Here is a 55,430-nt window from a genome sequence, read left to right as displayed (position 1 = left end):
GCCGCGTACGTGCGGAAGCGGGCCAGCTCGGCCGCCGTCAGCGGGGCCTGGGCCTGCACGTTCAGCTTGGACGGGTCCTTGGCTTCGCCGGCGACACGGAATTCATAGTGCAGGTGGGCGCCGGTCGACCAGCCGGTGGTGCCGACGTAGCCGATCACGTCGCCCTGGCTTACTTTCATGCCCTTTTTCAGGCCGGCTGCGAAGCGGCTCATGTGGGCGTAGGCCGTGGTGTAGTTGTTCCAGTGCTTGAGCACGACGAAATTGCCGTAGCCATTCTGCACGCCGGCAAAGTCCACCACGCCGTCGCCCGAGGCGCGGATCGGAGTGCCGGTCGGCGCCGGGAAGTCGATGCCCTTGTGCTGCTTCCACTGGCCCGAGAGCGGGTGCACGCGCATGGCGAAACCGGACGAGATACGGCTGAATTCCACGGGCGATTTGAGGAAGGCTTTCTTGAGCGACTTGCCGTCGAAGCTGAAGTAGCCGCCGCCCTGCTTGCTTTGCGGGTCTTCGAACCAGACCGACTGGTAGGTGGTGCCGTGGTTGGTGAATTCGCCGGCCAGGATACGGCCCGCGCGCACGAATTCGCCGTTCTGCCAGAACGTCTCGTAGACCACGTTGAAATGGTCGCCGCGCTTCAGGTCGCCACGGAAGTCGATGCTGGTGGAGAACATCTCGATGATCTGCTTGACGATGGAGTCCGGCAGCTTGGCGCCGTCGTCGCTCGAATCGGTCGCCGCGTACAGGGTCGAGCTGATGGTGCGCGCATGCATTTCGATGCGGCGCTCCAGCTTGGCCGCTTCTTCCCTGGCCACAAAGCCGTCGCCCTTGCGGGTGATGGTGATGTTCTTGACGGGCATGTCCTTGCCGTCGACCACGGTCGCCTGCAGCCATTGCAGGTTGCCTTCGTCGTCCGTCTGCGCCTGGACCCGTTTGCCGGTGGTGAGCTGCATCACGCCGTGCGCCACTTTGTCCTTCTTGATGAAGGTTTCGGCGGCGTCGTCGTCCACACCCAGGCGGTTCAGCAGCGCGGCCAGCGTGTCGCCGGCGCGTACTTTTTCCTCGTGGATGTAGTGCTCATTGGTCTGCTGCTGTTCCAGCGCGGCGATCTGCGTGGACAGGTTGGGCAGGGCCAGTTCTTCGGACACGGATTTCACCGGCAGATCCGAGGCGTCGGGCGCCAGTGGGGCGACGCCGGCTGCACCGAACGCGCACACTGCCAGAAACAGGGCGGAGGCGCTGATGATGCGTGCCTTGCGCGTCGATCCTAGCAGTGTGAACAAGCGTGAGCTTGTGAATTTGTTTGTAGGGTTCATGCAATCAGTTAAAATTTGCCGCTTGAACTATTCAGGAACGTTTAATTTTTCTTATTGTTTATTCAGTTCGTTTTCATACGGCAAGATTGATGGGATCGGGCATTATAACAAACTCCTGAGCCAGCCTACTTTTTTCGGAAAATCGTTTACAAACATATGGATACCTCGTCTGCATCGCCTAAGAAGGCCCCCGCCGCCCCCGTCCTGCCGCTGTCCGACCGCGTCCAGGAAGCCCTTGCCATCACCAAGCGCGGTGTCGACGAGCTGCTGGTGGAAAGCGAATTCGCGCAAAAGCTGGCCCGTTCGGAACAGAGCGGCGTGCCGCTGCGCGTCAAGCTGGGCCTGGACCCGACGGCGCCCGACCTGCACCTGGGCCACACCGTGGTGCTCAACAAGATGCGCCAGCTGCAGGACCTGGGCCATCAGGTGATCTTCCTGATCGGCGACTTCACTTCCATGATCGGCGACCCGTCCGGCCGCAACGTCACCCGTCCGCCGCTGACCCGCGAGCAGGTCGAGGAAAACGCGATGACCTATTTCAAGCAGGCCTCGCTGGTGCTCGATCCGTCGCGCACGGAAATCCGCTACAACTCCGAGTGGTGCGATCCGCTGGGCGCGCGCGGCATGATCCAGCTCGCTTCGCGCTACACGGTGGCGCGCATGATGGAGCGCGACGATTTCAGCAAACGCTTCAAGAGTGGGACGCCGATTGCGGTCCATGAGTTCCTTTACCCGCTGATGCAGGGCTACGATTCGGTGGCCCTGAAGGCCGACCTGGAGCTGGGCGGCACGGACCAGAAGTTCAACCTGCTGGTGGGCCGCGAACTGCAGAAGGATTACGACCAGGAACAGCAGTGCATCCTGACCATGCCGCTGCTCGAAGGCCTGGACGGCGTGGACAAGATGTCCAAGTCCAAGAACAACTACATCGGCATCACGGAACCGGGCAATACCATGTTCGCCAAGCTGATGAGCATTTCCGACGTGATGATGTGGCGTTACTACGAGCTGCTGTCGTTCCGCTCGCTGGCCGAACTGGCCCAGCTGAAACAGGAAGTGGCCGATGGCCGCAACCCGCGCGACGCCAAGGTGGCGCTGGCGCAGGAAATCGTGACCCGCTTCCACTCGGCGCAGGCGGCCGAGGACGCATTGGCCGACTTCGTCAACCGCTCCAAGGGCGGCATTCCGGACGACGTGCCGGAAGTGGCGCTGACGGGCGCGCCGGTGGGCATCGCCCAGCTGCTCAAGCAGGCCGGCCTGTGCCCGTCCACATCGGAAGCGATGCGCATGGTCGATCAGGGCGGCGTGCGCCTGGACGGCACCGTCGTCAGCGACAAGGCCGTCAAGATCGAGGCCGGCACCTTCGTGCTGCAAGTGGGCAAGCGCAAGTTTGCGCGCGTCACGCTGAGCGCATGATCGCATTGCTGCAACGGGTCAGCCGCGCCAACGTGGTGGTGGCCGGCGACGTGATCGGCGCCATCGACGCCGGCCTGATGGTGCTGGTATGCGCCGAGCGGGGCGATACGGAACGGGAGGCGGACGCGCTGCTGACCAAGCTGCTCGGTTACCGCGTGTTCGCCGACGAAGCGGGCAAGATGAACCGCAGCGTGACGGACGTGGCCGGCGGCCTGCTGCTGGTGCCCCAGTTCACGCTGGCGGCCGACACCAAGTCGGGCAGCCGGCCCTCGTTCACGCCGGCCGCCAGCCCGGAGGACGGGCGGCGCCTGTTCGACCATTTCGTGGCCCAGGCGCGCGGCCGCCATCCGGTGGTGGCCACGGGCCAGTTCGGCGCCGACATGCAAGTGTCGCTGACGAACGACGGTCCCGTGACATTCTGGCTGCAAACTTCCCCCAAATAGTAAGATTGTTTGCGTGCGCTCAAAAAAGCGCGCGAAACAGACCAGAAAATAGACGGCGAAGTGGGGGGACTATGAGACTGTGGAGCGATACATTCCGCGATGGCAGTGCCATACCTGCCCAGTGCGCGTTGGCGGCCATCGATCCCGTCAGCCGGGTTCGCCTGTCCGGCAACCGCCATCCTCATCTGGCCTGGGACGAGGTGCCGGCCGGCACCGAGTCGCTGGTGCTGTTCTGCATCGACGGTGACGCGCCCCAGGATGGCAGCGACGTCAACCTCGAAGGTCGCACTGTGCCGGCAAGTCTGGCGCGGGGCGACTTTTTCCACTGGATCCTGGCCGACCTGCCGCCCACCGTGTGCGTGCTGCCTGAAGGGGCGCTGGCGGCCGGTGTGGTGGCCCATGGCAAGCCCGGGCCGGCCGTGACGCTGGCCGCCGACGGCGCCGTCCACGCGCTGCGCCAGGGCATCAACGACTACACGGGCTGGTTTGCCGGCGATCCGGCCATGGCCGGCGACTATTACGGGTATGATGGCCCCTGTCCGCCGTGGAACGACTTGCGCCTGCACCATTACATTTTTCGCATCTATGCGCTCGATGTGCCGCGGCTGGCGCTGGAAGGGCGCTTTACGGGCCCCGAGGCCTGTGCCGCCATCCACGGCCATATCATTGATGAAGCACAATTGATCGGCACTTATACGCTGAATCCGGCGCTGGTTTCTGCGTCGAACTCCGCGCAGCGCGCCCCTAAAAAATAAAATTGCATGAAACACACGAATATTTTGCTGATACGCCATGGCGAAACGGCCTGGAACGCCGCGCGCCGCCTGCAGGGCCATACCGACATCGCCTTGAATGAAGAGGGCCAGCGCCAGGCTGAAGCTCTGGGCCGCGCCCTTGCCGGCGAACAGCTGGACGCCATCATTGCCAGCGACCTGGAGCGTGCCTTGCAGACGGCCCACGCCGTGGCCAGCCAGCACGACCTGCCCGTGCACACCGACCCCGGCCTGCGCGAACGTTGCTATGGCGTGTTCGAAGGCATGCTGTACGCCGAGATCGCCGAGCGCTATCCGCAGGAATATGCCTTGTGGCAGGCGCGGGACGTGGATGCCGTGATGCCGGCCGGGCAGCGTCCGGCGGAAAGTTTCCGCCAGTTCTACCGCCGCGCCATCGACGGCATAGTCCACTGGGCCGGGCGCCATCCGGGCCAGACCATCGCCGTCGTGGCCCATGGCGGCGTGCTCGAATGCGCCTACCGGGAAGCGGTCGGCATGACGCTCGACAGCCCGCGCGACTTCCAGGTCAAGAATGCCAGCGTCAACCGTTTCACCGTGGCCGACGGCCAGCTGACCCTGGCCAGCTGGGGCGAGGTGGACCACCTGAGCCTGGCCGCGCTCGATGAATTAAGCTGAACGCGCGTGCTAATTTTTTCACGCCAGCAAGATTAATTCGCGTCTGTCAAGCGCCTGGACGACAGTTCTGTTCAAAAATAGTGCTTATTAATTGAGCAGTCCTTCGGTTAAAATAGAAGGTTCCTTCTTCCCGTTCAGGCAAGTCCAGTGCAAATCGGCCCCTATCTATTGCGTAACAATGTGTTCGTCGCCCCCATGGCGGGGGTGACGGATCGCCCGTTCCGGCAGCTGTGCAAGCAGCTCGGCGCGGGCTACGCGGTATCGGAGATGGCGGCCTCCAACCCGCGGCTGTGGGCCACGGAAAAGAGTTCGCGCCGCACCGACCATGCCGGTGAAATGGAGCCCAAGGCGGTGCAGATCGCCGGCGCCGACCCGCAGGACCTGGCCGATTGCGCCCGCTTCAATGTGGAACGGGGCGCCCAGATCATCGACATCAACATGGGCTGCCCGGTGAAAAAGGTGTGCAACAGCTGGTGCGGTTCGGCCCTGTTGCAGAACGAAGCGCTGGTCAGGGAGATCGTGCAGGCCGTGGTCGGCGCCGTGGACGTGCCCGTCACGCTCAAGTTCCGCACCGGCTGGAACCGCGCCAACAAGAACGCGCTGACCATCGCCCGCATCGCCGAGGACGCCGGCATCGCCATGCTGACCCTGCACGGCCGTACCCGCGCCGACGGCTACAAGGGCGATGCCGAGTACGACACCATTGCCGCCGTCAAGCGGGCCGTGGCCATCCCCGTGGTGGCCAACGGCGACATCACGACGCCGGAAAAAGCCCGCTACGTGCTGGACCATACCGGCGCCGATGCCGTCATGATCGGCCGCGCAGCCCAGGGCCGGCCGTGGATCTTCCGCGAAATCGACCATTACCTGCGCACCGGCACCCACCTGCCGGCGCCCTATGTGGACGAAGTGCGGGCCCTGATGGACGAACACCTGCGGGCGCACTATGCGTTCTACGGCGAATACCTGGGCGTGCGCACGGCGCGCAAGCATATCGGCTGGTATGTGCGCGACCTGGAAGGCGGGGAAGCGTTCCGCCAGCAAATGAACCTGCTGGAGTCGACGGACGAGCAGTTGCAGGCCGTCGACCAGTTCTTTGAATCGCAATGGAGTTTTGGCGAGCGGTTACAATACCGCCTCCCGGAACCGGTGGAGACCGTATAACGGGCTTCAGGAGCTTCAAAAAAAGTAATAAAAAAAAAGGGCAAACGCTCTTGCCGCGTGATCCGCGGCAACCGCGTCATAACAGATCAATTAGCCGAACGGTAACAAAATGAGCAAAGAAAGCATCCAGGAAGTTGTCCAGAAGAGCCTTGAAGATTACTTCAACGACCTGGGCGAGCAGCAAGCATCGAATATCTACGACATGGTCGTGCTGACCGTGGAAAAGCCTATCCTCGAAGTCGTCATGACCCGCGCCGATGGCAACCAGTCGCATGCGGCGCAAATGCTGGGCATTAACCGCAACACGCTGCGCAAGAAATTGCAAGAGCACGGCCTGCTGTAAGCGCGCGCGTCCTTCCGGCACTTGAGTGGCTGTGAATGGCCGCTGGCGCCGGGTAGGCTTGAACCAAGAATACTCAACCAACTAGCCATAGCCATGATTAAACAAGCTCTCATCTCCGTATCCGACAAGACCGGTGTCCTGGACTTCGCCCGCGCCCTGGCGGCCATGGGCGTCAACATCCTGTCGACCGGCGGCACCGCCAAACTGCTGGCCGACAACGGCGTCGCCGTGACCGAGGTGGCCGACTACACCGGCTTCCCGGAGATGCTCGACGGCCGCGTGAAGACGCTGCACCCGAAAGTGCACGGCGGCATCCTGGCCCGCCGCGATTTCCCTGAGCACATGGCCAAGCTGGAAGAGCACAACATGCCGACCATCGACATGGTGGTGGTCAACCTGTACCCGTTCCAGGCCACCGTGGCCAAGGATACCTGCACGCTGGAAGACGCGATCGAGAACATCGACATCGGCGGCCCTACCATGCTGCGCTCGGCGGCCAAGAACCACAAGGACGTGGTGGTGATCTGCGACCCGGCCGACTACGGCGTGGTGCTGGCCGAAATGAAGGGCACGGACAACACCCCCGGCCAGGTCAGCTACGACACCCGCTTCAAGCTGGCCACCAAGGTCTACGCCCACACGGCCCAGTACGACGGCGCCATCACCAACTACCTGACCAGCCTGGGCGCCGACAAGGCCCACGCCAGCCGCGCCGCCTACCCGCAAACGCTGAACGTGGCGTTTGAAAAAGTGCAGGACATGCGCTACGGCGAGAACCCGCACCAGAGCGCCGCCTTCTACCGCGACCTGCAACCGTCGGCCGGCGCACTGGCCAACTACCGCCAGCTGCAGGGCAAGGAACTGTCCTACAACAACATCGCCGACGCCGACGCGGCCTGGGAATGCGTGAAGAGCCTGGGCGGTTTCGACCAGAGCGCCGCCTGCGTGATCGTCAAGCACGCCAATCCGTGCGGCGTGGCGCTGGGCGCCAACGCGGTGGACGCTTACAAGCGTGCCCTGCAGACCGACCCGACCTCGGCCTTCGGCGGCATCATCGCCTTCAACACGGAAGTGGACGGCGCCGCCGCCACGGAACTGGCCAAGCTGTTCGTGGAAGTGCTGATCGCGCCGTCGTTCACGGCCGACGCGCTGCAAATCCTGTCGGCCAAGCAGAACGTGCGCCTGCTGGAAATCGCGCTGGGCAACGGCATCAACGCGATGGACTTCAAGCGCGTGGGCGGCGGCCTGCTGGTGCAGTCGGCCGACTCTAAGAACGTGCTGATCGGCGACCTGAAAGTGGTCACCAAGCTCCAGCCTACCCAGCAGCAGCTGCAGGACCTGATGTTCGCCTGGCGCGTGGCCAAGTACGTCAAGTCCAACGCCATCGTCTTCTGCGGTAACAACATGACGCTGGGCGTGGGCGCCGGCCAGATGAGCCGTATCGACTCGGCCCGCATCGCCTCCATCAAGGCCCAGAACGCCGGCCTGACGCTGGCCGGTTCGGTGGTGGCGTCGGACGCGTTCTTCCCGTTCCGCGATGGCCTGGACGTGGTGGTGGACGCGGGCGCGACCTGCGTGATCCAGCCGGGCGGTTCCATGCGCGACCAGGAAGTGATCGACGCGGCCGACGAGCGCGGCGTCGTCATGCTGTACACGGGCACCCGTCACTTCCGCCATTAATTGCTACATCAAGCGGTAAGTTGCGCTTATTAGGTTGTTGATACGGTGCGGCGGACCAGCATGGTCCGCCGCACTGTTTTTATATACAGCATTCATTTTTCCCGGTTACAATCCGGGAATGATTATTCTCGGCATCGACCCCGGCTTGCGCACCACCGGCTTTGGCGTCATCCATAAGCAGGGCGCCAAGCTGCGCTACATCGCCTCGGGCACCATCAAGAGCGGCGAAGGCAGCTTGCCGACGCGGCTGAAGGTGATACTGGACGGCGTGGCCGAAGTGGCCCGGCAGTACCGGCCCGCGTGCGCCGCCATCGAACAAGTGTTCGTCAACGTTAATCCCCAATCGACGCTGCTGCTGGGCCAGGCCCGCGGCGCGGCCATCTGCGCGCTGGTGTCGGCGGACCTGACGGTGGCGGAATATTCGCCCACCCAGGTCAAGCAGGCCGTGGTCGGCACGGGGCGGGCCGCCAAGGCTCAGGTGCAGGACATGGTGGCGCGGCTGCTGGCGCTGCCCGGCCTGCCCGGCACGGACGCGGCCGACGCGCTGGGCGTGGCCATCTGCCATGCCCACAGCCGCGAAACGCTGACCCTGATCGCCGGCGCCAACGCGGGCAGCGGGACGGGCAACAGCGCGGGCAAGGGCGCCGGTGTGGCCTCGCCGCTGGCCGGGCTGCGCATGAAGCGCGGCCGGTTGGTCGGCTGATCCCCACCCAACACTCATATCAAAAAGGTATCACGATGATAGGTCGTCTGTCCGGCATCCTGCTGGAAAAAAATCCGCCGCAACTGCTGGTCGACGTGCAGGGTGTGGGCTACGAGGTGGACGTGCCGATGAGCACGTTCTACAACCTGCCCCACGTGGGCGAGAAGGTGGTGCTGTTCACCCACCAGGCCATCCGCGAGGATGCGCATTTGCTGTTCGGCTTTGGCAATGCGGAAGAGCGGGCCGTGTTCCGCCAGCTGATCAAGATCACGGGCGTGGGCGCGCGCACGGCGCTGTCCATCCTGTCGGGCATGTCGGTGGGCGACCTGGCCCAGGCGGTGACGCGGCAGGAAGCGGGCCGGCTGGTCAAGGTGCCCGGCATCGGCAAGAAGACGGCCGAGCGCCTGTTGCTGGAACTGAAGGGCAAATTGGGTGCCGACATCGGCGCCGGTGGCGTCCATGCCGTGCCCGATTCGCAATCTGATATCCTGAACGCGCTGCTGGCGCTGGGCTATTCGGACAAGGAAGCGGTAGCGGCGCTGAAAACGGTGCCGGCCGGCAGCGGTGTCTCGGACGGCATCAAGCAGGCGCTGAAAGCGCTGTCCAAAGGCTGATTGCGGATGAGTCCTTGGGGGGCAATGCGATTCCCTTCGCGATGGCCGATTCGTTTGCGTATGCCTTAGAATGGGATATTGAGACGGGCATCATTCAGGCCAATGTCGTCAGCCAGACTGGCGCCATCAAGTGAGCAACTGGCCGAGCTAAGGAGGAAACATGGAACCATCGAATTCTGGTGGAAACGGCGCTTTGGATTCGGATTCGAGTGCCTCACCGCCTCCGAAGTGCGATATCTCATCCAGACTCCAACAAGCGAGAGAATCGTGGAACGCGTGGAAGCAACTGCTGGACGAGGGTAAGGTCGAACGGTTGGTGGTCAAGATAGATAGTCCTCCCGAGCTGGCTGGCAAGGCACGCATGCTGTCGGCGGCTGAGCAAGACCAACTGCGCGAAACGGGAAATCAGATTAGTGCATACATAGCGCGTGTGTTGAGCGCGGGACGAACAAAGTAAGAGCCTATTTGAATGAAGAATGAATGAGCATCCAGACCGATAATTTCACCGAGCAGCGCATCATCGACGCGGCGCCGGCCTCGCCCAACGAAGAGGCGATCGAACGCGCGCTGCGCCCCAAGCACCTCGATGAATACGTCGGGCAGGAAAAGATCCGCGACCAGCTGGAAATCTTCATCCAGGCCGCCCGCAAGCGGGGCGAGGCGCTGGACCATACCTTGCTGTTCGGCCCCCCCGGCCTGGGCAAGACCACGCTGGCCAATATCATCGCGCGTGAGATGGGCGTCAACCTGCGCCAGACCTCCGGCCCCGTGCTGGAACGGCCGGGCGACCTGGCCGCCATCCTGACCAACCTGGAAGCGAACGACGTCCTGTTCATCGACGAAATCCACCGCCTGTCGCCCGTGGTGGAGGAAATCCTGTATCCGGCGCTGGAGGATTACCAGATCGACATCATGATCGGCGAAGGCCCGGCGGCCCGCTCCGTCAAGCTCGACCTGCAACCATTCACGCTGGTGGGCGCCACCACCCGGGCCGGCATGCTGACCAATCCGCTGCGCGACCGCTTCGGCATCGTGGCCCGGCTCGAGTTCTACAACACGGCCGAGCTGACCCGCATCGTCACCCGCAGCGCGGCCCTGCTCAAGGCTACCATCGGCCCCGACGGCGCGGCCGAAGTGGCGCGCCGCGCGCGCGGCACGCCCCGCATCGCCAACCGCCTGTTGCGCCGGGTGCGCGACTATGCGGAAGTGAAGGGCAACGGCGACATCACCAAGGAGGTGGCGGACGCGGCGCTCGTCATGCTGGACGTGGACACGGTGGGCTTCGATGTCATGGACCGCAAGCTGCTCGAAGCGGTGCTGTTCAAGTTCGGCGGCGGCCCGGTGGGCATCGGCAACCTGGCGGCGGCCATCGGCGAGGCGGCCGATACCATCGAGGATGTGCTGGAACCTTATCTGATACAGCAAGGTTTCCTGCAGCGCACGCCGCGCGGCCGGGTGGCCACGCCGGCCGCCTATCTGCACTTCGGCGTCAATCCACCGCGCATCAACCCGAACGGCGAGCTGTGGGAGAGCTGACCGCGCCGGCCGCGCCCATGCAGATCTGGGTCGACGCGGACGCCTGTCCGGCCGTCATCAAGGAGATCCTGTACCGGGTGGCCGACCGGGTGCAGCTACAGGTGACGCTGGTGGCCAACCAGTTGCTGCGGGTGCCGCCGTCGCGCTTCATCCGCGCCATGCAAGTGCCGTCCGGCGCCGACGTGGCGGACCAGGAAATCGTGCGCCGGCTGGCGCCGGGCGACCTCGTCATCACGGGCGACATCCCGCTCGCTTCCGACGTGCTGGACAAGGGCGGCTATGCCCTCAACCCGCGCGGCGAGTTCTACACCCACGACAACATCCGGCAAATGCTGACCATGCGCGCCTTCCTCGACGAGCTGCGCGGCAGCGGGGTGGACACGGGCGGCCCGGCCGCCTTCAGCCAGGCCGACCGCCAGAATTTCGCCAACAGCCTGGACCGCCATCTGCAACGGCTGCGCACGCGCTGACACAGCTGTTGTTCCATTTCTCCACACTTTTTGTTGCACCCTGGCGCAGTCGGGTGTGTCACGCCCCCGTGCGCGCGCCCCGGACTTGACGGCATGGAACTTGCGTAGATAGCTGTGACGGTCCGGTATCCATGCTTGCATGGTCCGGGCCGGTCAATCCACTTATCTATATTCAAGGAGACAGCCATGCAATGGAGCAAACCAGAGTTCATCGATTTCCGTTTCGGTTTTGAAATCACGCTGTACATCGCCAACCGCTAGACAGCGTCCGCCGCGGCTGCCGGGCGGTTGCCGGCGGCCGCGGCCCGCGCCCGATTCGAGGCATCATGAAAATCATCGTACTCGGTTCTTCGGCTGGCGGCGGCTATCCGCAATGGAACTGTAACTGCTACAACTGTAACGGCGTGCGCAACGGTAGTATCAACAGCCGGGCCCGCACCCAGTCGTCGATCGCCATTTCCGCCAACGGCACGGACTGGCTGCTGGTCAACGCCTCACCCGACATCCTGACCCAGCTGCGCGCCACCCCGGCCATGCAGCCGGCCCGCGCCGCGCGCGACACGGGCATTGCCGCCGTGCTGCTGATGGATGCCCAGGTCGACCACGTGACGGGCCTGATGATGCTGCGCGAAGGGCGCCGCATTCCCCTCTATTGCAGCGCCGCCGTGTGGGACGACCTGCAGACCGGTTATCCGCTGGCCGACGTGCTGTCCCACTACTGCGGGGTGCAATGGCATCCGCTGCCGGTGGCCGGCCAGCCGCAGCCGTTCGAGATTCCGGCCCTGAGCGGCATACGCCTGACGGCCGTGCCCCTGCACAGCAAGGCGCCGCCGTATTCGCCGCACCGCGAACGGCCCCAGCCCGGCGACAACATCGGCCTGCTGGTCGAGGACCTGATCACCGGCCGTTCCGTGTTCTACGCGCCCGGCCTGGGCAGCATCGATGCGGCCACGGAAGCGGCCATGCGCGGCGCCGACTGCCTGCTGGTGGACGGCACCTTCTGGACCGAGGATGAAATGATCGCGCTGGGCTTTTCACCCAATCCGGCCGCCACCATGGGCCATTTGCCGCAGTCGGGCGAGGGCGGCATGATCGCCGTGCTGGACCAGATGCCGGCGTCGCGCAAGATCCTGATCCACATTAACAACACCAATCCCATCCTTGATGAAGATTCGGTCCAGTACGCCACGCTGGGCCGGCACGGCATCGAGCTGGCCTATGACGGTATGGAGATTTCACTTTGACGTCCCCCCTCCAAGTGACGGGATTCCCACTGCTGGCCTCTCACGTCCGAGAGGGGACACGGGTATATGCCCGCTTCCTTATTCAGTGCTGCGGGATATTTTTCGACCTCGCCACTGGCGACCGCAGACCGGAACAATCGATGTCTATGCCAACGCCCCGGCGTCTAACGACGGTCCTGAAGCGCATACAACTTGGAGTGCTCAACATACGAATTGGTTCACATTTTTCAATGGTTAAACGCGAACCGTTATCTTTCTTTGCCGCCCTATTCGGCGAACTTTCTCGGAGACACTAATGAACATCATGTCGCGACCAGAACCGGACCGCCGGCCAGCGTGGGACGAGCGTGAATTCACGGAACAGCTGATGGCCAAGGGCGCCGGCTACCACATTCACCACCACTTCAACGTCCGCATGCAAGAGGGCACGCTGACGCCGAACCAGATCCGGGGCTGGGTCGCCAACCGCTTCTACTACCAGATCAACATCCCCCGCAAGGACGCGGCCATCATGGCCAACTGTCCGGACCGCGCCACGCGGCGGCTGTGGGTGCAGCGTATCCATGATCACGATGGCTATGGTGACAACGAGGGCGGCATCGAAGCGTGGACCCGGCTCGGCGAGGCGGTCGGCATCGCCCGCGAAGACCTGTGGTCGCTGCGCGAAGTGCAGCCGGGTGTGCGTTTCGCCGTGGACGCCTACGTGAACTTCGCGCGCCAGGCGCCGTGGCAGGAGGGCGTCTGCTCGTCGCTGACGGAAATGTTCGCGCCCAAGATCCACAAGGACCGGCTGGCCAGCTGGCCCAGGAATTATCCGTGGATAGAGCCGGAAGGGCTGGCCTATTTCCGCAGCCGTATTTCGCTGGCCGAGCGCGACGTGGAGCACGGCCTGGCCGTCACGCTGGCGCACTTCACCACGCGCGCGCAGCAGGAGCAGGCGCTGGGCATCTTGCAGTTCAAGCTCGATATCCTGTGGGCCATGATGGACGCCATCGCGCTGGCCTACGATTGAACGGGGAGCATCATCATGCAGACCGAAATGACGACGCCCAAGCTGTCCAGGCTGTTCCGCCTGCAGTGGGAGGAAGCGCAGCAAGCCTATGTGCTGCTGTACCCGGAAGGCTTGGTGCGGCTCAATCCCAGCGCGGCGGAAATCCTGCAGCGCTGCGACGGCAAGCGCGACGTGGCCGGCATCGTGCACGAGCTGGAAACGGCGTTCCAGACCGGCGGCCTGGAGGCGGACGTGCGCGCCTTCCTGGGCGAAGCACAGCAGCGAGGCTGGCTTGTCTAGCGCCGCCCTCCCGCAGGTCAGCACGGCGGCCATCGCGCCGCCCATGTGGTTGCTGGCTGAGCTGACATACCGCTGCCCGCTCCATTGCGCGTTCTGCTACAACCCGGTCGACTACGCGACCAACCGCAATGAGCTCAGCACGGAGCAATGGCTGGACGTGCTGCGCCAGGGCCGCCAGCTGGGTGCGGCCCAGCTGGGTTTTTCCGGCGGCGAACCGCTGCTGCGCGACGACCTGGAATTGCTGGTGGCCGAAGGGCACCGGCTCGGCTATTACACCAACCTGATCACGTCCGGCATCGGCCTGACGGAGCAGCGCATCGCGGCCTTCAAGGCGGCCGGACTCGACCATATCCAGCTGTCGTTCCAGGATTCGAGCAAGGAGATGAACGACTTCCTCAGCAGCACGCGCACCTTCGACCTGAAGGCGCGGGTGGCGCGCCTCATCAAGCAGTACGACTACCCCATGGTGCTGAACGTGGTGCTGCACCGCTACAACCTCGACCATGTGGAACGCATCATCGACATGGCGCTCGAGATGGGCGTGGAATACCTGGAGCTGGCCAACACCCAGTATTACGGCTGGGGCATGGTCAACCGTGCCCAGCTGATGCCGACGCGGGAACAGCTGGAGCGGGCCGAAGCCGTGGTCAACGCCTGCCGCGAGCGCATCGGCTCCCGGCTGCGCATCCTGTTCGTGGTGCCCGATTATTTCGAGGCGCGGCCCAAGGCGTGCATGAACGGCTGGGGTTCCGTGTTCCTGGCCGTGGCGGCGGACGGTGCGGCCTTGCCTTGCCATGCGGCGCGCACCATTCCGGGCATGACTTTTCCCAACGTGGCGCAGCAGTCGCTCAAGGAGATCTGGTACGACAGCGACGCGTTCAACAAGTTCCGCGGCGATGCGTGGATGAAGGAGCCGTGCCGCAGCTGCGACGACAAGCACAAGGATTACGGCGGCTGCCGTTGCCAGGCGCTGGCGCTGACGGGCGATGCGGCCAATGCCGACCCCGTGTGCAGCAAGTCGCCCCATCACGGCGACATCGTGCACATCGTGCGCCAGGCCCAGGCCAGCCAGGTGGACGCGGGGAGGGAGGCGCCGCTGGTGTTCCGCAGCGACGCCAACTCGCGCCTGTTGTCATCGCGCGTGACGCCGCCTGGCGAAAAGGCGGCCGGCTGACGCGCCGGATTGGCTATGTTGCCGGCAGTACGCTCCCGCCGTCAGACAAAAAATAGCCGGCTAAAGCGCCGGCTCTGCCGCGTTGCCGGCGGGGAGCGCGTGCTCCCGCCGTGCGCCAGGACTTACTCCTGGCGTACCCAGGTCTGCGAGCGGCCCAGCATGGGAATGCCGATGTAGCCGCGCACGTTCAGTTTCTTGCCGCCGTCGCCCAGGCTCAGCTTGCTCTTGTAGACCTTGCCGTTGTCCGGGTCGAGGATTTCGCCGCCCGTGTATTCGCTGCCGTCCTTCTTCAGGCCGGACATGATGACCAGGCCCACCACGGGCGCATCCTTGCGGGCGCCTTCGCACTTTTCGCATTTGGGGTTCTGGTCTTCCGTGGGGGCGCGGAACAGTTTTTCGATCTGGCCCTGCAGCGTGCCATTGCTTTCCGTAATACGGATCAGGGCCTTGGGCTTGCCCGTCACGTCATCGATATTCTTCCACAGGCCGACGGGCGAGCTGTCGTCCGCCCAGGCGGGCGCGACCAGCGCGCTGGCTGCCAGGCCGGCTGCAGCGATTGCAAAGATAGCGGTTGCTTGTTTCAAAGAACGCATCGTGGAGTCTCCGGGATAGTTGTTGTGTATTTGGCAGTTTAGCAAACTGTAGCCCCAATTCTAGCGCATGTTGTAAAAAAATTGACCACTCGTGCTATTTTGATTCTAATCCGCAACGCCCGTCCTGTCCGGGGCGCGGCACCCCTCTCCATTGCGAGACAAAACGCCTAATTAGCAACAAAAAAATGGGGACGTACCCCATTTCGAAAACCTGGGCGCAGGAGGGACGAAAAAAAGCCGGCCCGAAGGCCGGCTTGGCGGACTGCGACGGCGCTTAGGCGGCCGGCAGCTTGGCGAACTGCTCGCGCATCTTGGCCAGCGTGGCCGAGAAGTTGGCGACCCGTTCCTTTTCCTGCGCCACCACTTCGGCCGGCGCGCGCGCCACGAAGCTTTCGTTCGACAGCTTGCCGCTGGCCTTGGCGATCTCGCCTTCAAGCCGCGTGATTTCCTTGGACAGGCGTTCACGCTCGGCCTTGACGTCGATTTCCACTTTCAGCATCAGCTTGGTGGTGCCGACGATGGACACGGCGGCCGGCGATTCCGGCAGCGCATCGACGATCTGCACTTCGGCCAGCTTGCCCAGCGACTGGATGTAGGGCGCGAACACTTGCAGCGCTGCCTTGTCGGCCGCGTTGCCCGGCTCGACGATCAGCGGCACGCGCAGCGACGGCGCCAGCTGCATTTCGCCGCGCAGGTTACGGGTGGCGTCGGTCAGCGCTTTCAGTTGCTGCATCCATGCTTCGGCCGACTCGTCGATCCTGGCCGTATTGGCGATAGGATAGGGCTGCATCATGATCGAATCGCCGTCGGCCTTGAGCGTCTTGCCGGCCAGCGGGGCCACCGTCTGCCACAGCGCTTCCGTGACGAAGGGGATGATGGGGTGGGCCAGGCGCAAGATCACTTCCAGCACCCGCAGCAGGGTGTGGCGGGTGGCGCGCTGCTGGCCTTCCGTGCCGTGCTGTACCTGCACCTTGGCCACTTCCAGGTACCAGTCGCAATACTCGTCCCACACGAACTTGTAGATGGTGGAGGCGATGTTGTCGAAGCGGTAGTCCTCGAAGCCCTTGGCGATGTCCAGCTCGGCCTTTTGCAGCAGCGAGATGATCCACTTGTCGGCCATCGACAGCTCGGCTTCATTCTCCGTGCAATCCTTGCCTTCCGTGTTCATCAGCACGAAGCGGGTGGCGTTCCACATCTTGTTGCAGAAGTTGCGGTAGCCTTCGCAGCGGCCCAGGTCGAAGTTGATGTTGCGGCCCAGCGAGGCGTAGCTGGCCATGGTGAAGCGCACGGCGTCGCTGCCGTAGGCGGCTATGCCTTCCGGGAATTCCTTGCGGGTGGCCTTGGCGATCTTTTCCGCCGCTTTCGGGTTCATCAGGCCGGTGGTGCGCTTTTCCACCAGCGCTTCCACGCCGATGCCGTCGATCAGGTCGATCGGGTCCAGCGTGTTGCCCTTGGACTTGGACATCTTCTGGCCCTGCGAGTCGCGCACCAGGCCGTGCACGTACACGGTCTCGAACGGCACCTTGCCGGTGAAGTGGGCCGTCATCATCACCATGCGGGCGACCCAGAAGAAGATGATGTCAAAGCCCGTCACCAGCACGGACGAGGGCAGGAAGGCCTGGATGTCGGGCGTCTGTTCCGGCCAGCCCAGGGTGGAGAACGGCACCAGCGCGGACGAGAACCAGGTGTCGAGCACGTCGCTGTCGCGGCGCAGGGGACCGGTGCTGCCGGCCTTGGCGGCCTGGGCTTGCGCTTCCGCTTCCGTCTTGGCGACGAAGATGTTGCCGGCCTCGTCGTACCAGGCCGGAATCTGGTGGCCCCACCACAGCTGGCGCGAAATGCACCAGTCCTGGATGTTGTTGAGCCACTGGTTGTAGGTGTTACTCCAGTTTTCCGGGACAAACTTGATCTCGCCGCTGGCCACCTTGTCGAGCGCCGTTTCCGCGATCGACTTGCCGGGGAAGAAGGTGCCTTCCGGCGCCGGCTTGCTCATGGCCACGAACCACTGGTCGGTCAGCATCGGCTCGATCACGACGCCGGTACGGTCGCCGCGCGGCACCATCAGCTTGTGCGGCTTGACCTGCTCCAGCAAGCCTTGCGCTTCCAGGTCGGCCACGATCTGCTTGCGGGCGGCAAAGCGGTCCAGGCCGCGGTAGGCGGCCGGCGCTTCGTCGCTGATCTTGGCGTCCAGCGTCAGGATGGACGGCATGTCGAGGTTGTGGCGCTGGCCCACGGCGTAGTCGTTGAAGTCGTGCGCCGGCGTGATCTTCACGCAGCCGGTGCCGAATTCCTTGTCCACGTAAGAGTCGGCGATGATGGGGATTTCGCGCTCGGACAGGGGCAGTTTGAGCAGCTTGCCCACCAGCGCCGTGTAGCGCTCGTCGGTCGGGTCGACGGCCACGGCCACGTCGCCCAGCATGGTTTCGGGACGGGTGGTGGCCACCGTCAGGGCGCCGCTGCCGTCGGCCAGCGGATACTTGATGTACCACATGGAGCCGTCTTCTTCCTCCGACACCACTTCCAGGTCGGACACGGCCGTGCCCAGCACGGGGTCCCAGTTCACCAGGCGCTTGCCGCGGTAGATCAGGCCTTGCTCATGCAGGCGTACGAAGACGTCGGTGACGACCTTGGAGCGGGCTTCGTCCATGGTGAAGTATTCGCGTTTCCAGTCCGGCGAGGTGCCCATGCGGCGCATCTGGCCGGTGATGGTGTTGCCGGATTTCTCCTTCCACTCCCACACTTTTTCCACGAACTTTTCCCGGCCCAGGTCATGGCGCGAGATTTTCTGCGCGTCCAGCTGGCGCTCCACCACGATCTGGGTGGCGATGCCGGCGTGGTCGGTGCCAGGAATCCAGGCCGTGTTATGGCCCAGCATGCGGTGGTAGCGCGTCAAGCCATCCATGATGGTCTGGTTGAAGGCATGGCCCATGTGCAAGGTGCCGGTCACGTTCGGCGGCGGCAGCTGGATGCTGAAAGAAGGTTTGCCGGCGTCGAGGGTGGCGGCGTAGTAACCGCGCTGCTCCCACTCGTTGCGCCAGAATTGTTCAATGTCGGCAGGCTCGAAAGACTTGGCTAATTCCATGATTTGGCTAGTTAAATTTGCGAAAACAGCCATTATAGATGACGAAGCAGGCCATACCACGGGACTTAGGCCCTGGCGGGCGAAATTCTGCGGGAAAAGCGTCAAACCGTGGCGGCCGTGCTTGCATGGCGCGATTAATTTTCTTTCGGGAATGAAAAAGGACGCCGCGGCGTCCTTTTGGGGGAAGTGAAGCGGGGCCGCCCCCCGCAGGACGGCGCCGCAGCCTGCTTACGGCACCAGGCTGAAGTTCACGCCCGTCTGGTTGGCGGTGGAAATGTCAACCGAGGCCAGCGACTTGGTGGTGTAGCCGGTGGCCGAGGCTTCCAGCATGTACTTGCCCACGCCCGGCTGCACCGTGCTGGCGCTGGTGAACACCAGCGGCAGGGTGGCGCTGTAGGCCGTGTACTGGGGCGCCGTGGTCGGCAGGCCGGTCAAGGTGTAGGCGCCCGTTGTCAGGTCGGCGCCCATGTACTTGATGGTGACGACGGGGCCCGCTGCGATGGTCTGCTTGGCGTCGACGTAGGCGGTGGCGGTGGTGCTGACGGGCGCCAGCGTGACGGTGCCGCTGATGCTGCCCGTGACGGCGGTCGGCAGCGTGAGCGGCGCGGCCGAGGTGCTGAGCGGGATGATGACGCTGGTGCTGGTCACCGGCACGGCGCCGACGATGGCGGCGGCGTGCGCATCTGCCGTCACGACGACGTCGTAGTTACCGAGCGGCAGGCGGGTCAGCGAGAATTCGCCGGTGGTGGCGTTAGGCGTGGTGGAGCTGACGATGGCGCCGTTCTGCTGGGCCGACACCATCACGTGGCTGGTCAGCAGGGCCGGGGCGACGAAGCCGCCGATGCCGTTCAGGGCGGTCGGGATGACCTTGACCACCGGCTTCAGCGCGTACTTGCCGTTACCCTTGGTGACGACAGACTTGCAGGCGTCGAAGTCCAGCACCAGGTCCACTTTCTGGCCGGCGGCCACGTCGAATTCATTGACCAGCTTGATGCCGCTTTGCACTGCGCTCGGCGTGTCCAGCGACACTTCGGTGGTGCTGCCGGTAGGCACGACGGAGTTGGCCAGGCCGTTACCCGTGTTCGGGTCCAGCACCAGGCGCAGCTGCGAGTAGTGGCCGGCGCTCAGCGGCGTCTGGCCCAGGGCGTCGAGCGCGCCGTTGGTCAGGTTCAGCAGGTTGATCTTGCGGGCCGGGCTGAGGGTAATGTCGGTCCAGCCGGCATCCGTGTCGCTGGCCGCTGCGCTCTGGTTCACGCGCACTTTGCTGACGGTGACGTTGACGGCGTCAAAGCCGCAGGAGGGCGCATCGGTCAGCGACACGCTCAGCGTGCCCAAGTTGCTGGTGGGCGGCGTGGAGCTGCCGCCACCGCCGCAGGCGGCAAGGGTGAGGGCGGCGAGGGCGGCAAGGGCCGCGCTGGCAGTGCGAAGGGGGCGATAGCCTGGCTGTTTCATGATGGGCCTCTTTTTCTGGTGGTGGTCTACGGCAGTGATGAGTTCGCTGCACAGACATTATGTATTCCATGTGGAAACTAATATGTTAGCGTCCGCACATAGTGAGGTTTTGTTACAACTCTTACTTTTCCCAGCAGCCAGGGTACCGCCGGCGTTTCCGTTTAGAGCGGACTCGGCATGGAGATAGTGTCGCACATCTGGAGCGTGGGCGGAGCGGCCAGCAGGGTGTCGAAACGGGCCAGCGCCAGGCGCACGGGGTCCGAGGCCAAATGCTGATTGCAGGCGGCCTGGTCGCGGTACAGCTCGCAGACGACGAACGCTTCGGGCTGGCCCTGGCGGCGGTGTACGGTGTAGGACAGGCAGCCCGGTTCCTTGCGGGTCTCGGTGGCCAGCGCGCACAGCGTGGCGGCCACTTCATCGGCCGTATGTGGATGGGAATGCAAGTTGGCAATTAACAACATGTGGGCTCCATTTTCAGGTTCAGGGAGCTTGCATGATGCCGGCCTGGGTGCGCGACGGATTGTAAAAATGCGTCATGCCGCGCGCCTGGTGCAGGTAGCGCTGGGGCGAGGCCTGCGCCAGGCGACGGAACTCGTGGATGAAATGGGCCTGGTCGTAATAGCCGTGGCGCAGCGCCGTGTCCAGGTCGGGCGCGTCCGGCGTCAGCAGCAACGCCCGCACCGTGTGCTGGAAACGGCACAGCCGGCGCAGCCCGGCCGGGGTCTGGCCGGTGGCGGCCTGGAAGCGGCGCTCCAGCTGGCGCCGGCCCAGCTGCAACCGGCTTGCCAGCTGTTCGATAGTCAGCTCGCGACGGGTCCGGTACAACGTGGACACCGCATATTCCACCAGCGCATCGGCGCCGGATGGCCGCATCTGGCGCAGCAGGAAGTCCTGGATCAGCGCCAGCCGCCCGGCCTGGCTGTCAGCCGTTGCCACACGGCTGGCGCAGGCCTGGCCCGGCACGCCCCATATGTCGGCGATGTCCAGCGGCCGGTCCTGCAGCTGGGCTGCCGGTACAGCCGTGAAGCGCGCCAGCATGCCAGCCCGGAAACGCACGGCGATGAAGCCCACCTGCGCTGCCGCCGCCAGCGCCAGCGGTCCGTTGCGCAGGCACAGCAAATGGGCCGGCGCGCAAGCTTGCAAGCCGTGCGCGCCAGCGCTGTAGCGGAACGGCGCCCGGTAGTGGAAATACAGTTCGGCCCCGGTGCCGGGCAGCAGGGTGGGCAGGGCGATGGGCCCGTCGCCTTCCCAGCCCCACAGGCGGTCGATGTAGGGCAACAGCGGCGGGGCGGGCAGCAACTGAAAGCGGCGCATGGCGGATGGGATGACGGGGTGAAGCGCGATCATGGCATGCTTTTCCGATAAGACGCAACCGGCACTCCGCTGCCCGCAATTGATCGTCTCGTCTCGCCAGCTCCGTTTGTCCCAGACTGGACATGCGGCCCCGGTTTGACGATTTCTGTGATTTTTTTGACCTGGTATGGTTGAAAGAATAACGTTGTCCGTTCCCTCATTCACTCAACAAGGAACGAAGATGACCAAGCCAACCCGCCTCATCGTAGTCCTGCTGGCCGCCGCGTGCGCCGCCGGCGCCGTCCAGGCCCAGCCCGTGTGGATCACCCTGGGCGACGCCGCCTATGCCGAGTTGCAGCGGGCCGCCCCGCAAGCGATCGCGCGCGAGAGCAGCGCCACCCGTAGCGCCCCGCTGCGGCTGGCCGGCCGCGAACGCCTGCACCTGGTCGAGGTGGACGAGCCGCAGCTGCTGGCCCTGTCGGCCGCCGTGCATGGGCGCTTGCACCGTTGCGGCGGCTTCATGGCCCATCCGAGCGAGGCGGCCGGCTTGACGGCGCTGCGCCCGGCCGCGCGCACGGCGCTGGCGGCGCCCACCCGGCCCTCGTACGCCATCGCGCAACAGGCCGTGGCCGGCCCCATGCTGTCCCAGATGCAAGCCAGCAATATCGGCCAGACCATCGTCGACATGTCGGCCTACGCCAACCGCTACTACACGACCAACAATGGCGTGAATGCCTCGAACTGGCTGCTGCAGCGCTGGAGCGCGCTGGCCGCCGGCCGCGCCGACATCGCCGTCAGCCAGTTCACCCATGGCGCCTTCCCGCAGAAGTCCGTGATCGTCACCATCACTGGCACCGACAACGGCAGCCAGGTGGTGGTGCTGGGAGGCCACCTCGATTCCATCAACCAGGCCGGTACGGGCGAGACTACGCGCGCGCCCGGCGCCGACGACGATGCGTCCGGCGTGGCCAGCCTGACGGAGCTGCTGCGGGTGATCGTGGCCAGCGGCTACCATCCGCGCCGCACCATCAAGCTGATCGGCTACGCGGCCGAGGAGGTGGGCCTGCGCGGTTCGCAGGACATCGCCCAGAGCTTCCAGCGCGACGGCGTCAACGTGGTGGGCGTGATGCAGCTCGACATGACCAACTATCACGGTTCGGCTTACGACATCTATCTCTACACGGATTACACGGACAGCAGCCAGAACGACTTCGTGCAGCGCCTGATCGGCGCCTACCTGCCCACCCTCAAGGTCGGCTTTGACCAGTGCGGCTACGCCTGTTCCGACCATGCCTCGTGGACGGCGCAGGGCTACTGGACCTCGATGCCGTTCGAAACCACGCTCGACGAGGACAACCCCTACATCCACACGGCCAACGACACCTACGCCAATTCCGGCAGCCAGGCCGACAACGCGCTCAAGTTCGCCCGCATGGCCATGGCCTATGCCGTGGAACTGGGCAGCGAAGGGCCGGGCGTGCCGCCGCCGGCCGACCGCACGGAAACGGCCAGCGGCACGCTGGCCAAGGGCCAGAAGGTCAGCTACGGTCCCTACAAGGTGGCCGCCGGCGGCAGCTTCGCCGCCACGCTGAGCGGCAGCGGCGACACCGACCTGTATGTGCGCAAGGGGGCGGCGGCCACCACCAGCAGCTACGACTGCAAGTCCGACGGCCCCACCAGCGCGGAGCGCTGCACCGTGTCGCTGAGCGCCAATGGCGACGTGTACCTGTTGTTGAACGGCTACAGCGCGGCCAGCTACACGCTGACGGTGACCTACCGGCCGCAATAAACTGGCGGCGCCCGCCACCGGCGGCGGCCAGCCGCTGGTGTGCGGAAGCAACACAATATGCAACCGTCTGTAAGTTTCCTTACGGTATTTGGTGTTTATGTACAACAATAAATCGTGCCGGATCAAAGGGCACTTCCTCACAGCTCACAAGGAGATCGTCATGAAACCGCAAGTTGTTCTGGCTTTGATCCTGGCAGCCGGCGCCTGGCCGCTGGCCCACGCCGGCGAAGCCAATTCGCTCTACCAAGGCTTGATTTCGTTCCGCGACGGTCCCGACCCGGCCGGCAAGACGCCGGTCTACTGGGCCACCAACCGCACCTTGCACGGCATCCCCAACCCGCGCGTTGCCGAGCTCAAGTTCGGTGCCAACTGGGTGGCGGAAATCCGCTGGTGTGGCGATAACGCCGCGCGGCCGTTGCCGGGCGAATGCACGGACATTTACTACAATTTCCGGAAAGGCAACCTGATCACGGAAAATACCCGCGATCTGATGCACCCCTGAGCGGCACGGCCCCGGCGGGCCAGCCGCCGGGTGCTGGCGGCATTGCCGGCCAGCCATGCCGAGCCCGCCGCCGGGCGCCAGGCCGTTGTATTTCCATCCTTCCGGACGGCCGTCCACAGGCCGGCATTTGTCAAGGCGGCCGTCGCGCATAGCGCATATGGCCGTCTTTTTTACGCCATGCGGCGCGCGGCGCCATGGCGCATGTATAATTCCATCCGCTGCCGCAAGGTGGCACACGCTAGGGGTCCTGCAAGTCGCACTGCGATGCGCGGGTGAGAAATACCCTCCGAACCTGATCTGGATAATGCCAGCGAAGGGAAGCCAAGGACAACGCCGGTCACGATCCGACCACCACGCGCCGTCCCACCTCCTTTGCTGGCTCCTGTAGCTAACGAAGGAGCCAAATTGAACGCCAATCCGAAATTCCTCTCCGCCACCGCCACGGTGGACCAGGCTGCCATTGCGCCGCTGCCCAACTCGCGCAAGGTCTATGTCCAGGGCAGCCGCCCCGACATCCGCGTGCCGATGCGCGAAATCACCCAGGCCGACACGCCGGCCTCGTTCGGTTTCGAAGCCAACCCGCCCGTCTATGTCTACGACACCTCCGGCCCCTACACCGATCCGGACGCCGTGATCGACATCCGTTCCGGCCTGGCCGCCACCCCGCGCCTGCCGTGGATACTGGAGCGTGCCGATACCGAGGAGCTGGCCGGCCCCACCTCCGAATATGGCCAGGCGCGCCTGGCCGATCCGGCCCTGGCCGAACTGCGCTTCAACCTGCACCGCCTGCCGCGCCGCGCCAAGGCCGGCAAGAACGTGACCCAGATGCACTACGCGCGCCAGGGCATCATCACACCGGAAATGGAATTCGTCGCCATCCGCGAAAACCTGCGCCGCAAGGAATACCTGGAGAACCTCAAGAACTCCGGTCCCATGGGCCAGCGCCTGGCCGACCTGATGGGCCGCCAGCATCCTGGCCAGTCCTACGGCGCCAGCATCCCGGACGAGATCACGCCCGAATTCGTGCGCGACGAGATCGCCCGCGGCCGCGCCATCATCCCCGCCAACATCAACCACCCGGAAATCGAGCCGATGATCATCGGCCGTAATTTCCTCGTCAAGATCAACGCCAACATCGGCAATTCGGCCGTCACCTCGTCCATCGGCGAGGAAGTGGAGAAGATGACCTGGGCCATCCGCTGGGGCGGCGACAACGTGATGGACCTGTCGACCGGCAAGCATATCCACGAGACGCGCGAGTGGATCATCCGTAACAGCCCGGTCCCCATCGGCACCGTGCCGATCTACCAGGCGCTGGAAAAGGTCAACGGCAAGGCCGAGGACCTGACCTGGGAAATCTTCCGCGACACCCTGATCGAACAGGCCGAGCAGGGTGTGGACTACTTCACCATCCACGCCGGCGTGCTGCTGCGCTACGTGCCGATGACGGCCAAGCGCCTTACGGGCATCGTCTCGCGCGGCGGTTCCATCATGGCCAAGTGGTGCCTGGCGCACCACAAGGAATCGTTCCTGTACACGCACTTCGAAGAGATCTGCGAAATCATGAAGGCCTACGACGTCTCGTTCTCGCTCGGTGACGGCCTGCGTCCCGGCTCGATCTACGACGCCAACGACGAAGCCCAGCTGGGCGAGCTGAAGACGCTGGGCGAACTGACCCAGATCGCCTGGAAGCACGACGTGCAGGTGATGATCGAAGGCCCCGGCCACGTGCCCATGCAGCTGATCAAGGAAAACATGGACCTGCAGCTGGAACAGTGCCACGAAGCGCCGTTCTACACGCTGGGACCTCTGACCACCGACATCGCGCCCGGCTACGACCACATCACCTCCGGCATCGGCGCGGCGCAGATCGGCTGGTACGGCACGGCCATGCTGTGCTACGTCACGCCCAAGGAGCACCTGGGCCTGCCGGACAAGAACGACGTCAAGGACGGCATCATCACCTACAAGATCGCCGCCCACGCGGCCGACCTGGCCAAGGGCCATCCGGGCGCCCAGATCCGCGACAACGCGCTGTCCAAGGCCCGTTTCGAGTTCCGCTGGGACGACCAGTTCAACCTGGGCCTGGACCCGGACAAGGCGCGCGAATTCCACGACGAGACCCTGCCCAAGGATTCGGCCAAGGTGGCGCACTTCTGCTCCATGTGCGGCCCGCACTTCTGCTCGATGAAGATCACGCAGGAAGTGCGCGAGTACGCGGCGGCCAACGGCGGCCTCGACGACAGCGCCGTGCTGGAACAGGGCATGCAGGTCAAGGCGATTGAGTTCATCAAGAACGGCGCCGAGCTCTATCGCAAGCTGTGAGGCGGCCATGATCGCAATTGAACTGAACGGCGCGCCGCACAGCGTGCCGGCCGGCCAGACGGTGAACGACTTGATCGACGCCCTGTCGTTGACGGGCCAGGCGCTGGCGCTGGCCGTCAACCGCACGGTGGTGCCGCGCCAGCAGTGGCGCGAGCGCCGGCTGCAGGCGCAGGACAAGGTGGACATCGTGCGCGCCATCGGCGGCGGCTAACCACGGACTAAGGAAAACGGACATGCAAGAGCAAAGCCAAGACCTGCTGACCATCGCAGGCAAGACCTACCAATCGCGCCTGCTGGTGGGCAGCGGTAAATACAAGGACCTGGCCCAGACCCGCGAAGCGACCGACGCGGCCGGGGCGGAAATCATTACGGTGGCGATCCGCCGCGTCAACATCGGCCAGGACCCCAAGGCGCCCAGCCTGCTGGACGTGCTGCCGCCGTCGCAGTACACCATCCTGCCCAACACGGCCGGCTGCTACACGGCCAAGGATGCCGTCTACACCTTGCAGATGGCGCGTGAACTGCTGGGCGGGCACAAGCTGGTCAAGCTGGAAGTGCTGGGCGACGAGAAGACCCTGTTCCCGCACATGCCCGAGACCCTGGTCGCGGCCGAGGCGCTCGTGCGCGACGGCTTCGACGTGATGGTCTACTGCAGCGACGACCCGATCCAGGCCAAACTGCTGGCCAGCATAGGCTGCGTGGCCGTGATGCCGCTGGCCTCGCTGATCGGTTCGGGCATGGGCATCCTCAACCCGTGGAACCTGTCGCTGATCATCGAGCAGGCCACGGTGCCGGTGCTGGTCGATGCCGGCGTGGGCACGGCGTCCGATGCGGCCATCGCCATGGAACTGGGCTGCGACGGTGTGTTGATGAACACCGCCATCGCCGGCGCGCAGGACCCGGTGCGCATGGCGCGCGCCATGCGCCTGGGCGTGCAGGCGGGGCGTGAAGCCTACCTGGCCGGCCGCATCCCGAAGCGCTTCGCCGCCTCGCCATCGTCGCCGATGGCTGGCCGGCTGGCATGAAGCGGGCTGGCGCCGCTGACATGCCTAGGCAAGACGGCACCGCCAGTTCAAGCGGCGACGTTGATGCCAGGGGCATGTCCGGAGCGGCCGCCACCGGCGCGCGCGGGCAGGCTGGCGCCACGGGGACGCACGGCTACGCGAGTAGCGGCGCGCCAGCGGCGGCGCCACCGGTGCGCCGTTCCGACGAGCGGCCGGCCGTGCTGGTGCTGGCCGGGGTCGATCCGTCCGGCGGCGCCGGCATCGCGGCCGACCTGCAGGCCGTGGCAGGCCAGGGCGCGCATGCGCTGACGGTGGTCACGGCGCTGACGGCGCAGGACAACGACCGTGTGTACCACGTGCAGCCGGTGGACAGCGCCATGCTGCTGCGCCAGGCCGAGGTGCTGGCGGCGAAGATCGCCATCGGCGCCGTCAAGATCGGCATCACGGGCAGCGCCGCCAATGCGCAGGCCATCGCCGGCCTGATCGTGCGCTTGCGCGTGCACCAGCCGGACCTGCCCGTGGTGCTGGACCCGGTGCTGGCCAGCGGCCACGGCGACCTGCTGTCGCGCGACGACGCGGTGCTGGCGCTGGCGCCGCTGCTGCCGCTGGTCACCGTGCTCACGCCCAACGGGCCGGAGGCGCGCGCCCTCACCGGCGAGGATGAGCCGGCCGCGCAAGCGCGCGTGCTGCAGGCGCGCGGTTGCCGCCACGTGCTGATCACGGGCGGCCATGACGCGGGGGACCAGGTGGTCAACCGCTGGTTTGGTCCGGAACGCGAGCAGCAATGGCGCTGGCCCCGTTTGCCCGGCGGGTTTCACGGCAGCGGTTGCACGCTGGCTTCGTCCATCGCCGGCTTGCTGGCGCAGCAGGTGCCGATGGCGGTGGCGCTGGAGCGGGCCCAGCGGTTCTGCCATCACGCGCTGGAAGCGTCCTACCCGATCGCGGCGGGCCAGCGCATACCGCTGCGCTGAATGGCCGTCGTCCAGGACAACGAGTAAATGGGGTACGTCCCCATTTTTTACGTACCCATTTTTTTTGAAGGCACATCATGCAAGGACTTTATCTGGTTACGCCCAACTGGGACGATACCGAGCGGCTGCTGGCGGTGACGGAGCAGGCGCTGGGCGCCGGCGTGGCGCTGCTGCAGTATCGCCACAAGGACGCCAGCCCGGCGCTGCGCGCGGAGCAGGGCGCGGCCCTGCTGGCGCTGTGCCGCCGCCACGGCGTGCCGCTGATTATCAACGACCACGTGGCCTTGTGCCAGGCGCTCGACGCGGACGGCATCCACGTGGGCGGCACGGACGCGGCACTGGCCGAGGTGCGCGCCGCACTGGGACCGGACAAGATCGTCGGCGCTTCCTGCTACGGCGACTTGCCGCGCGCGCTGGCGGCCCAGGCGGCCGGCGCCAGCTATGTGGCCTTCGGCGGCTTCTACCCGTCGCGCGTCAAGCAGTATGCCGTCACGACGGCGCCGTCCATCGTCAACGAGGCACGCGCCGTCATCACCGTGCCCAGCGTGGTGATCGGCGGCATGACGCCGGACAACGCGGCGCCATTGGTGGCGCGCGGCGCCCACATGGTGGCCGCCATCAGCAGCGTCTACCTGGCGGACGACCCGGCCGCGGCCGTGCGCAGCTTCCGTTCGTTGTTCTTGGTTAATTAACAACGGAACGGTAAACTGGTCTGCGATCCGTGGCCCGTTACGCCTTATAATTCAGGCGTTTACTTGACCACGGGCCGCCACATGAACGTCACTGCCAGCGCTAAGCGACTGATCCTGATCGTCGACGACGACCAACTGCTGCTCGACTACCTGGGCGAGGTGTTGCGCCACGCCGGCTACGATACGCTGCAGGCTTCCTCGTCCGAGCAAGCCTTGCAACTGATCGGCCAGCGCGAACCGGACCTGGCCCTGCTCGACATCCACATGCCGGGCATGAACGGCCTGGAGCTGGCCAAGCGCCTGCACGCCCAGACTTCCGTGCCCTTCATGTTCCTGTCCGGCCGCGGCGACGCCGACGCCGGCAAGCAGGCGGCGGCCTACGGCGCCGTCGGTTTTCTCGTCAAGCCGGTCGATGAAAAACACTTGATGCCGGCCTTCGCCGCCGGCCTGGCGCGGGCCGACGAGATCCGCCAGCTGCGCCGCACCGAGCTCAATCTGAACGCGGCGCTGGCGGCCGGGCGCGAGACCAGCCTGGCCGTGGGCCTATTGATGTGCAAGTTCCAGACCGACCGCAACACGGCCTTCGAAGTGTTGCGCGACCATGCCCGCTCCAGCCGGCGCAAGGTCAATGAAGTGGCCGACCAGCTGCTGGCGGCCGAGGAAACCCTGAACAGCCTGCACGCGGCCTTCAGCAACCGTCTCAAAAAGTAAACGGTGGGCAGATAGTCGCACCGCGCCCGCTTGCCCAGCCTCCGTTTTGTTGTACTATGAAAGCTGACGCTAGCGGCCCCGGCCGCTAAGCTGAAGTGCAGCGGGACCGTAACCCGCCCCTGCCAGTCCTGCGGCCGCCCATCCCCCGCGCCGCGCCACCAGTTTGGCCCAGCTCCGCCGAACCGATCCCGTGACCACCGTTGCCTGCCGCGCCCTTGCTGCGCGGTCGCCGCGTGCGCGGGACAGTCCGATCACTTTTTCGCCGGAGAGACTCCATGACGATCAAGCCAGCCAGCGGCGCGGATGCGTCGCCCTGCGCCAGCCAGCAGCAACTGGACCAGGCCCGCGCGGCCCACGCCGATGCCCGCGCGCCGGGCGACACGCCGCGCGTGCTGCACGTGGACAGCGACCATGACGCGGCCCTGGTCCTGGCCACCTTGCTGGTGCCGGAAACCCAGGTCACCCACGCCGGCACCATGGCGGCGGCCGTGCGCGCCGCGCAGAACGGGCGCTACGCGCTGGTGGTGCTGGACCCTGACCTGCCTGACGGTGACGGCGCGGCCCTGCTGGCGACGTTGTGCCAGCTGCAGCAAGGCACGCCCGTGCTGCTGTATTCGGCGCGCCGGCCCGACCGGTACGACCAGGCCATCGCCTTCCTGCCCAAGCCGTGGACTTCGCCGCGCCAGCTGTGGCTGACCGTGTCGCAGCTGCTCGGCATTTCCTCTTCTTCTTTGACGCCAGTGGCCCAGCCGTCGTACTGAGCGTACCGGGATATCGTCCACGTTGGCGTTTTGTTATGATGGCGCACCGGCGGCGCCGGCGCTGGCCGCGCCGCCGAACCCGATTCCCCAATAACGCCATCACAGGACGAACACATGAAAACCAAAGCAGCCATTGCATGGAAGGCGGGCCAGCCGCTGACGATCGAGGAAGTGGAGCTGGGCGGTCCGCGCGAAGGCGAGGTGCTGGTCGAGATCAAGGCCACCGGCATCTGCCACACGGATTACTACACGCTGTCGGGCGCCGACCCGGAAGGCATCTTCCCCGCCATCCTGGGCCATGAAGGGGCCGGCGTGGTGGTGGAAGTGGGCCCGGGCGTGAAAAGCCTGAAGCAGGACGACCACGTCATCCCGCTTTACACCCCGGAATGCCGCCAGTGCAAATTCTGCCTGTCGCAGAAGACCAACCTGTGCCAGTCGATCCGCGCCACCCAGGGCCGCGGCCTGATGCCCGACGCCACCAGCCGCTTCTCGCTGGACGGCAAGCCGATCTACCACTACATGGGCACCTCCACCTTCTCCAACTACATCGTGGTGCCGGAGATCGCGCTGGCGAAAATCCGCGCAGACGCGCCGTTCGACAAGGTGTGCTACATCGGCTGCGGCGTGACCACGGGCGTGGGCGCCGTGCTGTTTACGGCCAAGGTGGAAGCGGGCGCCAACGTGGTGGTGTTCGGCCTGGGCGGCATTGGCCTGAACGTGATCCAGGCCGCGCGCATGGTGGGCGCCGACAAGATCATCGGGGTCGACATCAACCCGGCCCGCCAGGAGATGGCACGCAAGTTCGGCATGACCCACTTCATCAACCCCAGCCAGGTGGAAAACGTGGTCGACGCCATCATCGGGCTGACCGACGGCGGCGCCGACTACAGCTTCGAATGCATAGGCAACACCACCACCATGCGCCAGGCGCTCGAGTGCTGCCACAAGGGCTGGGGCCAATCCATCATCATCGGCGTGGCGGCGGCCGGCCAGGAAATCTCGACCCGGCCGTTCCAGCTGGTGACGGGACGGGTGTGGAAGGGCTCGGCCTTCGGCGGCGCGCGCGGGCGCACCGACGTGCCGAAAATCGTCGACTGGTACATGGAAGGCAAGCTCAATATCGACGACCTGATCACGCACCGGCTGCCGCTGGAGCGCATCAACGAAGGCTTCGACCTGATGAAGAGCGGCGAATCGATCCGCTCGGTGGTGATCTACTGACGTGGCGGGCCGGCCCGCCTGTGCCGTGGACTGTATAAAACCCCAGCACTGGCACGCCGGCCCGGTATAATCACGGGATGCAAAATCTCCTCCACAACCTCAATCCCGAACAACTGGCCGCCGTCACGCTGCCGCCCCAGAGCGCCCTGATCCTGGCCGGCGCCGGCTCCGGCAAGACGCGCGTGCTGACCACCCGCATCGCGTGGCTGATCCAGACCGGCCAGGTGTCGCCGGCCGGCATCCTGGCCGTGACCTTCACCAACAAGGCGGCCAAGGAAATGATGACGCGCCTGTCGGCCATGTTGCCGATCAATACGCGCGGCATGTGGATAGGGACCTTCCACGGCCTGTGCAACCGCCTGCTGCGCACGCACTACCGCGACGCGGCCCTGCCGCAGACGTTCCAGATCCTCGACTCGCAGGACCAGCTGTCCGTCATCAAGCGGCTGCTGAAGGCGAACAACGTGGACGACGACAAGTTCCCACCCAAGGAAGTGCAGTACTTCATCAACGGCGCCAAGGACCAGGGCCTGCGTGCCAACAAGATCGACCCTTACGGCCCGGACGAGCGCAAGAAGGTCGAGTTGTACCAGCTGTACGACGACCAGTGCCAGCGCGAAGGCGTGGTGGACTTTGCCGAACTGCTGCTGCGCACCTACGAGCTGCTGAGCCGTAACCAGCCGCTGCGCGAGCATTACCAGCAGCGCTTCAAGCACATCCTGGTCGACGAGTTCCAGGACACCAATAACCTGCAATACAACTGGCTCAAGCTGATGGCCGGCCATGGCAGCCAGGGCGGCGGCGCCCTGTTCGCCGTGGGCGACGACGACCAGAGTATCTATGCCTTCCGCGGCGCCAACGTGGGCAACATGAGCGCGTTCGAGCGCGAGTTCAAGGTGCAGAACCTGATCAAGCTGGAGCAGAACTACCGCTCGCACGGCCACATCCTGGACTCGGCCAATATGCTGATCGCCAATAACAGCAAGCGCCTGGGCAAGAACCTGCGCACGGACGCCGGCCACGGCGAACCGGTGCGCGTGTACGAGGCCAGCTCCGACCTGGCCGAAGCCCAGTGGATCATCGAGGAGTCCAAGAACCTGATCGCCGACGGCGCCTCGCGCAGCGAGATCGCCGTGCTGTACCGCTCCAACGCCCAGTCGCGCGTGATCGAGCATGCGCTGTTCTCGGCCGGCATTCCGTACCACGTGTACGGCGGCCTGCGCTACTTCCAGCGCGCCGAGGTCAAGCACGCCATCGCCTACCTGCAGCTGATGGACAATCCGCACAACGACTCGGCCTTCCTGCGGGTGGTGAACTTCCCCACGCGCGGCATCGGCCTGCGCTCGATCGAACAGCTGCAGGCGGCGTCCGAGCAGCACGGCATTTCGCTGTACGCGGCCGTGCCTTACGTGGCGGGCAAGGCCGGCAGCTCGCTGGGCGGCTTCGTGCGCCTGATCGAAGGGGCACGCTTCGAGACGCAGCAGATGGCGCTGCCCGAACTTGTGCGCGTGACGCTGGAAATGAGCGGCCTGCTGACTCACTACCAGAGCGAGAAGGAAGGCGCCGACCGCATCGAGAACCTGGAACAGATGGTCAGCGCCGCCACCCAGTTCGTGTCCGAAGAAGGCTACGGCCAGGGCGCGCCGGCCCATCTGGGACCGAAGGCCCTGGCCCAGGCGGGCGAGGCCATCGTCAACGAGGATGGTGTGGAGATTTACGACGCCGACGCGCCGCTGCCGACCGTGATGTCGCCGCTGTCGGCCTTCCTGTCGCATGCGTCGCTGGAAGCGGGCGACAACCAGGCGCAGGCCGGGCAGGACGCGCTGCAGATGATGACGGTGCACTCGGCCAAGGGCCTGGAGTTCGACAACGTCTTCATCACGGGCCTGGAAGAAGGCCTGTTCCCGCACGAGAGCAGTTCCAAAGAAGACGGCGGGGTGGAAGAGGAACGGCGCCTGATGTACGTGGCCATCACGCGCGCGCGCAAGCGGCTCTACATGTGCTTCGCCCAGACCCGCATGCTGCACGGCCAGACCCGCTACAACATGAAGTCGCGCTTCTTCGACGAGCTGCCGGAAGAGTCGCTCAAGTGGCTCTCGCCCAAGGTGCAGTCGCACTGGTCGGCCGTCAACCACCGCAAGTCGGCCTGGGACGAGGCGGTGCCGCTGGTGGGATCGGATAACGCCATCGCGCAGAAGATCGCGCAGAAGTCGGCCGGCGCCGGCTGGCGCATCGGCGAGTCGGTCGCCCACGGCAAGTTCGGCGAAGGCGTGATCGTCAACATCGAAGGCAGCGGCGGCAATGCGCGGGCCCAGATCAATTTCGGCAGCCACGGCATGAAGGTGCTGGACTTGAGCGTGGCGAAGCTGGAGCGGTTGGGGCGCTGACCTGCGGAGGGCAGCACCATTCAATCGGCCTGGCTTGTATTGCATCGGCCGGGGCGACAGCAAAGCGCAGACGGAGTAGGATTTAATCCTGTTTAATCCCATTGGGGAGAAATCATGCGAACCACTCAGCAACTCAGCATTACGCTTCCTTCGGAAATGGCTGAAGCGGTGAAAGCCAAAGTGACAGCTGGCCTTTACGCGACTGAAAGTGAAGTGATACGCGACGGTCTGCGGGCATTGTTCGCGCGCGACCGCGTGCTTGACGACTGGCTACATGAGCAGGCCGCGCCGGCGCTGGATGCGGTACGAGCCGACCCGGCACGTGCCGTCGGCCTGGATGACGTGCGCACCCGGCTGGCTGCGGAGCATCAGGCGGCGCGTAAGAAATGAAGCAATATGCCGTTGTTTTCACGCCAGAGGCGGAGGAGCAATTGGCTGAGATGTACCGCTATATCGCTGCCGAGGCCTCGCCAGATACGGCCGAGCGTTACACAACCGCCATCGTCGATTATTGTGCGGAGCTGGCGCAATTCCCGCACCGGGGTATGCAGCGGGATGACATTCGTCCGGGGATGCGCATCACGAATTACAAGGGCAGCGCCACGATTGCGTTCGCCGTCGACGATACGACAACGAGGGTGATTATCGTTGGCATCTTTTATCGTGGGCGGAATTACGAGGCGGCCCTACATCGCTCCACGAAATAGTCGTCCAAGGCAATGCATAGTGGCACCCCAACAGCTTTATTCTTGTGTTGCCGGCGCCGGTTCCTGCGGCATGGCCGGCAGGCCGAAGATCTGACGGTAGCTGGCGTAGAACGAGCAGTGCAGCAGCACCGTCAGGATCACGGACAGCGGCAGCAGCACCAGCAGGGCGGCCTGGCTGCGGCCCATCACCAGCAGCACCACTTCGCTCACCGTGGCGCTGATGGCGAACCAGCCCAGCGCGAATACGATGAAGGCCTTCAACGCGCGCAGCACGGCGAAAAAGCTGAAGAAGATCGCCTTCCCCAGCGCCATCTTCTGCCAGTAGATCAGCGGCGCGGCAAAGCAGAACGCCATCGCGGCCGGGATGTAGACGGCGCAGGCCAGCAGCATGGCGCCGCCCAGGTTGGCGTCCTTCAGTTGCTTGGCCGTGTCGCTGTTGGCTTCGATCTGTCCCGTGATCAGCTGGAACAGCACGCCGTCGTCGGCCAGCGCCGAGGCGCCCAGGGCCAGGGCGGCGGCGCCCAGGTACAGCACACCCAGTTTCAGCAGCGTGCCCACGGCCGGCTTCTGGAAGCCCGTCAGCAAGCGAGCCGGCACGATGCGCTTGCCTTGGTCGATGTCGAGGCAGGCCTGCATGAAGGCGACCGAAAACACGGGGATCAGGATCAAGGGCATGAACTGCCCCAGCAGCGGCACCACGCTGGCCAGCAGCGAGATCAGCATGGAGCCGAGCAGCAGCGTCGACAGCGCGGCCGGCTGCTGTCGGAACAGGACCACGCCCTGTTTGACCCACAGCCAGCCGGTACTTGCGGGCAGCTTGTTCATCAGTACAGGCCCGGCGCAGGCGTGGCGATGCGCTCGCGCAGGATGCGTTCGAAATGCGCGGGGTCGTGCGGGGTCAGCATTTCCGCTTCGCGCGGCTGGTAGAAGTCGTACAGGCGCGACAGCCAGAAACGCAGCGCGGCCGCGCGCAGCATCGGTTGCCAGGCTGTCTGTTCGGCGGCCGTGAACGGGCGCACGGCGTGGTAGGCGTCCAGCATGGCGCGCACGCGGGCCGGGTCCAGCACGCCCGTGTCGAGGTCTATGCACCAGTCGTTGACGGTGACGGCCACGTCGAACAGCCAGGTGTCGCAGCCGGCGAAGTAGAAGTCGAAGAAGCCCGTCAGGCGCTCGCCGTCGAACATGACGTTGTTGCGGAACAGGTCGGCGTGTATGGGGCCTTGCTGCAGCTGGCGGTAGGTGTCGCTGCCGGCATACGCTTGCTGGAAGTGCATCTCGGCCCGCAGCAGGTGGGCGTTTTCGTCCGACAGGTAGGGCAGCACTTGCGGCGTCGTTTCGTTCCACCACGCCAGGCCGCGCAGGTTGGGCTGCTGCAGCGGATAGTCCAGCCCGGCCAGGTGCATGCGCGCCAGCATGGCGCCCACGGCCGCGCAATGGACCGGTTGCGGGGCCATCTGCGAGCGGCCTTCGAGCTTGCTGACGATGGCGGCCGGCTTGCCGTGCAGCGATGCGAGCAGCTCGCCCGTGCTGGTGGCCACGGGGGCCGGCACCAGCACGCCGCGGGCGGCCAGGTGGTCCATCAGGCGCAGGTAGAACGGCAGCTGTTCGAACGACAGGTTCTCGAAGATGGTCAGCACGTACTCGCCGCGCTCCGTCGTCAGGAAGAAATTGCTGTTTTCAATGCCGGACGCGATGCCTTTCAGTGCAAGCGCCTTGCCGAGGGGGAATTGCTGGATCCACTGGCCGATATCGTCCAGGGTGACCGGGGTAAAAACTGCCATGAGGGTACGGGATGAGGTTCGGTGGGCGCGCCCCGTGGGCGGGGCGCGGCGGACATGCCTGACTTACTGCTTGGCAGGCGGCGGTGGCGGCGGCACGCTGGTGTCGGCCGCTTCTTCTTCCGGGGTTTTCTTCTTTTTCTTGCCGATGTCAAATTCCATCACGGTCCACTGGGGGCCGCGGTTGGCGCTGCCCAGGGCGTCGCCCGGCAGCGCGCTGCCGACCGGATTGTTGGGCTTGACCGTGTAGGTGCTCTTGCCGCTCTTGACCTTCGCTTCGGTCACGCGGCCACCTTCGCGCTTTTCGGTGATCTTCTTTTCAGCAGCCGGCTTGGCGTTGACCGTGATCGGGTCGTCCGCCACTTCCTCGATTTTTTCGAGCTTGGGCGGGTTGCTGGCGGCCGGCGTCTGGGCGCCGGCCGCGCCCACATGCGCGCAAAGCGCCAGAAGAAGGACTTGCCAGAGGGTGGAGGTGCGCATCATGGTGGGTTTCGCCTGTTAAAACGGTATGAATACAGTATGAGAACCCATTGTAACAAACAGACACGCTTAGCTGTTTTTAAAGCGTCATTTCCTGCCGGGACAGGGTGGTGCGGCTGTTGTTTTGTTGTCGTTGTGTAAATAGTGCAAGCTTGGCGAATGGGGCCCCCAAAGTCTGCGATAATGCCCCTTTCGCGCGCGCGCGACCCTTTTTTTTCGGCATTATGCACAAGACTCTGCTGTTAGTTGACGGTTCCAGTTACCTCTACCGCGCCTTCCACGCGCTGCCCGATTTGCGCAGCCCGGACGGCCACCCCACCGGCGCCATGCACGGCATGGTCAACATGCTGCGCCGGCTGCGGGCCGACTATCCGGCCGCCTACATCGCCTGCGTGTTCGACGCCAAGGGCAAGACCTTCCGCGACGACCTCTATCCCGAGTACAAGGCCACGCGCGCCTCGATGCCGGACGACCTGCGGCTGCAGATCGAACCGATCCACGAAGCCGTCAAGGCCATGGGCTGGCCCATCCTGATGGTGGAAGGGGTGGAGGCGGACGACGTGATCGGCACCCTGGCCGTGCAGGCGGCGCAGGCCGGCATGGACGTGGTGGTGTCGACCGGCGACAAGGACCTGGCCCAGCTGGTCAACGAGCGTGTCATGCTGATCAACACCATGAGCAACGAGAAGCTGGACCAGGCCGGCGTGCTGGCCAAGTTCGGCGTGCCGCCCAACCGCATCATCGACTACCTGACCCTGATCGGCGACACGGTCGATAACGTGCCCGGCGTGCACAAGTGCGGCCCCAAGACGGCCCTCAAGTGGCTGACCCAGTACGACAGCCTCGATGGCGTGATGGCCAACGCGGCCAGCGTGGGCGGCGCCGTGGGCGAGAACTTGCGCCAGGCGCTGGAATGGCTGCCGCGCGGGCGCGAGCTGATCACCGTCAAGACGGATTGCGACCTGTCGGGCCACATGAGCACCATCGCCGAATCGCTGGCCGCGCGGCCGGAAGATGTCGATACGCTGCTGGCCTTCTTCACCAGGTACGGCTTCAAGACCCTGCAGCGCGAACTGGGCGCGGCCAGCGGCAAGGCCGCCCCGGCCGGCGCTGCCGCTGCCGTGGTGGCGGCGGCGGTCAGCGCCACGGCCGACATGTTCGCCGAAGCGCCGGCCGAGCTGCGCTACGAAATGGTGCTGACCGAGGCCCAGCTGGCGCACTGGCTGGCCGTGATCGACACCGCCGCCCTGACGGCCGTGGATACGGAAACGACGTCGCTGGAGCCGATGACGGCGCAGCTGGTCGGCATTTCCCTGTCGGTGGAGCCGGGCGTGGCCTGCTACATCCCCGTGGCCCACAGCTACGCGGGCGTGCCCGAGCAGCTGTCGCGCGAGCACGTGCTGGCGCGCCTGAAGCCGTGGCTGGAGGATGAGCACAAACCCAAGGTGGGCCAGAACCTCAAGTACGACAGCCACATCTTCGCCAACCACGGCGTGCAGCTGCGCGGCATCGTGCACGACACGCTGCTCGAATCGTACGTGTTCGAGTCGCACCGCACACACGACATGGACAGCCTGGCGCTGCGTCACCTGAACGTGACCACCATTCCCTTTGTCGACGTATGCGGCAAGGGCGCCAGCCAGATCACGTTCGACCAGGTGGAACTGGGCCGCGCCACGGCCTACGCGGCCGAAGACGCCGACATCACGCTGCGCCTGCACCAGAGCATGATAGGCAAGGTGGAAGGGGACGAGAAGCTGAACCACATCTACCGCGCCATCGAACTGCCGACGGCCGTGGTGCTGCAAAAGATCGAGCGCAACGGCGTGATGATCGATGCCGGCCTGCTGGCCACCCAGTCGGCCGAACTGGGTGCGCGCGTGGCGGAACTGGAGCTGAAGGCGCACGAGCTGGCCGAGCAGCCGTTCAACCTCGGTTCGCCCAAGCAGATCGGCGAGATCTTCTTTGAAAAACTCAAGCTGCCGGTGGTGAAGAAGACCCCGAGCGGCGCCCCGTCCACGGACGAGGAAGTGCTGCAGAAGCTGGCCGAGGACTATCCGCTGCCCAAGGTGCTGCTGGAGTACCGCAGCCTGTCCAAGCTCAAGTCGACCTACACGGACAAGCTGCCCAAGATGATCAATGCGCAGACGGGCCGGGTCCACACCAACTACGCCCAGGCGGTGGCCGTGACGGGCCGGCTGGCCTCCAACGACCCCAACCTGCAGAACATCCCGATCCGCACCAAGGAAGGGCGCCGCATCCGCGAAGCGTTCGTGGCGCCGGCCGGCAGCCATATCGTGTCGGCCGACTATTCGCAGATCGAGCTGCGCATCATGGCCCACATCTCGGGCGACGAGAACATGCTGCGCGCCTTTGCCGAAGGGGTGGACATCCACCGCGCCACGGCCGGCGAGATCTTCGGCGTGCCGGCGGCGGACGTATCGAGCGAACAGCGACGCTACGCCAAGGTGATCAACTTCGGCCTGATCTACGGCATGAGCGCGTTCGGCCTGGCGGCCAACCTGGGCATCGAACGGGGCGCGGCGCAAAGTTATATCGACCGCTATTTCGCCCGCTTCGCCGGCGTCCGGCAGTACATGGAGGACACGCGCCAGCAGGCCAAGGCGCGCGGCTACGTGGAGACGGTGTTCGGCCGCCGCCTGTGGCTGCCCGAGATCAATTCGCCCAACGGCCCGCGCCGCCAGGGCGCGGAACGGGCCGCCATCAATGCGCCCATGCAGGGCACGGCGGCCGACCTGATCAAGCTGGCCATGATCGCCGTGCAGGGCTGGCTCGAACGCGACGGCCTGCAAACGAAGATGATCATGCAGGTGCACGATGAACTGGTGCTGGAAGTGCCGGACGCGGAACTGGCGCTGGTGCGCGAGCAGTTGCCGCGCCTGATGGCCGGCGTGGCCGCGCTGAAAGTACCGCTGACGGCCGAGGTGGGCGTCGGCAAGAACTGGGACGAGGCGCACTGACACGCGGCGCATCGGTAACAGGGTAGCAAATGGCGGGCGCCCACAAGGCGCCCGTGTGGAGACGTAAAACAAAACGAGGAGACATATGAAAGATCTGGTACAAGATGCTGCAAGTCTGCTGTCGAAAACCGCGTTGTCGGACGGTGTGGACCGTCGCGACTTCCTGAAAGCTGCACTGGGCACGGGCTTTGCCGTGGCCGCCATGCCGGTGATGGCGCAAAACGTCATCAAGACCGATACCGTCGGCCTGACGGCCGGCACCATCCACCTCAACGTGAACGGGCAGACCGTGCCCGTCTACCGCGCCCAGCCCGAAGGCAAGAGCAACCTGCCCGTGATCGTGGTGGTGTCCGAGATCTTCGGCGTGCACGAGCACATTGCCGACGTGGCGCGCCGCTTCGCCAAGCTCGGTTACCTGGCGCTGGCGCCGGAACTGTTCGTGCGCCAGGGCGACCCCAGCAAGGCGGCCACCATCGCCGACCTGCAGCGCGACATCATCGCCAAGACGCCGGACCAGCAGGTGCTGGGCGACATCGACGCCACGCTGGCCTGGGCCAAGGCCAACGGCGGCAATCCGGACAAGATGGGCATTACCGGCTTCTGCTGGGGCGGCCGCATCGCGTGGATGTACGCGGCCCACAACCCGCAGCTCAAAGCGGCCGTGGCCTGGTATGGCCGCCTGGTGGGCGAAGCGAACGCCATGATGCCGACCTATCCGATCGATATCGCACCGTCGCTCAAGGTGCCCGTGCTGGGCCTGTACGGCTTGAAGGACACCGGCATCACCCAGGATTCCATCGCCCGCATGAAGGAAGCGCTGGCCCGGGCCGGCAACAAGTCGGTGTTCGTCGTGTACCCCAATTCGGGCCACGCCTTCCACGCCGACTACCGTCCCAGCTACGTGGAAGCGGACGCCAAGGACGGTTTCGCGCGCGCCATCGCGTGGTTCCGCGACCATGGCGTGATGTAAGCGTAAGCGCGCCGATTGCCGCCATTTGGCGGGAAATCGGCGACAAATCGGCGGGAATTCGGCCGGAATTCGGCAAATAAGCGGGCTGGGCGGTAAAATACCGTCCGGCCCGCGCCGCTTGCAGGCTGCGGCTGGCGCCGGGTCCCTGCCAAAAGAGGTTCAAAATCGATTCGACACTCATTTCCATCCTGCTGGCCACCACGGTCGCCGGCGTCGTCAGCATCTCGGCCGCTGCCATTTTTTCGTTCACGCTGCTGTCGAAGGTGGTCGAGCGCATGGTCAGCCTGTCGGTCGGCATCATGCTGTCCACGTCACTGCTGCATGCGCTGCCGGAGGCGTTCGAATCGCAGGCCGATGCGCGCAGCCTGTTCGCCACCCTGCTGGGCGGACTGCTGGCGTTCTTCATGCTGGAAAAGCTGGCTATCCTGCGCCACTCGCACCATCATGAGGGCGACGGCCACCATCACCATCATGGGCACGACAAGCGCGAGGCGGGCAAGGCCGGCTGGATGATCCTGGTCGGCGACGGCATGCACAACTTCACGGACGGCATCCTGATCGCGGCGGCCTTCCTGGCCAATCCCGAGCTGGGGCTGGTGACGGGCCTGGCCATCATCGCGCACGAGATACCGCAGGAGATCGGCGACTTCATCGTGCTGCTCAACGCCGGCTTCACGCGCACCCGGGCCTATGTCTACAACCTGCTGTGCAGCCTGATGGCGATCGGCGGCGGGGTGCTGGGCTACTTCATGCTGGACCGCGCCAGCGGCATGATTCCCTACGTGCTGGTGTTTGCCTCGTCCGGTTTCATCTACATCGCCGTCAGCGACCTGATGCCGCAAATGCAGCGCCGCGCCACGCTGCGCGAGACGGTGCCGCAAGTGCTGCTGATCGCCGTGGGTGTAGGCATCGTGCTGTTCCTCACGCACGGGCACTGACGACAGGACCTCTCCGCGCACCTTGCGCGGACACAAACGGAGCTATCCGGCCTGCGGTATGATGGGGTTTTGGTCAGTTGCGCGCGGTGGGTGCCATGGATACGGCAAACAAGAAGGCAAGAGCGGAATTCGATGCGTTGTCCGCGGATCAGATGCTAAGGTTGCAACGGCTGGCCGACCTGGCCAAGGTGCGGCCGGAAGACGTATGGGGGGATGTGCGGCAGTACGGATGGGAAGATGTGGAAGATTCCATCCTGGCCGATCTTGAAGCGGAAGAATATTTCAAGACCAATCCGGGCATTCCGCATGCTGAAGTGATGGCTGAAGCATGGGAGATTATCGCCCAATCCGCCAAACGAAAACGTGAAGGCCGCTGAGCTCAGGATAGTTTGGCAGTCGCAAGCTTGGCAATCCTTCGTTGGCACGTTAGAGCATATCTCCGGTCAGGACCAGATGGCCGCAGAGCAGGTGGCGCGGCGTGTCGAACAGGCGCTAGCCGTCCTGGCGACGCAGCCTGGCATTGGCACTCCTACTTTGGCGCCGGGCCGCCGCAGGTTTGCCATCCCACGCACCGGTCATACGATCGATTATCGCGTCGTGCGAGATGAGCTGCGCATCTTGCGCTGGACGCGCCAGACCCGGCACCGGCCGGGCTAGCACGACCATCCCCACTTACGCCTCGCCCGTCGCCACCGGCCGCGCCGGGTCGGCGCACCATTCGCTCCACGAGCCCGGATACAGGGCCGCGCCGCCCAGGCCGGCCACTTCCAGGGCCAGCAGGTTGTGGCAGGCCGTCACGCCGGAACCGCACTGCATGACGACATCCTGCGCCGTATCGAACAGGGGCCCGAACTCGCGCGTGAGCTGGGTGGCGTTCTTGAAGCGGCCATCGCTCAGCAGGTTGTCCTTGAAGAAGCGGTTTTTGGCGCCGGGGATGTGACCGCCCACCGGGTCCACCACTTCGTTCTCGCCGCGGAAACGGTCCGGCGAGCGCGCGTCGATCACCTTGAGCTCACTGTCGGCCAGGTTGGCCACGAGCTCGGCCGCCGTCACGGTCTTGGTCAATGTGGGTTTTTCCGTGATATGGCCGCGCGGGCGCGTGGCCACGGGCGTCACCAAGGGCAGGCCCTGGGCCGCCCAGGCGGCCAGGCCGCCATCCAGCACGGCCACGGCCGGATGGCCGATCCAGCGCAGCATCCACCACAGGCGGGCCGCGTACATGCCGCCGTGGGCGTCATAGGCCACCACCTGCGACTGGTCGTTCACGCCCCACTGGCGCAGCTTCTCGACCAGGGTCGCGCGGTCGGGCAGGGGATGGCGGCCGTGGAACTTGCCGTCCGGGCCCACCTTGGGGCCGGCCAGGTCGTCTTCCATGCTGGCGAATGCGGCGTTCTGGATGTGGCCGGCCGCATAGGCTGCGCGGCCCGCTTCCAGGTCCATCAAGTCATGGCGGCAGTCGATCACGATCCAGTCGGGATCGGTCAAGTGCTGGGCCAGGGTGGCGGCGTCTATCAGTGTCGTGTGCATGGCTGCGCTCCTTATACTTCGCTTGCGATCGGGTCGGTGTTGGCGATGGCCTTACCGCGTTCGGTACTGCGGGTATTGTAAAACGTTGCGGCGCTGCCGGACGCGAGGATCACGCCGATGCCGGCCCAGCTGTGCCAGTCGAACACGTCGCCGAACACCACCACCCCCCACACGCTGGAAAAGACGATGCCCGTGTACTGCAGGTTGGCCACCACCAGCGTCTTGCCGACCCGGTAGGCGCGCGTCATGGCCATCTGGGCGCTGGTGGCGCAGATACCTATGCCCAGCAGCAGCAGGGCGCCGTGCATGGTGTTGATGGGGTGCCAGCCGGACTGGCCGGGCGCGCCCGCCAGCATGGTGCCGGCCGCGCCGGCCACCAGGTTCATGATGGAGAAATAGAACACGACCCGGTATTCGGGCTCGCCGGCCAGCCCCAGCTTGCGCACCTGCAGGTAGGCCATGGCCGACAGCACGCTGGACGAGAGGGCGATCAGGGCCGGCGTCAGCTGGTTGGCGTGGAAGGCCGGCTGCAGCAGCAAGGTGACGCCGACAAAGCTCATGGCGACGGCCGCGATCAGCGGCCATTCCACGTGGTTTTTGGCGTGCCACCAGCCGGTGGCGAACAGGAACACGGCGATCCAGATCGGCGCCATGTAGTTGAGGGTCATGGCCGTGGCCAGCGGCAGGCGGGCGATGGCCCAGAACCACAGCCACAGCGACACCACGCCCACCAGGCCGCGCCACAGGTGGGCGCCCGGCATGGTGGTGCGGAAGCGGCCGCCTTGCAGCCGTATCATGCAGTACAGGGTGGTGACGCCCACCACGCCGCGGTAGAACACGATTTCCGACGTGGAGAACTGCTCGGAAGCCAGCTTGACGCACACCCCCATGGCGGCGAACATAAAACTGGCAAACAACATCCAAAGCGATTGCATCGAAATCCTGGTTCTGCCGCCGCGCGGCTTTGGCTGACGTTACAGCGTGATCTTGCCGCGGTACCACTCGTGGAAGTGCTGCATGCCGTCTTCCATCGGCGACTGGTAGGGGCCGGCGTCGGACGTGCCCCGGTCCATCAGGGCCTTGCGGCCCGCGTCCATGCGCAGCGCGATCTCGTCATCCTCGACCACGGTTTCCATGTAGGCGGCCCGTTCGGCTTCGATGAATTCGCGCTCGAACAGCACGATTTCCTCGGGATAGTAGAACTCCACCACGTTTTTGGTGCGCTGCGGACCTTCCGGCCACAGCGTCGAGACGATCAGCACGTGCGGATACCACTCGACCATGATGTTGGGGTACAGCGTGAGCCAGATGGCGCCATAGGGCGGCGCTTCGCCGCCGCGGAACTTGAGTACCTGCTCCTGCCAGCGCTGGTAGATGTCGGAACCGGCCTTGGCCAGGCCGCGGTTCACGCCCACCGTCTGCACGCTGTAGTCGCGGCCGAATTCCCAGCGCAGGTCGTCGCAGCTGACAAAGCTGCCCAGGCCCGGGTGGAACGGTTCGACGTGGTAGTCCTCCAGGTAGACTTCGATGAAAGTCTTCCAGTTGTAGTTGCAGGTCTGGACTTCCACGTGGTCGAACATATAGCCCGAGAAATCGAGGTCCTTGGTGACCGACAGTTCCTTCAGCTGCTCCATGACGTTGTAGCCGTTCTGCTCGAACAGCAGCCCGTTCCAGTTCTGCAACTGGGTCTTGGGCAGGTTCAGGCAGGGCGTGGTCTCGAAGTGCGGCGCACCGATCAGTTCACCCTTGAGGTCATAGGTCCAGCGGTGCAGCGGGCAGACGATGTTGTTGGCGTTGCCGCGGCCATTGAACATCAGCGCCTGGCGGTGGCGGCACACGTTGGACAGCAGTTCGAGGCCGTTGGCGTTGCGCACCAGCATGCGCCCTTCGTTTTCGGAAACAAGGGTCGCAAAGTCGCCGGCGTTCGGCACCATCAGCTCATGGCCCACATAGCGCGGACCAGCCTGGAATAATTGTTGTATTTCGCGCTGCAACAGCGCGTCGTCAAAATAGACGTTTACCGGAAGTTGCGCTTCAGATCGCGCGAGCTTGGCGTGGCTACCCAGATCGGACATCCAAACCCCCCTTAATATGTACATCAAACCAAAGAGAGACAGAATCCGTAAAGACCTGAATTCAAGTTGTTGAAAATGGTATTTCGGACAGAACCGGAGATTATACCGCGTTTCCACCCCCTTGGCGGGCTGATCGGTAGCCATCTGCCCCGGCCTTGATCCGGCAACCCGGTCCCGGAGTGAGATGGGACCGATTGCGATAAAATCCAGTTTTCCTGATAAAACGCAGGCCCAGGCGCCATGGGCGGCGGCGCTTTAGTTCCACCGGATAAGTTGGTTTGTTCTAAAATAACGGGCTACACTGCGCCCGCAGCGCTGTTTTTTGCACAACTCGGGCACTTTTGCCTGTAAAGATCCGAATTCTATGTCTAAGAAATCAAGCGCGGACGCCGCGCAAACGGCCGCGCCGCCCGCTACCTTCGAGGAAGCGATGGCCGAACTGGCCCAACTGGTCGCCCAAATGGAGGCCGGCCAGCTGCCGCTGGAAGCGTCGGTAGCGGCCTACCAGCGCGGTTCGGAGCTGGTGAAATACTGCGCCCAGCAACTCGACAAGGTGGAATCCCAGGTCAAGGTGCTGGAAGGGGACATGCTCAAGCCCTTCGCCGAAGCCCAGGAGGATGCAGCATGACGCCTGCCTTCGACGACTGGATGAAAACCGTGCAGGCCGCCTCCGAGCGCGACCTGGGCGCCTATCTGCCGGGCCCGGATCAGGTGCCCACCAAACTGCACGACGCCATGCGCTACGCCCTGCTGGGCGGCGGCAAGCGGGTGCGCCCGCTGCTGGTGTATGCGGCCGGCGCCCTGTTCGGGGCCGACGAGCAGCTGCTGAGCCGCGCGGCGGCGGCCGTGGAAATGATCCACGCCTACTCGCTGGTGCACGATGACATGCCCTGCATGGACGACGACGCCCTGCGCCGCGGCAAGCCCACCGTGCATGTGGCGTATGATGAGGCGACGGCCCTGCTGGTGGGCGACGCGCTGCAGTCGCAAGCGTTCCTCGTGCTGTCCGAGGCGGCGCCGTGCGAACGCCTGGTGCCCATGCTGCGCCTGCTGGCCCACGCGGCCGGCTCGGCCGGCATGTGCGGCGGCCAGGCCATCGACCTCGATAGCGTGGGCCTGAGTCTGACCCTGGAACAGCTGGAGCAGATGCACCAGCTGAAAACGGGCGCCCTGCTGCGCGCCTCCGTCGTGCTGGGCGCACTGGCCGGCAAGACGCTGGACGCGGCCGAGACGGCGGCCCTGAACGATTACGCGCGCGCCATCGGCCTGGCCTTCCAGGTGGTGGACGACGTGCTCGATGCGACGGCCGATTCGGCCACGCTGGGCAAGACGGCCGGCAAGGATGCGGCCGACAACAAGCCGACCTATGTCTCCATCCTCGGCCTGGAACCGTCGCGCGCGCTGGCGCAACAATTGCGGCTCGACGCGCACGCAGCGCTCGCGCCGTTCGGTGAAAAAGCTCTGCGGTTACGCGAACTCGCGGATTTGATCGTGCAGAGGAAAGCATAAATATGAACTTGCTCGAAAATATAGATTCCCCGGCCGACGTGCGCAAGCTGGCGCGCCATCAGCTCACGCCGCTGGCGCATGAACTGCGCCACTACCTGCTGGACTCCGTGTCCAAGACGGGCGGCCACCTGTCGTCCAACCTGGGCACGGTGGAACTGACGGTGGCGCTGCACTATGTGTTCAACACGCCGCACGACCGCATCGTGTGGGACGTGGGCCACCAGACCTACTCGCACAAGATCCTCACGGGCCGGCGCGAACGCATGCACACGCTGCGCCAGCTGGACGGCATCTCCGGCTTCCCCAAGCGCGACGAGAGCGAATACGACACCTTCGGCACGGCCCACTCGTCGACCTCGATCTCGGCCGCGCTGGGCATGGCGCAGGCGGCCAAGATCAAGGGCGAACAGCGCCACGCCATCGCCGTCATCGGCGACGGCTCGATGACGGCCGGCATGGCCTTCGAGGCGCTCAACAACGCCGGCGTACAGGAAGACCTGAATTTGCTGGTGATCCTGAACGACAACGACATGTCGATCTCGCCGCCCGTGGGCGCGCTGAACCGCTACCTGGCGCGCCTGATGTCGGGCCAGTTCTACGCGGCCGCCAAGAACGTGGGCAAGTCGGTGCTGCCGGCGCCCGTGCTGGAACTGGCCAAGCGGCTGGAAGAACACGCCAAGGGCATGGTGGTGCCGGCCACCATGTTCGAGGAATTCGGCTTCAACTACATCGGCCCCATCGACGGCCATGACCTGGAATCGCTGATCCCCACGCTGCAGAACATCAAGCAGCTCAAGGGTCCGCAGTTCCTGCACGTGGTGACCAAGAAGGGCCAGGGCTACAAGCTGGCCGAGGCCGATCCGGTGCTGTACCACGGTCCGGGCAAGTTCAATCCGGCCGAAGGCATCAAGCCGGCCGCGGCGCCGGGCAAGACCACCTACACGGAAGTATTCGGCAACTGGCTGTGCGACATGGCCGCCGCCGACAAGCGCCTGGTCGGCATCACGCCGGCCATGCGCGAAGGCTCGGGCATGGTGCGCTTCGAGCAGAAGTTCCCGGACCGCTATTTCGACGTCGGCATCGCCGAGCAGCACTCCGTCACCTTTGGCGCCGGCCTGGCCTGTGAAGGGCTCAAGCCGGTGGTGGCGATCTACTCCACCTTCCTGCAGCGCGCCTACGACCAGCTGATCCACGACGTGGCGCTGCAGAACCTGGACGTGACGTTCGCGCTCGACCGCGCCGGCCTGGTGGGCGCGGACGGCGCCACCCACGCCGGCAATTACGACATGGCCTACCTGCGCTGCATTCCCAACATGGTCATCATGGCCGCCTCGGACGAGAACGAGTGCCGCCAGATGCTCACCACCGGCTACCAGTACAACGGTCCGGCCGCGATCCGCTATCCGCGCGGCGCCGGCATCGGTGCGGCCATCGATCCGGCCCTGACGACGATCGCCATCGGCAAGGGCGAGATCAAGCGCCAGGGCCAGAAGATCGCCATCCTGGCTTTCGGTTCGATGGTGGCGCACAGCGTCAAGGCTGCGGCGTCGCTCGACGCGACGGTGGCCAATATGCGCTTCGTCAAGCCGCTGGACGTGGAGCTGGTCAAGCAGCTGGCCGCCAGCCACGACTACCTGGTGACGGTGGAAGAGGGCTGCATCATGGGCGGCGCCGGCGCTGCCGTGGCCGAGGCGCTGGCCGCCGAAGGCATCGTCAAGCCCATCCTCATGCTGGGCCTGCCCGACAAATTCATCGACCATGGCGACCCGGCCAAGCTGCTGGCCAGCGTGGGCCTGGACGCGGACGGCATCGCCGCCTCGATCCGCCAGCGCTTCGGCGCCGACGTCCCACGCCTGGTGGTCAACAACGCCTGACCGGCTCGGTACGAACCACAGAAAACGGCGCCTCGGCGCCGTTTTTTTTACATCCCTCAAAAAAGGGGTACGTCCCCATTTCCAAAAAAAAGGGTACGTCCCCAAAAAAAGGGGTACGTCCCCATTTTTCAAAAAAAGGGGTACGTCCCCATTTTTCGATAACTGTGTTACGTCCACAGTTTCCGTCCCCAGTTTTCATATGCATGTACACGCTGGGCTCGCCGCAATTATTTTGTTACGTCCCGGGTTTTTGCGTCGTTTGCGCCACCGCAGGCTGGCGGTGAGCGTGGCCTTGCGCCGGGGGCGCTTCAATCCTATATTGATATAAATCGTTTATATCGACGTGCGTCTGGTCGTGGCGGCCCGGCGCAGGGGAGGGCGGCATGTACCGGGTTTCCATGTGGACGGCGGTCTTGTTGCTGTGCTGCGGTGCGGCACGGGGGCAGGTGCCGGAATCGGGGCGCTGGCAGGAGCTGCGTTTTCCGGCCGATGCGGTGGACAGCCAGGTCGAGGACCGCTACATCGACCGCGTGGTGACATTGGCCGCCGGCGGCAAGCTCGATGACGATCCTGCCCTGCTGGCGCGCCTGCGTTCCATCAGCGCCGGCCTGATACGGGCCGCCGTGGCCCTCAAGCCGGAGGCGGCCCAGTGGCAATGGGAGCTGCACACCACCAGCGACCCCGAGGTCGATGCCGTCTGCATGGCGGGCGGGAAGATCCTCGTCGGCAGCGCCTTCGTGCGCGACATGGCACTCGATGATGGCGAGCTGGCCACCTTGCTGGGACATGAGGTGGCCCATGCCGTGGCCGAGCATGTGCGCGAGACGTTGTCCGAGGCGCTGGTCCTGGTGCGCCTGCCGCCGCTGCCGCTCGATGTGCTGATGGAGCGGCTCGACAGCGATCTGTCGCTGCAGATCAAGCTGTCAGATCTGTCCAGCCTGCAGGAGAGCGAGGCCGACCAGTTAGGGATGGTGCTGGCTTACCGGGCCGGCTGGCCGCTGGCGGCCATGGTCCGCTTCTACGGCAAACTGGCGGCACATGAACAGGCCGCACTGATAGGCGACCACCCGGGCGCCGCTTCGCGCCTCAGCATGGCCCGCGGCATGGCGCTGCTGCTGGGCAGCGATGCGCCGCTGGCGATATCTCCCTGATAGCAATAGTGACCGGGCTACTGGCCGCCGTGCGCGGCCACGGCAGGCTTGAGCGCCGCCTCGACGGCGGTCCGGATTGCCGTCATGTCGCACTGGATGGCAAAGTGGCCGCAATCGCTATCGAGCATCGTCATGTCCGCATGAAGCAGCGGCGCCAGCGCCTGCGCCGCGCGGGGATTGACCAGCTGGTCCTGGCTGGCGTTGATCAGGTGGACCCGTGCCCGCACCTGAGCCGCCGCCTGCTCCAGCCCCTGCGGCCCACCCGGCCCGCCGCCGATGTCCTGGCTGAGCAGGGCGCGGATCTGGGCCAGGTTGTCATTGGCGTCCGGCGCCTCGGGATCGGGCGCCACCGTCTCGCGCAGGAACTGGGCGAAGGCGGCCGGCGCCGTCGTGCGCTGCCGGTATCCGGGCGACGTGGCATTCAAGGCAAACACCATCTGGAACAGGGGCAGCGGCGGGTTGCGTTGGTAGTCGCCGCCGGCAAAGGCGGCGTCGGTAACGATGGCCTGTTCGGCCGTGTGCCAGAACAGCAGGTCATAACTGGACAGGCGCGGGGTGGCGGCGACGGGAATGGCGACATCCATGAAGCGCGGGTGGCTGACCGTCCACTGGAGCGCCTGCATGCCGCCCATCGAGTAGCCGATTACCGCGTGCAGGTGGTTGATGCCCAGCGTCTCCGTCAGCAGGCGGTACTGGCTGGCCACCATGTCGCGGATGGTGAAGGCAGGGAAGGCCTTGCCGTGCTGGCTGGCGCTGTTGGACGGCGAACAGGAGACGCCGTTGCCGATCGCATCCACCAGGATCACGAAGTAAGGTGCGGGATCGAACAGGCCCTGCGGACCTAGCACGGCCAGCAGCTGCTCGCTGGTGCCCGTGTGCCAGGTGGGCACCAGGATGGCGTTGCTGCGCGCGGCGCTGAGCGTGCCGAGCGTGCGGTAGCCGAGCTGGCAGTCGCGGATGACGGCGCCGCTTTCCAGTTTCATGTCGCCCAGGCGGGCAAACTGCTGGGGCGCCTTGGGCGCCTCTGCGTGCGCGTGCGCGGCCAGCATGGCGCCGCACAGCAGGAGGACCCGTGCAATGGCGGACGGGGATGCGCGTCGTTGCGTCATGGCGTACTCCGATCGGGGCGGGCCGCTCCCGGCCCATGATGGCTTAACTGCGTAGCTCAACCTGGCGGCTTAGCCGCATGGTTTAGCTGCGCTTGCGTTCGTGCTGCCACAGCACGTCGCTGCCGCCGGCAAAGCGGTTGAGCACGCGCGACAGCACGAACATCAGGTCCGACAGGCGGTTCACATACTGGCGCGGATGGTCGTGGATGGTTTCGGCCTTGCCCAGCGTGACGATGGCGCGTTCGGCACGGCGGCATACGGTGCGGCACACGTGCGCCACAGCCGCCGCCCGCGAGCCGGCCGGCAGGATGAATTCGGTCAGCGCCGGCAGGTCGGCGTTGTACTTGGCCAGCAGGTCGTCGAGCCGGGCCACGTGGGCTTCCGTGATCATCTGGTAGCCGGGGATGCACAGCTCACCGCCCAGGTCGAACAGGTCGTGCTGGATCGTTACCAGTTCCTCGCGCAGGGCGTCGGGCATGGCTTCGCACAGCAGCAGGCCGATGTTGGAATTGAGTTCGTCCACGTCGCCCATGGCGTGCACCCGCACGCTGTCCTTGCCGGTGCGCGTGCCGTCGCCCAGGCCGGTGGTGCCGTTGTCGCCGGTGCGGGTGGCGATCTTGGAGAGTCGGTTGCCCATGATGGTTACTGATCCGTTAAAAGTTGAGAGGATACGCCAAAACGGCGCCGGCCGCCGCATTTCACCCTGCTGCCAGCATGGCCAGCATAGGCAGATTATGCCAGCCTGATGCCGGTCCGCCCATGACGCCGGCGTGCCGCGGGAAGGCGACAATAGCGGCGTATCCGCATCAATTGACCGGCCCCACGCGACGGCGGCGCCGTTTGTGCTTACAATCGATGTCTATCGACTCGCACTCATCGCCGCCATGCACATCGCTCCCTCCGATCCGGCCGCCATATCCGCCCGCCGGCAACAAGTGGCCGACGCCCTGCGCGCCGTGCTGCCGGCGCGCTGCGTGCTGTCCGAACCGGAAGACACCCGGCCCTACGAATGCGACGGCCTGGCCGCCTACCGCCAGCTGCCCATGATCGTCACCCTGCCCGACAGCGAGGCGCAGGTGCTCGCCATCGTCAACGTTTGCCGCGCGCTGAATGTGCCCATCGTGCCGCGCGGGGCCGGCACCGGCCTGTCGGGCGGCGCCATGCCGATCGCCGACGGCGTGGTGCTGTCGACGGCGCGCCTGAACCAGATCGTCCGCATGGACGCCTACGCGCGTACGGCCGTGGTGCAGCCGGGCGTGCGCAACCTGGCCATTTCCGATGCCGCCGCCCGCCACGACCTGTACTACGCGCCCGACCCCTCGTCCCAGATCGCCTGCACCATCGGCGGCAACGTGGCCGAGAACTCGGGCGGCGTGCACTGCCTGAAATACGGCCTGACGGTGCATAACGTGCTGCGTGTGCGCATGGTCACCATCGAGGGCGAGGTGGTGGAGCTGGGCGGCGAGGCGCTGGACGCGCCGGGCCTGGACCTGCTGGCCGTGTTCATCGGCTCCGAGGGCATGCTGGGCATCGTGACGGAAGTGACGGTCAGGCTGATCCCCAAGCCGTCCACGGCGCGCGTGATCATGGCTTCGTTCGGCGAAGTGGGCGCCGGCTGCAACGCCGTGGCCGACCTGATCGCGGCCGGCATCATCCCGGCAGGACTGGAGATGATGGACCAGACTTCGGCCCGCATGGTCGAACCGTTCTGCAAGGCAGGCTACGACACGGAGGCTGCCGCCATCCTGCTGTGCGAGGCCGACGGCACGGTGGAGGAGGTGGAGGAAGACATCGTGCGCATGACGGCGGTGCTGCAGGCGGCCGGCGCCAGCGCCATCGCCGTGTCGCAGGACGAGGCCGAGCGGCTGCGCTTCTGGTCCGGCCGCAAGAACGCCTTCCCGGCCGCCGGCCGCATCTCGCCCGACTACTACTGCATGGACGGCACCATTCCCCGCAAGCGTCTGGCCGAGGTGCTGGCCGGGATCGCGCGCATGGAAACCAAGTACGGCCTGCGCTGCGCCAACGTGTTTCATGCCGGCGACGGCAACCTGCATCCGCTGATCCTGTTCGACGCCAACCAGCCCGACGAATTCGCGCGGGCCGAGGCTTTCGGCGCCGAGATCCTGGCGCTGAGCGTGGAGGTGGGCGGCACCATCACGGGCGAACATGGGGTGGGTATCGAGAAGATCAATTCCATGTGCGAGCAATTCACGGCCAGGGAGCTCGAAGCGTTCTTCGCCGTCAAGCGTGCCTTCGACCCGCTGTCGCTGCTCAATCCCGACAAGGCAATTCCGACCCTGAACCGCTGCGCCGAATTCGGCAAGATGCGGGTCACGGGCGGCGTGCTGAAGTTCCCCGATTTGCCGCGTTTCTGACGGAGTCCCCTTGCAAGCGCTCATCGCACAATACCAACAACAGATCCGCGCGGCCACGGCCGCCGGCACGGCGCTGCGCCTGCGCGGCGGCGGCACCAAGGACTGGTACGGCAACGCGCCGGCCGGCGAACTGCTCGACACGCGCGCCTACTGCGGCGTGCTGGCCTACGAACCGACGGAACTGGTGATCACGGCCCGCTGCGGTACGCCATTGGCCGAGATCGAGGCATTGCTGGCCGAACGGCGCCAGATGCTGGCGTTCGAGCCGCCCCGCTATGGCGCCGCATCGACCATCGGCGGCGTGGTGGCGGCCGCCCTGTCCGGACCGCGCCGCGCCAGCGCCGGCGCCGTGCGCGACTTCGTGCTGGGTGCGGCCATGATGGACGGCCACGGCGAGCTGCTGTGCTTCGGCGGCCAGGTGATGAAGAACGTGGCTGGCTACGACGTCTCGCGCCTGCTGGCCGGCTCGCTCGGTACGCTGGGGCTGATCATGGACGTGTCGCTCAAGGTGTTGCCGCTGCCCGTATGCGAGGCCACCTTGCGCCTGGAGCTGCCCGAGATCGACGCGCTGCGGCGCCTGAACGAGTGGGGCGGCCAGCCATTGCCCATTTCGGCCAGCTGCTGGCACGGCGGCGTGCTGACGGTGCGCCTGTCCGGCGCCGAGGCGGCCGTGGGCGCCGCGCGGCGCAAGCTGGGCGGCCAGCTGGTGGACGACGGCGCCGCTTACTGGGCCAGCCTGCGTGACCAGCGTCACCCGTATTTCGACGGCGGTGAATTGTGGCGCCTGTCCGTGCCACCAGCCGCCAGCGCCCTGGTGCTGAAGGGCGAACAGCTGATCGAATGGGGCGGGGCGCTGCGCTGGCTGCGGGTGGCCGGCGGCGACGCGGCCGCCATCCGCCGCACGGCGGCGTCCGTGGGTGGCCACGCCACCCTGTTCCGGGGCGGCGACCGGCGCGCCGGCGTGTTCCAGCCGCTGGCGCCGGCGGTGGCCGCCATCCACCAGCGGCTCAAGGCCGGCTTCGACCCGGCCGGCATCTTCAATCCCGGCCGCATGTACTGACGGAGCGCCATGCAAACCAATCTCGCCGATTTCATCAAGAACACGCGCGACGGCGATGAAGCCGACGCCATCCTGCGCGCCTGCGTGCATTGCGGCTTTTGCACGGCCACCTGTCCCACCTACCAGCTGCTGGGCGACGAGCTGGATGGGCCGCGCGGGCGCATCTACCTGATCAAGCAGGTGCTGGAAGGGGCGCCTGTCACGGCCAAGACCCAGGGCCACCTGGACCGCTGCCTGACCTGCCGTAACTGCGAATCGACCTGTCCGTCCGGCGTCAAGTACGGCCGGCTGGCCGACATCGGCCGCAAGGTGGTGGAGCAGCGCGTGCAGCGTCCGCTGGCCGAGCGCCTCAAGCGCGCCGTGCTGCGGGAGGCGCTGCCGCGCAGCTGGATCTTCACGCCGGCGCTGCGGGCGGGCCAGCTGTTCCGGCCCTTGCTGTCCAAGCCCTTGCAGGACAAGATCCCGCGGCTGCAGGGCGCTGGCCGGCGTCCCGCGCGCGCCCATGCGCGCAAGATGCTGGTGCTCGAAGGCTGCACCCAGCCGGGCATGGCGCCCAACATCAACAGCGCCACGGCACGCGTGCTCGATGCGCTGGGCGTGCAGCTGCTGAGCGCACCGAAGGCCGGCTGCTGCGGCGCGCTGCGCTACCACCTGAACGACCAGGACGGCGGCTTGGACGACATGCGCCGCAACATCGACGCCTGGTGGCCCTATGTGGAAGGCACGGACGGCGCACCCACGGTGGAGGCGATCGTAATGACGGCGTCCGGCTGCGGCGCCACCGTCAAGGAATACGGCCACCTGCTGGCGCACGATGGCGCCTACGCCGCCAAGGCCGAACGCATTTCGGCGCTGACGCGCGACCTGAGCGAAGTGATGCCGGAATTCGAGGAAGAACTGGGGCGCCGGCTGCGCGGCAAGATAGATCAGCGGGTGGCCTATCATCCCCCTTGCACGCTGCAGCATGGGCAGCAGATCCGCGGCAAGGTGGAAGGCGTGCTGCGCGCGGCCGGAGTGGATGTGCAGCTGTGCGCGGACAGCCATCTGTGTTGCGGCTCGGCCGGCACCTATTCGCTGCTGCAGCCGGAACTGTCGCTGCAGCTGCGCGACCGCAAGCTGGCCAATCTGGCGGCCACCGAGGCACAGGTGATCGTGTCGGCCAACGTGGGCTGCCAGGCCCACCTGCAATCGGGCACGGACACGCCCGTCCAGCACTGGATAGAACTGATAGACCGCGCGCTGGCGCCGTGAGCGGCGGGCCTTAGCGCCAGCGCTCGGCCTGTTTGACCAGGTAGTGGTCGTACACGTAGCGC

General features: G+C 65.5%; 56 protein-coding genes and 1 riboswitch (1 of these 57 only partly in view). Of the genes, 42 read left to right on the top strand and 14 right to left on the bottom strand.

Annotated elements, in window-relative coordinates:
* On the bottom strand, positions 1-1,313 hold the 5' portion of the coding sequence (locus AC3WOS_RS05625) for a M23 family metallopeptidase (protein ID WP_492714868.1). The gene continues 70 nt to the left of window position 1, outside the view; only the first 1,313 of its 1,383 coding nucleotides appear in the window; it begins with the start codon at positions 1,311-1,313; the stop codon falls past the left edge of the window.
* 156 nt (positions 1,314-1,469) lie between these two features.
* Here AC3WOS_RS05625 and tyrS point away from each other — a divergent pair, with 156 nt between their 5' ends.
* The 17 genes from tyrS to pqqE all read left to right on the top strand — a co-directional run bounded on the left by tyrS (position 1,470) and on the right by pqqE (position 14,800).
* The gene (gene tyrS / locus AC3WOS_RS05620; RefSeq protein ID WP_492714867.1) at positions 1,470-2,729 is read left to right on the top strand and encodes a tyrosine--tRNA ligase; all 1,260 of its coding nucleotides are present in this window, start codon (positions 1,470-1,472) and stop codon (positions 2,727-2,729) included.
* Complete coding sequence (dtd, locus tag AC3WOS_RS05615) at positions 2,726-3,172, top strand: D-aminoacyl-tRNA deacylase (protein WP_492714866.1); 447 nt, start codon at positions 2,726-2,728, stop codon at positions 3,170-3,172. Before tyrS ends, dtd begins: the two co-directional genes overlap by 4 nt.
* Before the next feature lie 71 nt (positions 3,173-3,243).
* Positions 3,244-3,927, top strand: coding sequence for a YbhB/YbcL family Raf kinase inhibitor-like protein (locus tag AC3WOS_RS05610; protein WP_492714865.1), 684 nt, complete (start codon positions 3,244-3,246; stop codon positions 3,925-3,927).
* 6 nt (positions 3,928-3,933) lie between these two features.
* Complete coding sequence (locus AC3WOS_RS05605) at positions 3,934-4,581, top strand: histidine phosphatase family protein (protein ID WP_492714864.1); 648 nt, start codon at positions 3,934-3,936, stop codon at positions 4,579-4,581.
* 147 nt (positions 4,582-4,728) lie between these two features.
* A complete protein-coding gene (dusB, locus tag AC3WOS_RS05600) occupies positions 4,729-5,745 on the top strand; it encodes a tRNA dihydrouridine synthase DusB (RefSeq protein WP_492714863.1) in 1,017 nt (338 codons plus the stop codon).
* A 109-nt stretch (positions 5,746-5,854) separates the two neighbouring features.
* A complete protein-coding gene (locus AC3WOS_RS05595) occupies positions 5,855-6,088 on the top strand; it encodes a helix-turn-helix domain-containing protein (protein ID WP_008445162.1) in 234 nt (77 codons plus the stop codon).
* 93 nt (positions 6,089-6,181) lie between these two features.
* The gene (purH, locus tag AC3WOS_RS05590) at positions 6,182-7,768 is read left to right on the top strand and encodes a bifunctional phosphoribosylaminoimidazolecarboxamide formyltransferase/IMP cyclohydrolase (protein ID WP_492714862.1); all 1,587 of its coding nucleotides are present in this window, start codon (positions 6,182-6,184) and stop codon (positions 7,766-7,768) included.
* 118 nt (positions 7,769-7,886) lie between these two features.
* Entirely contained in the window at positions 7,887-8,471 is a 585-nt protein-coding gene (gene ruvC, locus AC3WOS_RS05585; RefSeq protein WP_492714861.1) for a crossover junction endodeoxyribonuclease RuvC, read from the top strand.
* A 35-nt stretch (positions 8,472-8,506) separates the two neighbouring features.
* Positions 8,507-9,085, top strand: a complete 579-nt coding sequence (ruvA, locus tag AC3WOS_RS05580; RefSeq protein ID WP_492714860.1) for a Holliday junction branch migration protein RuvA — start codon at positions 8,507-8,509, stop codon at positions 9,083-9,085.
* A gap of 160 nt (positions 9,086-9,245) precedes the next feature.
* Positions 9,246-9,542, top strand: coding sequence for a hypothetical protein (locus AC3WOS_RS05575; RefSeq protein ID WP_492714859.1), 297 nt, complete (start codon positions 9,246-9,248; stop codon positions 9,540-9,542).
* A 23-nt stretch (positions 9,543-9,565) separates the two neighbouring features.
* A complete protein-coding gene (ruvB, locus tag AC3WOS_RS05570; protein WP_492714858.1) occupies positions 9,566-10,621 on the top strand; it encodes a Holliday junction branch migration DNA helicase RuvB in 1,056 nt (351 codons plus the stop codon).
* 17 nt (positions 10,622-10,638) lie between these two features.
* Positions 10,639-11,091, top strand: a complete 453-nt coding sequence (locus AC3WOS_RS05565; protein WP_492714985.1) for a YaiI/YqxD family protein — start codon at positions 10,639-10,641, stop codon at positions 11,089-11,091.
* A 186-nt stretch (positions 11,092-11,277) separates the two neighbouring features.
* Positions 11,278-11,352, top strand: coding sequence for a pyrroloquinoline quinone precursor peptide PqqA (gene pqqA, locus AC3WOS_RS05560; protein WP_173593773.1), 75 nt, complete (start codon positions 11,278-11,280; stop codon positions 11,350-11,352).
* Between the two features lie 62 nt (positions 11,353-11,414).
* Positions 11,415-12,335: a pyrroloquinoline quinone biosynthesis protein PqqB gene (gene pqqB, locus AC3WOS_RS05555; protein WP_492714984.1), complete on the top strand. Its 921-nt coding sequence runs from the start codon at positions 11,415-11,417 to the stop codon at positions 12,333-12,335.
* A gap of 295 nt (positions 12,336-12,630) precedes the next feature.
* Positions 12,631-13,347, top strand: a complete 717-nt coding sequence (pqqC, locus tag AC3WOS_RS05550; RefSeq protein ID WP_492714857.1) for a pyrroloquinoline-quinone synthase PqqC — start codon at positions 12,631-12,633, stop codon at positions 13,345-13,347.
* Between the two features lie 15 nt (positions 13,348-13,362).
* Positions 13,363-13,626: a pyrroloquinoline quinone biosynthesis peptide chaperone PqqD gene (gene pqqD, locus AC3WOS_RS05545; protein ID WP_492714856.1), complete on the top strand. Its 264-nt coding sequence runs from the start codon at positions 13,363-13,365 to the stop codon at positions 13,624-13,626.
* Positions 13,619-14,800 carry a pyrroloquinoline quinone biosynthesis protein PqqE gene (gene pqqE, locus AC3WOS_RS05540; RefSeq protein WP_492714855.1) on the top strand — a complete coding sequence of 394 codons (1,182 nt, stop codon included), beginning with the start codon at positions 13,619-13,621 and terminating at the stop codon, positions 14,798-14,800. Before pqqD ends, pqqE begins: the two co-directional genes overlap by 8 nt.
* Positions 14,801-14,922: 122 nt before the next feature.
* Here pqqE and AC3WOS_RS05535 read toward each other — a convergent pair whose 3' ends face one another.
* From AC3WOS_RS05535 to AC3WOS_RS05515, 5 genes are all read right to left on the bottom strand, one after another.
* The gene (locus AC3WOS_RS05535; protein ID WP_492714854.1) at positions 14,923-15,393 is read right to left on the bottom strand and encodes a DUF2147 domain-containing protein; all 471 of its coding nucleotides are present in this window, start codon (positions 15,391-15,393) and stop codon (positions 14,923-14,925) included.
* A gap of 274 nt (positions 15,394-15,667) precedes the next feature.
* Positions 15,668-18,475, bottom strand: a complete 2,808-nt coding sequence (locus tag AC3WOS_RS05530; RefSeq protein ID WP_492714853.1) for a valine--tRNA ligase — start codon at positions 18,473-18,475, stop codon at positions 15,668-15,670.
* A gap of 228 nt (positions 18,476-18,703) precedes the next feature.
* Positions 18,704-19,927, bottom strand: a complete 1,224-nt coding sequence (locus AC3WOS_RS05525; protein ID WP_492714852.1) for a DUF4382 domain-containing protein — start codon at positions 19,925-19,927, stop codon at positions 18,704-18,706.
* A gap of 161 nt (positions 19,928-20,088) precedes the next feature.
* Positions 20,089-20,388 (bottom strand): putative quinol monooxygenase, encoded by a 300-nt coding sequence (locus AC3WOS_RS05520; protein WP_492714851.1) that lies wholly within the window; start codon positions 20,386-20,388, stop codon positions 20,089-20,091.
* 19 nt (positions 20,389-20,407) lie between these two features.
* On the bottom strand, positions 20,408-21,274 hold the full coding sequence (locus AC3WOS_RS05515) for a helix-turn-helix transcriptional regulator (protein WP_492714850.1): 867 nt from the start codon (positions 21,272-21,274) through the stop codon (positions 20,408-20,410).
* A 187-nt stretch (positions 21,275-21,461) separates the two neighbouring features.
* On the opposite strand from AC3WOS_RS05515, the gene AC3WOS_RS05510 reads away from it, so the two are divergent.
* The 13 genes from AC3WOS_RS05510 (at position 21,462) to AC3WOS_RS05450 (ending at position 34,290) form a co-directional block, all read left to right on the top strand.
* The gene (locus AC3WOS_RS05510; protein WP_492714849.1) at positions 21,462-23,009 is read left to right on the top strand and encodes a M20/M25/M40 family metallo-hydrolase; all 1,548 of its coding nucleotides are present in this window, start codon (positions 21,462-21,464) and stop codon (positions 23,007-23,009) included.
* A 97-nt stretch (positions 23,010-23,106) separates the two neighbouring features.
* Positions 23,107-23,511 carry a hypothetical protein gene (locus AC3WOS_RS05505; RefSeq protein WP_492714848.1) on the top strand — a complete coding sequence of 135 codons (405 nt, stop codon included), beginning with the start codon at positions 23,107-23,109 and terminating at the stop codon, positions 23,509-23,511.
* Between the two features lie 230 nt (positions 23,512-23,741).
* Positions 23,742-23,847: riboswitch (TPP riboswitch) on the top strand.
* 69 nt (positions 23,848-23,916) lie between these two features.
* Entirely contained in the window at positions 23,917-25,836 is a 1,920-nt protein-coding gene (gene thiC, locus AC3WOS_RS05500; protein WP_492714847.1) for a phosphomethylpyrimidine synthase ThiC, read from the top strand.
* A gap of 7 nt (positions 25,837-25,843) precedes the next feature.
* On the top strand, positions 25,844-26,047 hold the full coding sequence (thiS, locus tag AC3WOS_RS05495) for a sulfur carrier protein ThiS (RefSeq protein ID WP_492714846.1): 204 nt from the start codon (positions 25,844-25,846) through the stop codon (positions 26,045-26,047).
* Between the two features lie 22 nt (positions 26,048-26,069).
* Entirely contained in the window at positions 26,070-26,861 is a 792-nt protein-coding gene (locus AC3WOS_RS05490) for a thiazole synthase (protein WP_492714845.1), read from the top strand.
* A gap of 20 nt (positions 26,862-26,881) precedes the next feature.
* Positions 26,882-27,811: a bifunctional hydroxymethylpyrimidine kinase/phosphomethylpyrimidine kinase gene (thiD, locus tag AC3WOS_RS05485; protein WP_492714844.1), complete on the top strand. Its 930-nt coding sequence runs from the start codon at positions 26,882-26,884 to the stop codon at positions 27,809-27,811.
* 77 nt (positions 27,812-27,888) lie between these two features.
* Positions 27,889-28,503, top strand: a complete 615-nt coding sequence (gene thiE / locus AC3WOS_RS05480) for a thiamine phosphate synthase (protein WP_492714843.1) — start codon at positions 27,889-27,891, stop codon at positions 28,501-28,503.
* A gap of 81 nt (positions 28,504-28,584) precedes the next feature.
* On the top strand, positions 28,585-29,214 hold the full coding sequence (locus AC3WOS_RS05475) for an ANTAR domain-containing response regulator (protein WP_492714842.1): 630 nt from the start codon (positions 28,585-28,587) through the stop codon (positions 29,212-29,214).
* 275 nt (positions 29,215-29,489) lie between these two features.
* Positions 29,490-29,975: a response regulator gene (locus tag AC3WOS_RS05470; RefSeq protein ID WP_492714841.1), complete on the top strand. Its 486-nt coding sequence runs from the start codon at positions 29,490-29,492 to the stop codon at positions 29,973-29,975.
* A gap of 114 nt (positions 29,976-30,089) precedes the next feature.
* A complete protein-coding gene (locus tag AC3WOS_RS05465) occupies positions 30,090-31,196 on the top strand; it encodes an S-(hydroxymethyl)glutathione dehydrogenase/class III alcohol dehydrogenase (protein ID WP_492714840.1) in 1,107 nt (368 codons plus the stop codon).
* A 77-nt stretch (positions 31,197-31,273) separates the two neighbouring features.
* Positions 31,274-33,583 carry a UvrD-helicase domain-containing protein gene (locus AC3WOS_RS05460; protein WP_492714839.1) on the top strand — a complete coding sequence of 770 codons (2,310 nt, stop codon included), beginning with the start codon at positions 31,274-31,276 and terminating at the stop codon, positions 33,581-33,583.
* Positions 33,584-33,697: 114 nt separating this feature from the next.
* A complete protein-coding gene (locus AC3WOS_RS05455) occupies positions 33,698-33,973 on the top strand; it encodes a ribbon-helix-helix domain-containing protein (protein ID WP_492714838.1) in 276 nt (91 codons plus the stop codon).
* Positions 33,970-34,290 carry a type II toxin-antitoxin system RelE/ParE family toxin gene (locus AC3WOS_RS05450; protein WP_492714837.1) on the top strand — a complete coding sequence of 107 codons (321 nt, stop codon included), beginning with the start codon at positions 33,970-33,972 and terminating at the stop codon, positions 34,288-34,290. Before AC3WOS_RS05455 ends, AC3WOS_RS05450 begins: the two co-directional genes overlap by 4 nt.
* A 36-nt stretch (positions 34,291-34,326) precedes the next feature.
* On the opposite strand, the gene AC3WOS_RS05445 is transcribed toward AC3WOS_RS05450, so the two are convergent.
* The 3 genes from AC3WOS_RS05445 to AC3WOS_RS05435 all read right to left on the bottom strand — a co-directional run bounded on the left by AC3WOS_RS05445 (position 34,327) and on the right by AC3WOS_RS05435 (position 36,551).
* Positions 34,327-35,115, bottom strand: a complete 789-nt coding sequence (locus AC3WOS_RS05445; RefSeq protein ID WP_492714836.1) for a BPSS1780 family membrane protein — start codon at positions 35,113-35,115, stop codon at positions 34,327-34,329.
* The gene (locus AC3WOS_RS05440; RefSeq protein WP_492714835.1) at positions 35,115-36,071 is read right to left on the bottom strand and encodes a homoserine kinase; all 957 of its coding nucleotides are present in this window, start codon (positions 36,069-36,071) and stop codon (positions 35,115-35,117) included. The genes AC3WOS_RS05445 and AC3WOS_RS05440 overlap by 1 nt, the downstream gene beginning before the upstream one ends.
* Positions 36,072-36,134: 63 nt before the next feature.
* Entirely contained in the window at positions 36,135-36,551 is a 417-nt protein-coding gene (locus tag AC3WOS_RS05435) for a hypothetical protein (RefSeq protein WP_492714834.1), read from the bottom strand.
* Between the two features lie 221 nt (positions 36,552-36,772).
* Between AC3WOS_RS05435 and polA the strand changes: the two genes are divergently transcribed.
* The 5 genes from polA to AC3WOS_RS05410 all read left to right on the top strand — a co-directional run bounded on the left by polA (position 36,773) and on the right by AC3WOS_RS05410 (position 42,094).
* Positions 36,773-39,529: a DNA polymerase I gene (gene polA, locus AC3WOS_RS05430; RefSeq protein WP_492714833.1), complete on the top strand. Its 2,757-nt coding sequence runs from the start codon at positions 36,773-36,775 to the stop codon at positions 39,527-39,529.
* A gap of 85 nt (positions 39,530-39,614) precedes the next feature.
* Positions 39,615-40,499, top strand: coding sequence for a dienelactone hydrolase family protein (locus AC3WOS_RS05425; protein WP_492714832.1), 885 nt, complete (start codon positions 39,615-39,617; stop codon positions 40,497-40,499).
* A gap of 188 nt (positions 40,500-40,687) precedes the next feature.
* A complete protein-coding gene (locus tag AC3WOS_RS05420) occupies positions 40,688-41,437 on the top strand; it encodes a ZIP family metal transporter (protein WP_492714983.1) in 750 nt (249 codons plus the stop codon).
* A gap of 95 nt (positions 41,438-41,532) precedes the next feature.
* Entirely contained in the window at positions 41,533-41,814 is a 282-nt protein-coding gene (locus tag AC3WOS_RS05415) for a hypothetical protein (RefSeq protein ID WP_492714831.1), read from the top strand.
* A complete protein-coding gene (locus tag AC3WOS_RS05410) occupies positions 41,801-42,094 on the top strand; it encodes a type II toxin-antitoxin system RelE/ParE family toxin (protein ID WP_492714830.1) in 294 nt (97 codons plus the stop codon). The genes AC3WOS_RS05415 and AC3WOS_RS05410 overlap by 14 nt, the downstream gene beginning before the upstream one ends.
* 15 nt (positions 42,095-42,109) lie before the next feature.
* Here AC3WOS_RS05410 and AC3WOS_RS05405 read toward each other — a convergent pair whose 3' ends face one another.
* Genes AC3WOS_RS05405 through AC3WOS_RS05395 form a run of 3 tightly spaced genes read right to left on the bottom strand, consistent with a single transcriptional unit; the run spans position 42,110 to position 45,039 of the window.
* Positions 42,110-42,964 (bottom strand): sulfurtransferase, encoded by an 855-nt coding sequence (locus tag AC3WOS_RS05405; protein ID WP_492714829.1) that lies wholly within the window; start codon positions 42,962-42,964, stop codon positions 42,110-42,112.
* Positions 42,965-42,975: 11 nt separating this feature from the next.
* Complete coding sequence (locus AC3WOS_RS05400) at positions 42,976-43,899, bottom strand: DMT family transporter (RefSeq protein ID WP_492714828.1); 924 nt, start codon at positions 43,897-43,899, stop codon at positions 42,976-42,978.
* Between the two features lie 39 nt (positions 43,900-43,938).
* The gene (locus AC3WOS_RS05395) at positions 43,939-45,039 is read right to left on the bottom strand and encodes an aromatic ring-hydroxylating oxygenase subunit alpha (RefSeq protein WP_492714827.1); all 1,101 of its coding nucleotides are present in this window, start codon (positions 45,037-45,039) and stop codon (positions 43,939-43,941) included.
* Between the two features lie 364 nt (positions 45,040-45,403).
* On the opposite strand from AC3WOS_RS05395, the gene AC3WOS_RS05390 reads away from it, so the two are divergent.
* From AC3WOS_RS05390 to AC3WOS_RS05375, 4 genes are all read left to right on the top strand, one after another.
* Positions 45,404-45,667 (top strand): exodeoxyribonuclease VII small subunit, encoded by a 264-nt coding sequence (locus AC3WOS_RS05390; protein ID WP_492714826.1) that lies wholly within the window; start codon positions 45,404-45,406, stop codon positions 45,665-45,667.
* Complete coding sequence (locus AC3WOS_RS05385) at positions 45,664-46,548, top strand: polyprenyl synthetase family protein (RefSeq protein ID WP_492714825.1); 885 nt, start codon at positions 45,664-45,666, stop codon at positions 46,546-46,548. The genes AC3WOS_RS05390 and AC3WOS_RS05385 overlap by 4 nt, the downstream gene beginning before the upstream one ends.
* A 2-nt stretch (positions 46,549-46,550) precedes the next feature.
* Complete coding sequence (dxs, locus tag AC3WOS_RS05380) at positions 46,551-48,422, top strand: 1-deoxy-D-xylulose-5-phosphate synthase (protein WP_492714824.1); 1,872 nt, start codon at positions 46,551-46,553, stop codon at positions 48,420-48,422.
* A 383-nt stretch (positions 48,423-48,805) separates the two neighbouring features.
* The gene (locus AC3WOS_RS05375) at positions 48,806-49,573 is read left to right on the top strand and encodes a M48 family metalloprotease (RefSeq protein ID WP_492714823.1); all 768 of its coding nucleotides are present in this window, start codon (positions 48,806-48,808) and stop codon (positions 49,571-49,573) included.
* A 17-nt stretch (positions 49,574-49,590) separates the two neighbouring features.
* On the opposite strand, the gene AC3WOS_RS05370 is transcribed toward AC3WOS_RS05375, so the two are convergent.
* Both AC3WOS_RS05370 and AC3WOS_RS05365 read right to left on the bottom strand, forming a co-directional pair.
* Positions 49,591-50,682, bottom strand: coding sequence for an alpha/beta fold hydrolase (locus AC3WOS_RS05370; protein ID WP_492714822.1), 1,092 nt, complete (start codon positions 50,680-50,682; stop codon positions 49,591-49,593).
* Between the two features lie 82 nt (positions 50,683-50,764).
* Entirely contained in the window at positions 50,765-51,319 is a 555-nt protein-coding gene (locus tag AC3WOS_RS05365) for a cob(I)yrinic acid a,c-diamide adenosyltransferase (RefSeq protein WP_492714821.1), read from the bottom strand.
* 247 nt (positions 51,320-51,566) lie between these two features.
* Here AC3WOS_RS05365 and AC3WOS_RS05360 point away from each other — a divergent pair, with 247 nt between their 5' ends.
* Genes AC3WOS_RS05360 through glcF form a run of 3 tightly spaced genes read left to right on the top strand, consistent with a single transcriptional unit; the run spans position 51,567 to position 55,368 of the window.
* A complete protein-coding gene (locus tag AC3WOS_RS05360; RefSeq protein ID WP_492714982.1) occupies positions 51,567-53,057 on the top strand; it encodes an FAD-linked oxidase C-terminal domain-containing protein in 1,491 nt (496 codons plus the stop codon).
* Between the two features lie 10 nt (positions 53,058-53,067).
* The gene (gene glcE, locus AC3WOS_RS05355; RefSeq protein WP_492714820.1) at positions 53,068-54,117 is read left to right on the top strand and encodes a glycolate oxidase subunit GlcE; all 1,050 of its coding nucleotides are present in this window, start codon (positions 53,068-53,070) and stop codon (positions 54,115-54,117) included.
* 9 nt (positions 54,118-54,126) lie between these two features.
* Positions 54,127-55,368: a glycolate oxidase subunit GlcF gene (gene glcF / locus AC3WOS_RS05350; protein WP_492714819.1), complete on the top strand. Its 1,242-nt coding sequence runs from the start codon at positions 54,127-54,129 to the stop codon at positions 55,366-55,368.
* Positions 55,369-55,430: the final 62 nt, after the last annotated feature.

Source organism: Rugamonas sp. FW305-51 (assembly GCF_058786935.1).
Note: the sequence above shows the minus strand (reverse complement) of the source record. Positions and strands in the feature narration are given on the sequence as shown.

What these genes read in the sequence shown, in the direction of transcription:
- AC3WOS_RS05505 (WP_492714848.1), top strand. Translation starts at nt 23,107, where the DNA reads ATGTACAACAATAAATCGTGCCGGATCAAAGGGCACTTCCTCACAGCT.
- tyrS (WP_492714867.1), top strand. Translation starts at nt 1,470, where the DNA reads ATGGATACCTCGTCTGCATCGCCTAAGAAGGCCCCCGCCGCCCCCGTC.
- thiS (WP_492714846.1), top strand. Translation starts at nt 25,844, where the DNA reads ATGATCGCAATTGAACTGAACGGCGCGCCGCACAGCGTGCCGGCCGGC.
- thiE (WP_492714843.1), top strand. Translation starts at nt 27,889, where the DNA reads ATGCAAGGACTTTATCTGGTTACGCCCAACTGGGACGATACCGAGCGG.
- dtd (WP_492714866.1), top strand. Translation starts at nt 2,726, where the DNA reads ATGATCGCATTGCTGCAACGGGTCAGCCGCGCCAACGTGGTGGTGGCC.
- AC3WOS_RS05405 (WP_492714829.1), bottom strand. Translation starts at nt 42,964, where the DNA reads ATGCACACGACACTGATAGACGCCGCCACCCTGGCCCAGCACTTGACC.
- AC3WOS_RS05455 (WP_492714838.1), top strand. Translation starts at nt 33,698, where the DNA reads ATGCGAACCACTCAGCAACTCAGCATTACGCTTCCTTCGGAAATGGCT.
- AC3WOS_RS05535 (WP_492714854.1), bottom strand. Translation starts at nt 15,393, where the DNA reads ATGCGTTCTTTGAAACAAGCAACCGCTATCTTTGCAATCGCTGCAGCC.
- AC3WOS_RS05520 (WP_492714851.1), bottom strand. Translation starts at nt 20,388, where the DNA reads ATGTTGTTAATTGCCAACTTGCATTCCCATCCACATACGGCCGATGAA.
- AC3WOS_RS05595 (WP_008445162.1), top strand. Translation starts at nt 5,855, where the DNA reads ATGAGCAAAGAAAGCATCCAGGAAGTTGTCCAGAAGAGCCTTGAAGAT.
- AC3WOS_RS05450 (WP_492714837.1), top strand. Translation starts at nt 33,970, where the DNA reads ATGAAGCAATATGCCGTTGTTTTCACGCCAGAGGCGGAGGAGCAATTG.
- pqqC (WP_492714857.1), top strand. Translation starts at nt 12,631, where the DNA reads ATGAACATCATGTCGCGACCAGAACCGGACCGCCGGCCAGCGTGGGAC.
- ruvA (WP_492714860.1), top strand. Translation starts at nt 8,507, where the DNA reads ATGATAGGTCGTCTGTCCGGCATCCTGCTGGAAAAAAATCCGCCGCAA.
- AC3WOS_RS05395 (WP_492714827.1), bottom strand. Translation starts at nt 45,039, where the DNA reads ATGTCCGATCTGGGTAGCCACGCCAAGCTCGCGCGATCTGAAGCGCAA.
- AC3WOS_RS05475 (WP_492714842.1), top strand. Translation starts at nt 28,585, where the DNA reads ATGAACGTCACTGCCAGCGCTAAGCGACTGATCCTGATCGTCGACGAC.
- glcF (WP_492714819.1), top strand. Translation starts at nt 54,127, where the DNA reads ATGCAAACCAATCTCGCCGATTTCATCAAGAACACGCGCGACGGCGAT.
- AC3WOS_RS05445 (WP_492714836.1), bottom strand. Translation starts at nt 35,115, where the DNA reads ATGAACAAGCTGCCCGCAAGTACCGGCTGGCTGTGGGTCAAACAGGGC.
- AC3WOS_RS05385 (WP_492714825.1), top strand. Translation starts at nt 45,664, where the DNA reads ATGACGCCTGCCTTCGACGACTGGATGAAAACCGTGCAGGCCGCCTCC.
- polA (WP_492714833.1), top strand. Translation starts at nt 36,773, where the DNA reads ATGCACAAGACTCTGCTGTTAGTTGACGGTTCCAGTTACCTCTACCGC.
- AC3WOS_RS05510 (WP_492714849.1), top strand. Translation starts at nt 21,462, where the DNA reads ATGACCAAGCCAACCCGCCTCATCGTAGTCCTGCTGGCCGCCGCGTGC.
- AC3WOS_RS05390 (WP_492714826.1), top strand. Translation starts at nt 45,404, where the DNA reads ATGTCTAAGAAATCAAGCGCGGACGCCGCGCAAACGGCCGCGCCGCCC.
- ruvB (WP_492714858.1), top strand. Translation starts at nt 9,566, where the DNA reads ATGAGCATCCAGACCGATAATTTCACCGAGCAGCGCATCATCGACGCG.
- AC3WOS_RS05460 (WP_492714839.1), top strand. Translation starts at nt 31,274, where the DNA reads ATGCAAAATCTCCTCCACAACCTCAATCCCGAACAACTGGCCGCCGTC.
- AC3WOS_RS05375 (WP_492714823.1), top strand. Translation starts at nt 48,806, where the DNA reads ATGTACCGGGTTTCCATGTGGACGGCGGTCTTGTTGCTGTGCTGCGGT.
- AC3WOS_RS05515 (WP_492714850.1), bottom strand. Translation starts at nt 21,274, where the DNA reads ATGATCGCGCTTCACCCCGTCATCCCATCCGCCATGCGCCGCTTTCAG.
- AC3WOS_RS05415 (WP_492714831.1), top strand. Translation starts at nt 41,533, where the DNA reads ATGGATACGGCAAACAAGAAGGCAAGAGCGGAATTCGATGCGTTGTCC.
- AC3WOS_RS05465 (WP_492714840.1), top strand. Translation starts at nt 30,090, where the DNA reads ATGAAAACCAAAGCAGCCATTGCATGGAAGGCGGGCCAGCCGCTGACG.
- dxs (WP_492714824.1), top strand. Translation starts at nt 46,551, where the DNA reads ATGAACTTGCTCGAAAATATAGATTCCCCGGCCGACGTGCGCAAGCTG.
- AC3WOS_RS05425 (WP_492714832.1), top strand. Translation starts at nt 39,615, where the DNA reads ATGAAAGATCTGGTACAAGATGCTGCAAGTCTGCTGTCGAAAACCGCG.
- AC3WOS_RS05490 (WP_492714845.1), top strand. Translation starts at nt 26,070, where the DNA reads ATGCAAGAGCAAAGCCAAGACCTGCTGACCATCGCAGGCAAGACCTAC.
- AC3WOS_RS05470 (WP_492714841.1), top strand. Translation starts at nt 29,490, where the DNA reads ATGACGATCAAGCCAGCCAGCGGCGCGGATGCGTCGCCCTGCGCCAGC.
- AC3WOS_RS05605 (WP_492714864.1), top strand. Translation starts at nt 3,934, where the DNA reads ATGAAACACACGAATATTTTGCTGATACGCCATGGCGAAACGGCCTGG.
- AC3WOS_RS05435 (WP_492714834.1), bottom strand. Translation starts at nt 36,551, where the DNA reads ATGATGCGCACCTCCACCCTCTGGCAAGTCCTTCTTCTGGCGCTTTGC.
- AC3WOS_RS05565 (WP_492714985.1), top strand. Translation starts at nt 10,639, where the DNA reads ATGCAGATCTGGGTCGACGCGGACGCCTGTCCGGCCGTCATCAAGGAG.
- AC3WOS_RS05370 (WP_492714822.1), bottom strand. Translation starts at nt 50,682, where the DNA reads ATGACGCAACGACGCGCATCCCCGTCCGCCATTGCACGGGTCCTCCTG.
- AC3WOS_RS05365 (WP_492714821.1), bottom strand. Translation starts at nt 51,319, where the DNA reads ATGGGCAACCGACTCTCCAAGATCGCCACCCGCACCGGCGACAACGGC.
- purH (WP_492714862.1), top strand. Translation starts at nt 6,182, where the DNA reads ATGATTAAACAAGCTCTCATCTCCGTATCCGACAAGACCGGTGTCCTG.
- AC3WOS_RS05400 (WP_492714828.1), bottom strand. Translation starts at nt 43,899, where the DNA reads ATGCAATCGCTTTGGATGTTGTTTGCCAGTTTTATGTTCGCCGCCATG.
- AC3WOS_RS05575 (WP_492714859.1), top strand. Translation starts at nt 9,246, where the DNA reads ATGGAACCATCGAATTCTGGTGGAAACGGCGCTTTGGATTCGGATTCG.
- thiD (WP_492714844.1), top strand. Translation starts at nt 26,882, where the DNA reads ATGCCTAGGCAAGACGGCACCGCCAGTTCAAGCGGCGACGTTGATGCC.
- AC3WOS_RS05360 (WP_492714982.1), top strand. Translation starts at nt 51,567, where the DNA reads ATGCACATCGCTCCCTCCGATCCGGCCGCCATATCCGCCCGCCGGCAA.
- pqqD (WP_492714856.1), top strand. Translation starts at nt 13,363, where the DNA reads ATGCAGACCGAAATGACGACGCCCAAGCTGTCCAGGCTGTTCCGCCTG.
- AC3WOS_RS05525 (WP_492714852.1), bottom strand. Translation starts at nt 19,927, where the DNA reads ATGAAACAGCCAGGCTATCGCCCCCTTCGCACTGCCAGCGCGGCCCTT.
- AC3WOS_RS05530 (WP_492714853.1), bottom strand. Translation starts at nt 18,475, where the DNA reads ATGGAATTAGCCAAGTCTTTCGAGCCTGCCGACATTGAACAATTCTGG.
- ruvC (WP_492714861.1), top strand. Translation starts at nt 7,887, where the DNA reads ATGATTATTCTCGGCATCGACCCCGGCTTGCGCACCACCGGCTTTGGC.
- AC3WOS_RS05610 (WP_492714865.1), top strand. Translation starts at nt 3,244, where the DNA reads ATGAGACTGTGGAGCGATACATTCCGCGATGGCAGTGCCATACCTGCC.
- AC3WOS_RS05440 (WP_492714835.1), bottom strand. Translation starts at nt 36,071, where the DNA reads ATGGCAGTTTTTACCCCGGTCACCCTGGACGATATCGGCCAGTGGATC.